At 67.6% G+C, this 54,568-nt stretch carries 55 protein-coding genes, 6 tRNA genes and 1 pseudogene; 34 read left to right on the forward strand and 28 right to left on the reverse strand.

What is annotated here, in order from left to right:
• Positions 1–187, reverse strand: a 187-nt coding sequence (locus ABWV53_RS13800; protein WP_353366731.1) for a cyclic nucleotide-binding domain-containing protein, incomplete at its 3' end; no start/stop codon positions are given.
• 245 nt (positions 188–432) lie between these two features.
• On the opposite strand from ABWV53_RS13800, the gene ABWV53_RS13805 reads away from it, so the two are divergent.
• The 4 genes from ABWV53_RS13805 to ABWV53_RS13820 all read left to right on the forward strand — a co-directional run bounded on the left by ABWV53_RS13805 (position 433) and on the right by ABWV53_RS13820 (position 3,876).
• On the forward strand, positions 433–957 hold the full coding sequence (locus ABWV53_RS13805; protein ID WP_353361859.1) for an Mpo1 family 2-hydroxy fatty acid dioxygenase: 525 nt from the start codon (positions 433–435) through the stop codon (positions 955–957).
• Between the two features lie 146 nt (positions 958–1,103).
• Positions 1,104–2,480, forward strand: coding sequence for a hypothetical protein (locus ABWV53_RS13810; RefSeq protein ID WP_502903817.1), 1,377 nt, complete (start codon positions 1,104–1,106; stop codon positions 2,478–2,480).
• Between the two features lie 120 nt (positions 2,481–2,600).
• Positions 2,601–3,137: an inorganic diphosphatase gene (ppa, locus tag ABWV53_RS13815; RefSeq protein ID WP_353361855.1), complete on the forward strand. Its 537-nt coding sequence runs from the start codon at positions 2,601–2,603 to the stop codon at positions 3,135–3,137.
• Between the two features lie 217 nt (positions 3,138–3,354).
• Entirely contained in the window at positions 3,355–3,876 is a 522-nt protein-coding gene (locus ABWV53_RS13820) for a chemotaxis protein CheW (protein ID WP_353361853.1), read from the forward strand.
• Between the two features lie 36 nt (positions 3,877–3,912).
• Here the strand turns inward: ABWV53_RS13820 and ABWV53_RS13825 are convergent, their stop codons facing one another.
• Positions 3,913–5,235: a GNAT family N-acetyltransferase gene (locus ABWV53_RS13825; RefSeq protein WP_502903900.1), complete on the reverse strand. Its 1,323-nt coding sequence runs from the start codon at positions 5,233–5,235 to the stop codon at positions 3,913–3,915.
• A gap of 237 nt (positions 5,236–5,472) precedes the next feature.
• On the opposite strand from ABWV53_RS13825, the gene ABWV53_RS13830 reads away from it, so the two are divergent.
• Both ABWV53_RS13830 and ABWV53_RS13835 read left to right on the forward strand, forming a co-directional pair.
• Positions 5,473–7,125 (forward strand): NAD+ synthase, encoded by a 1,653-nt coding sequence (locus tag ABWV53_RS13830; RefSeq protein ID WP_353366732.1) that lies wholly within the window; start codon positions 5,473–5,475, stop codon positions 7,123–7,125.
• Positions 7,126–7,192: 67 nt separating this feature from the next.
• On the forward strand, positions 7,193–7,531 hold the full coding sequence (locus ABWV53_RS13835; protein WP_353366733.1) for a P-II family nitrogen regulator: 339 nt from the start codon (positions 7,193–7,195) through the stop codon (positions 7,529–7,531).
• A 96-nt stretch (positions 7,532–7,627) separates the two neighbouring features.
• Here the strand turns inward: ABWV53_RS13835 and ABWV53_RS13840 are convergent, their stop codons facing one another.
• The 6 genes from ABWV53_RS13840 to ABWV53_RS13865 all read right to left on the reverse strand — a co-directional run bounded on the left by ABWV53_RS13840 (position 7,628) and on the right by ABWV53_RS13865 (position 11,244).
• Positions 7,628–8,221, reverse strand: coding sequence for an LOG family protein (locus ABWV53_RS13840; RefSeq protein WP_353366734.1), 594 nt, complete (start codon positions 8,219–8,221; stop codon positions 7,628–7,630).
• On the reverse strand, positions 8,214–8,615 hold the full coding sequence (locus tag ABWV53_RS13845; RefSeq protein WP_353366735.1) for a diacylglycerol kinase: 402 nt from the start codon (positions 8,613–8,615) through the stop codon (positions 8,214–8,216). Before ABWV53_RS13845 ends, ABWV53_RS13840 begins: the two co-directional genes overlap by 8 nt.
• Positions 8,616–8,717: 102 nt before the next feature.
• Positions 8,718–9,293, reverse strand: coding sequence for an RDD family protein (locus ABWV53_RS13850; protein WP_502903901.1), 576 nt, complete (start codon positions 9,291–9,293; stop codon positions 8,718–8,720).
• A gap of 40 nt (positions 9,294–9,333) precedes the next feature.
• Positions 9,334–10,224 carry a DUF3106 domain-containing protein gene (locus tag ABWV53_RS13855; protein ID WP_353366736.1) on the reverse strand — a complete coding sequence of 297 codons (891 nt, stop codon included), beginning with the start codon at positions 10,222–10,224 and terminating at the stop codon, positions 9,334–9,336.
• Between the two features lie 10 nt (positions 10,225–10,234).
• Positions 10,235–10,687 (reverse strand): DUF3619 family protein, encoded by a 453-nt coding sequence (locus ABWV53_RS13860; protein ID WP_353366737.1) that lies wholly within the window; start codon positions 10,685–10,687, stop codon positions 10,235–10,237.
• Entirely contained in the window at positions 10,684–11,244 is a 561-nt protein-coding gene (locus ABWV53_RS13865; protein ID WP_353366738.1) for an RNA polymerase sigma factor, read from the reverse strand. The genes ABWV53_RS13860 and ABWV53_RS13865 overlap by 4 nt, the downstream gene beginning before the upstream one ends.
• A 305-nt stretch (positions 11,245–11,549) precedes the next feature.
• Here ABWV53_RS13865 and ABWV53_RS13870 point away from each other — a divergent pair, with 305 nt between their 5' ends.
• The 6 genes from ABWV53_RS13870 (at position 11,550) to ABWV53_RS13895 (ending at position 18,943) form a co-directional block, all read left to right on the forward strand.
• Positions 11,550–13,331, forward strand: a complete 1,782-nt coding sequence (locus ABWV53_RS13870) for an acetolactate synthase 3 catalytic subunit (protein WP_353366739.1) — start codon at positions 11,550–11,552, stop codon at positions 13,329–13,331.
• A gap of 151 nt (positions 13,332–13,482) precedes the next feature.
• Positions 13,483–13,974, forward strand: a complete 492-nt coding sequence (gene ilvN, locus ABWV53_RS13875) for an acetolactate synthase small subunit (protein WP_056663545.1) — start codon at positions 13,483–13,485, stop codon at positions 13,972–13,974.
• A 115-nt stretch (positions 13,975–14,089) separates the two neighbouring features.
• Positions 14,090–15,106, forward strand: coding sequence for a ketol-acid reductoisomerase (ilvC, locus tag ABWV53_RS13880; RefSeq protein WP_353366740.1), 1,017 nt, complete (start codon positions 14,090–14,092; stop codon positions 15,104–15,106).
• Between the two features lie 194 nt (positions 15,107–15,300).
• Entirely contained in the window at positions 15,301–16,134 is an 834-nt protein-coding gene (pssA, locus tag ABWV53_RS13885; protein WP_353366741.1) for a CDP-diacylglycerol--serine O-phosphatidyltransferase, read from the forward strand.
• Positions 16,135–16,188: 54 nt separating this feature from the next.
• Positions 16,189–17,727 (forward strand): 2-isopropylmalate synthase, encoded by a 1,539-nt coding sequence (locus tag ABWV53_RS13890; protein WP_353366742.1) that lies wholly within the window; start codon positions 16,189–16,191, stop codon positions 17,725–17,727.
• Positions 17,728–17,842: 115 nt separating this feature from the next.
• Complete coding sequence (locus ABWV53_RS13895) at positions 17,843–18,943, forward strand: serine hydrolase (RefSeq protein WP_353366743.1); 1,101 nt, start codon at positions 17,843–17,845, stop codon at positions 18,941–18,943.
• A gap of 71 nt (positions 18,944–19,014) precedes the next feature.
• Here ABWV53_RS13895 and ABWV53_RS13900 read toward each other — a convergent pair whose 3' ends face one another.
• The 6 genes from ABWV53_RS13900 to ABWV53_RS13925 form a co-directional block, all read right to left on the reverse strand.
• Positions 19,015–19,818, reverse strand: coding sequence for an IclR family transcriptional regulator (locus ABWV53_RS13900; protein ID WP_353366744.1), 804 nt, complete (start codon positions 19,816–19,818; stop codon positions 19,015–19,017).
• Positions 19,819–19,927: 109 nt separating this feature from the next.
• Complete coding sequence (locus ABWV53_RS13905; RefSeq protein WP_353366745.1) at positions 19,928–20,689, reverse strand: arginyltransferase; 762 nt, start codon at positions 20,687–20,689, stop codon at positions 19,928–19,930.
• On the reverse strand, positions 20,686–21,441 hold the full coding sequence (aat, locus tag ABWV53_RS13910; RefSeq protein WP_353366966.1) for a leucyl/phenylalanyl-tRNA--protein transferase: 756 nt from the start codon (positions 21,439–21,441) through the stop codon (positions 20,686–20,688). The genes ABWV53_RS13905 and aat overlap by 4 nt, the downstream gene beginning before the upstream one ends.
• 29 nt (positions 21,442–21,470) lie before the next feature.
• Complete coding sequence (locus ABWV53_RS13915) at positions 21,471–22,487, reverse strand: HD-GYP domain-containing protein (RefSeq protein ID WP_353366746.1); 1,017 nt, start codon at positions 22,485–22,487, stop codon at positions 21,471–21,473.
• A gap of 1 nt (position 22,488) precedes the next feature.
• Positions 22,489–23,115 carry a retropepsin-like aspartic protease family protein gene (locus tag ABWV53_RS13920; RefSeq protein WP_353366967.1) on the reverse strand — a complete coding sequence of 209 codons (627 nt, stop codon included), beginning with the start codon at positions 23,113–23,115 and terminating at the stop codon, positions 22,489–22,491.
• Between the two features lie 138 nt (positions 23,116–23,253).
• Positions 23,254–23,739, reverse strand: coding sequence for a YajQ family cyclic di-GMP-binding protein (locus ABWV53_RS13925; protein ID WP_353366747.1), 486 nt, complete (start codon positions 23,737–23,739; stop codon positions 23,254–23,256).
• A gap of 66 nt (positions 23,740–23,805) precedes the next feature.
• On the opposite strand from ABWV53_RS13925, the gene murB reads away from it, so the two are divergent.
• Positions 23,806–24,879, forward strand: coding sequence for a UDP-N-acetylmuramate dehydrogenase (gene murB, locus ABWV53_RS13930; protein WP_353366748.1), 1,074 nt, complete (start codon positions 23,806–23,808; stop codon positions 24,877–24,879).
• A 237-nt stretch (positions 24,880–25,116) separates the two neighbouring features.
• Complete coding sequence (locus ABWV53_RS13935; RefSeq protein ID WP_353366749.1) at positions 25,117–25,785, forward strand: 7-cyano-7-deazaguanine/7-aminomethyl-7-deazaguanine transporter; 669 nt, start codon at positions 25,117–25,119, stop codon at positions 25,783–25,785.
• A 42-nt stretch (positions 25,786–25,827) separates the two neighbouring features.
• Here the strand turns inward: ABWV53_RS13935 and ABWV53_RS13940 are convergent, their stop codons facing one another.
• From ABWV53_RS13940 to ABWV53_RS13965, 6 genes are all read right to left on the reverse strand, one after another.
• Positions 25,828–26,295, reverse strand: coding sequence for a carboxymuconolactone decarboxylase family protein (locus ABWV53_RS13940; RefSeq protein WP_353366750.1), 468 nt, complete (start codon positions 26,293–26,295; stop codon positions 25,828–25,830).
• 119 nt (positions 26,296–26,414) lie between these two features.
• Positions 26,415–27,305 (reverse strand): RNA polymerase sigma factor SigJ, encoded by an 891-nt coding sequence (sigJ, locus tag ABWV53_RS13945; protein WP_353366751.1) that lies wholly within the window; start codon positions 27,303–27,305, stop codon positions 26,415–26,417.
• 148 nt (positions 27,306–27,453) lie between these two features.
• A complete protein-coding gene (gene argG / locus ABWV53_RS13950; RefSeq protein ID WP_353366752.1) occupies positions 27,454–28,797 on the reverse strand; it encodes an argininosuccinate synthase in 1,344 nt (447 codons plus the stop codon).
• 17 nt (positions 28,798–28,814) lie between these two features.
• Positions 28,815–29,132 (reverse strand): pyrimidine/purine nucleoside phosphorylase, encoded by a 318-nt coding sequence (gene ppnP / locus ABWV53_RS13955; RefSeq protein ID WP_353366753.1) that lies wholly within the window; start codon positions 29,130–29,132, stop codon positions 28,815–28,817.
• A gap of 141 nt (positions 29,133–29,273) precedes the next feature.
• A complete protein-coding gene (locus ABWV53_RS13960) occupies positions 29,274–29,915 on the reverse strand; it encodes a glycine zipper 2TM domain-containing protein (protein WP_353366754.1) in 642 nt (213 codons plus the stop codon).
• Positions 29,916–30,071: 156 nt separating this feature from the next.
• Positions 30,072–30,458, reverse strand: a complete 387-nt coding sequence (locus tag ABWV53_RS13965) for an ArsC family reductase (protein WP_353366755.1) — start codon at positions 30,456–30,458, stop codon at positions 30,072–30,074.
• A gap of 47 nt (positions 30,459–30,505) precedes the next feature.
• Between ABWV53_RS13965 and folC the strand changes: the two genes are divergently transcribed.
• The 12 genes from folC to ABWV53_RS14025 all read left to right on the forward strand — a co-directional run bounded on the left by folC (position 30,506) and on the right by ABWV53_RS14025 (position 38,225).
• Positions 30,506–31,831 carry a bifunctional tetrahydrofolate synthase/dihydrofolate synthase gene (gene folC, locus ABWV53_RS13970; RefSeq protein WP_353366756.1) on the forward strand — a complete coding sequence of 442 codons (1,326 nt, stop codon included), beginning with the start codon at positions 30,506–30,508 and terminating at the stop codon, positions 31,829–31,831.
• Between the two features lie 14 nt (positions 31,832–31,845).
• The gene (locus ABWV53_RS13975; protein WP_353366757.1) at positions 31,846–32,748 is read left to right on the forward strand and encodes an SPOR domain-containing protein; all 903 of its coding nucleotides are present in this window, start codon (positions 31,846–31,848) and stop codon (positions 32,746–32,748) included.
• Positions 32,749–32,785: 37 nt separating this feature from the next.
• Positions 32,786–33,274, forward strand: coding sequence for a CvpA family protein (locus tag ABWV53_RS13980; RefSeq protein WP_353366968.1), 489 nt, complete (start codon positions 32,786–32,788; stop codon positions 33,272–33,274).
• Between the two features lie 75 nt (positions 33,275–33,349).
• Positions 33,350–34,858: an amidophosphoribosyltransferase gene (gene purF / locus ABWV53_RS13985; RefSeq protein ID WP_353366758.1), complete on the forward strand. Its 1,509-nt coding sequence runs from the start codon at positions 33,350–33,352 to the stop codon at positions 34,856–34,858.
• A 2-nt stretch (positions 34,859–34,860) separates the two neighbouring features.
• The gene (locus tag ABWV53_RS13990) at positions 34,861–36,075 is read left to right on the forward strand and encodes an O-succinylhomoserine sulfhydrylase (protein WP_353366759.1); all 1,215 of its coding nucleotides are present in this window, start codon (positions 34,861–34,863) and stop codon (positions 36,073–36,075) included.
• A complete protein-coding gene (gltX, locus tag ABWV53_RS13995) occupies positions 36,072–37,469 on the forward strand; it encodes a glutamate--tRNA ligase (protein ID WP_353366760.1) in 1,398 nt (465 codons plus the stop codon). The genes ABWV53_RS13990 and gltX overlap by 4 nt, the downstream gene beginning before the upstream one ends.
• Positions 37,470–37,534: 65 nt before the next feature.
• Positions 37,535–37,610 (forward strand) — tRNA-Ala (locus ABWV53_RS14000).
• 36 nt (positions 37,611–37,646) lie between these two features.
• Positions 37,647–37,722 (forward strand) — tRNA-Glu (locus ABWV53_RS14005).
• A gap of 53 nt (positions 37,723–37,775) precedes the next feature.
• A tRNA-Asp gene (locus ABWV53_RS14010) sits at positions 37,776–37,852 on the forward strand.
• Positions 37,853–37,908: 56 nt separating this feature from the next.
• Positions 37,909–37,984, forward strand: a tRNA-Ala gene (locus ABWV53_RS14015).
• Positions 37,985–38,019: 35 nt separating this feature from the next.
• Positions 38,020–38,095 (forward strand) — tRNA-Glu (locus tag ABWV53_RS14020).
• A gap of 53 nt (positions 38,096–38,148) precedes the next feature.
• Positions 38,149–38,225, forward strand: a tRNA-Asp gene (locus ABWV53_RS14025).
• 150 nt (positions 38,226–38,375) lie between these two features.
• On the opposite strand, the gene ABWV53_RS14030 is transcribed toward ABWV53_RS14025, so the two are convergent.
• The 5 genes from ABWV53_RS14030 to ABWV53_RS14050 all read right to left on the reverse strand — a co-directional run bounded on the left by ABWV53_RS14030 (position 38,376) and on the right by ABWV53_RS14050 (position 42,331).
• Positions 38,376–39,134: a 3-hydroxyacyl-CoA dehydrogenase gene (locus ABWV53_RS14030; RefSeq protein ID WP_353366761.1), complete on the reverse strand. Its 759-nt coding sequence runs from the start codon at positions 39,132–39,134 to the stop codon at positions 38,376–38,378.
• Positions 39,135–39,252: 118 nt separating this feature from the next.
• Entirely contained in the window at positions 39,253–40,299 is a 1,047-nt protein-coding gene (locus ABWV53_RS14035; RefSeq protein WP_353366762.1) for an extracellular solute-binding protein, read from the reverse strand.
• A gap of 212 nt (positions 40,300–40,511) precedes the next feature.
• Positions 40,512–41,072 (reverse strand): phasin family protein, encoded by a 561-nt coding sequence (locus ABWV53_RS14040; protein ID WP_353366763.1) that lies wholly within the window; start codon positions 41,070–41,072, stop codon positions 40,512–40,514.
• 198 nt (positions 41,073–41,270) lie between these two features.
• Positions 41,271–41,765, reverse strand: coding sequence for a DUF192 domain-containing protein (locus ABWV53_RS14045; protein WP_502903902.1), 495 nt, complete (start codon positions 41,763–41,765; stop codon positions 41,271–41,273).
• A gap of 314 nt (positions 41,766–42,079) precedes the next feature.
• Positions 42,080–42,331: a hypothetical protein gene (locus ABWV53_RS14050; protein WP_353366764.1), complete on the reverse strand. Its 252-nt coding sequence runs from the start codon at positions 42,329–42,331 to the stop codon at positions 42,080–42,082.
• Positions 42,332–42,511: 180 nt separating this feature from the next.
• Here ABWV53_RS14050 and icd point away from each other — a divergent pair, with 180 nt between their 5' ends.
• The 3 genes from icd (at position 42,512) to ABWV53_RS14065 (ending at position 47,651) form a co-directional block, all read left to right on the forward strand.
• Positions 42,512–43,771, forward strand: a complete 1,260-nt coding sequence (gene icd, locus ABWV53_RS14055) for an NADP-dependent isocitrate dehydrogenase (RefSeq protein WP_353366765.1) — start codon at positions 42,512–42,514, stop codon at positions 43,769–43,771.
• Between the two features lie 133 nt (positions 43,772–43,904).
• Positions 43,905–46,142 (forward strand): NADP-dependent isocitrate dehydrogenase, encoded by a 2,238-nt coding sequence (locus tag ABWV53_RS14060; RefSeq protein ID WP_353366766.1) that lies wholly within the window; start codon positions 43,905–43,907, stop codon positions 46,140–46,142.
• 225 nt (positions 46,143–46,367) lie between these two features.
• A complete protein-coding gene (locus tag ABWV53_RS14065) occupies positions 46,368–47,651 on the forward strand; it encodes a phospholipase D-like domain-containing protein (RefSeq protein ID WP_353366767.1) in 1,284 nt (427 codons plus the stop codon).
• A gap of 189 nt (positions 47,652–47,840) precedes the next feature.
• On the opposite strand, the gene ABWV53_RS14070 is transcribed toward ABWV53_RS14065, so the two are convergent.
• The 3 genes and pseudogenes from ABWV53_RS14070 to ABWV53_RS14080 form a co-directional block, all read right to left on the reverse strand.
• The gene (locus tag ABWV53_RS14070) at positions 47,841–48,701 is read right to left on the reverse strand and encodes an alpha/beta hydrolase (protein ID WP_502903913.1); all 861 of its coding nucleotides are present in this window, start codon (positions 48,699–48,701) and stop codon (positions 47,841–47,843) included.
• A 233-nt stretch (positions 48,702–48,934) separates the two neighbouring features.
• Positions 48,935–49,260, reverse strand: a pseudogene (locus ABWV53_RS14075) (DUF2322 family protein).
• Between the two features lie 158 nt (positions 49,261–49,418).
• Complete coding sequence (locus tag ABWV53_RS14080; protein WP_353366769.1) at positions 49,419–51,224, reverse strand: glutamine--tRNA ligase/YqeY domain fusion protein; 1,806 nt, start codon at positions 51,222–51,224, stop codon at positions 49,419–49,421.
• A 198-nt stretch (positions 51,225–51,422) separates the two neighbouring features.
• Here ABWV53_RS14080 and ABWV53_RS14085 point away from each other — a divergent pair, with 198 nt between their 5' ends.
• The 5 genes from ABWV53_RS14085 (at position 51,423) to ABWV53_RS14105 (ending at position 54,536) form a co-directional block, all read left to right on the forward strand.
• Positions 51,423–51,818 (forward strand): hypothetical protein, encoded by a 396-nt coding sequence (locus ABWV53_RS14085; protein ID WP_353366770.1) that lies wholly within the window; start codon positions 51,423–51,425, stop codon positions 51,816–51,818.
• A gap of 198 nt (positions 51,819–52,016) precedes the next feature.
• Complete coding sequence (gene aroQ / locus ABWV53_RS14090; protein WP_353366771.1) at positions 52,017–52,460, forward strand: type II 3-dehydroquinate dehydratase; 444 nt, start codon at positions 52,017–52,019, stop codon at positions 52,458–52,460.
• Positions 52,457–53,332, forward strand: coding sequence for an alpha/beta fold hydrolase (locus ABWV53_RS14095; RefSeq protein WP_353366772.1), 876 nt, complete (start codon positions 52,457–52,459; stop codon positions 53,330–53,332). The genes aroQ and ABWV53_RS14095 overlap by 4 nt, the downstream gene beginning before the upstream one ends.
• A gap of 6 nt (positions 53,333–53,338) precedes the next feature.
• A complete protein-coding gene (gene arfB, locus ABWV53_RS14100) occupies positions 53,339–53,755 on the forward strand; it encodes an alternative ribosome rescue aminoacyl-tRNA hydrolase ArfB (protein ID WP_353366773.1) in 417 nt (138 codons plus the stop codon).
• Positions 53,756–53,867: 112 nt separating this feature from the next.
• A complete protein-coding gene (locus tag ABWV53_RS14105; RefSeq protein WP_353366774.1) occupies positions 53,868–54,536 on the forward strand; it encodes an alpha/beta hydrolase in 669 nt (222 codons plus the stop codon).
• Positions 54,537–54,568: the final 32 nt, after the last annotated feature.

Here is a 54,568-nt window from a genome sequence, read left to right on the forward strand (position 1 = left end):
ACACGGCGATCTCGCCGAACCAGGACGGCGGCTCCAGCCGGGTCAGCAGGGAGGATCGGGCACCGTCGCTCGTGCCCCCGACACCGGAGATGTCGACCGCCCCGCGCACCACCGCATACAGGCCGCAGGGCGCCGCGCCGCGCAGAAAGAGCGCCTCGCCCGATGCCAGCGTGCGCAGCTGCGCCATCCGCACCAGCGCCTTGGGCGAACTCCGGCGGCAGGGCGGCGAACCACCGGCCAGAGGCCAGCGTGGGCAGATGGGCGGCGGGGCTGGGCATGCGTTGCGGGCCAGGGCTTGTGTCGGCCAGCCGACAGACGGGCGCGGCGGGCCGACCGATTATGGAAACGAGCGGCACCGCCGCATCACAGGGCAAGCCCCGATGCGCGAGGCCCGTGAACAACCCGTCAGCACCAAAACAGAACGGAGACCGCATGAAGACGCTGAACGACCACCTGGCGCAATACGCCGCCTACCACCGCGACCCGCGCAACATCCAGACCCACTTCGTGGGCGTGCCGATGATCATGCTGGCCGTGGTCGTCCTGCTGTCGCGCCCCGGGTGGTCAGTGGGCGGCGTTCCGGTGTCCCCCGCCGTGCTGGCCGCGCTGGCCAGCTGCGTCTTCTATGCCCGGCTGGACCTGCGCTACGCCGGCGCCATGGCCCTGGTGCTGGCGGCCATGCTGGCGGCGGGCCACTGGCTGGCGGGTCAATCCACCGCGCTCTGGCTGGGCGCGGGCCTGGGGCTCTTTGCCGTGGGCTGGGTGATCCAGTTCGTCGGCCACTTCTATGAAGGCCGCAAGCCCGCCTTCGTGGACGACCTGATGGGCCTGCTGATCGGGCCGCTCTTCGTCATCGCCGAGCTGGGTTTTGCGCTGGGCCTGCGCCGCAGCGTGCAGGATGCGGTGCACGCCCGGTCGGGCCCGGTGCGGCTGCGCGCCGGCCCCCAGCGCGGCTGACGCGCTGGCGGGCGGGTGCGGCCAAGCCCGAGGCCCCGCCGCTCCGGCAGCAGGCGGCGCACCCCGGGTTTGCCGGCTGGCTGGCGCCACCGGGCGGTCGCACAATCGTCCGCACCATGTCCCACATCCCCTTCGCTCACACCCTCCTGCGCGCGAGCGCCGCCGCTGCCGTCTGCGCATCGATCCTGACGCTGGCCGGCTGCACTGGCACCCGCCTCGCCAGTCCCTCGGCCACGGCCGACCCGCTGCCTCCCACGGCCGAGGCCGCGCCGGCCGTCACCGCCTGCCCGGCCGAAGTGCCGGCCACGGCGACCTGCTGGGCTGGCCGCGATTCGGCGGGCGCCTTCTATCTCGTCGCCGTGCCCAAGGACTGGGGCGGCACGCTGGTGCTGCACGCCCATGGCGGGCCCGAGCTGGGCGCGCCCAAGGCCGAGCGCACGGCCGAAGACCTGGGCCGCTGGGCGATCATGGTGCGCGCCGGCTACGCCTGGGCCGGCTCCACCTACCGCCAGGGCGGGGTGGCGGTGCGCGCCGCGGCCGAAGACACCGAGCGCCTGCGCCGCATCTTCGACCAGTACATCGGCAAGCCCCGCCGGACGGTGCTGCACGGCCAGTCATGGGGCGCGGGCGTGGCCGCGCGCGGCGCAGAGATGTTCACCGCGCAGACCGTGGGCCGCCAGCCCTACGACGCGGTGCTTCTGACCAGCGGCGTGCTGGGCGGCGGCACGCGGTCCTACGACGTGCGCACCGACCTGCGCGCCGTCTACCAGTACCTCTGTCGCAACCACCCCCGCCCGGGCGAGCCGGCCTATGCGCTCAACCTGGGCCTGCCGGCCGGCGCGCACATGACGCGGGCCGACCTGAAGGCCCGGGTGGACGAATGCCTGGGGCTGGACCGCCCCGCCGCGCAGCGCAGCGCGGAGCAGCAGGCCCGGGTCACCACCCTGGAGCGCGTGCTGCGCATTCCGGCCAGCTCCATCCTGTCGCACATGAACTGGGCCACCTTCCACTTCCAGGAAATCAGCAGCCAGCGCACCGGCGGCGCCAGCCCGTTCGGCAACATGGGCGCGGCCTATGCCGGCTCGCCCGACGACGCGGCGCTGAACGCCGGCGTGCCGCGCCTGGTGGCCGACCCCGCCGCCTATCGCCTGTTCGCGGCCGACACCGACCCGACGGGGCACATCCCCGTGCCCGTGCTGAGCGTGAAGTGGATCGGCGACCCCACGGCCTTCGTCGAGCTGGACGCGCAATTCCGCACCACGATGGAAGCCGCCGGCAGCGGCGCGCGTCTGGTGCAGACCTTCACCCGCCAGGGCACCCACAGCTACATCAGCGACCCGACCTATCCGGCGCTGATGGGCGCGCTGCTCGCCTGGGTCGAGCAGGGCGACAAGCCCACGGCCGAGCGGGTGGCGGCGCGCTGCCGCCAGGCCGAGGCGCAGTACGGCGCCGGCTGCAGCTTCGAGCCGGGCTACCAGCCCGCGCCGCTCGCCTCGCGCGTGCCCGAGCGCGCCCGGCCCTGACGCGGCAGGCCCGGCGCCCGGCGGTGACGCGGCCCCGCTGCCGCGTCGCCTAGAATCGCCGCGACCCGGCCACGGCCGTTTCCCTCTCCGCTTTTTCTCTCTTTTCTTACGCGAGACCGCATGTCCCTGAACAACGTCATCCCCGGCAAGAAGCTGCCCGAGACCTTCAACGTCGTCATCGAGATCCCGATGGAATCGGACCCGATCAAGTACGAAGTGGACAAGGACAGCGGCGCCATCTTCGTGGACCGCTTCCTGACGACGCCGATGTACTACCCGGCCAACTACGGCTACGTGCCGCAGACCCTGTCGGGCGACGGCGACCCAGTGGACGTGCTGGTGATGACGCCCTACCGCCTGCCCCCCGGCGTGGTCGTGCCCTGCCGCGCCCTGGGCATCCTGAAGATGGAAGACGAAGCCGGCGTGGACGGCAAGGTGCTGGCCGTGCCCACCGTCAAGATCCTCAAGGCCTACCAGCACATCCAGTCGCTGGACGACGTGGAGCCGCTCAAGCTCAAGGCCATCAGCCATTTCTTCGAGCACTACAAGGACCTGGAAGAAGGCAAGTGGGTCAAGGTGCTGGGCTGGGACGGCATCGAAGCCGCCCACAAGGAAATCACCGACGGCGCGGCGGCCTACCAGAAGACCTTGGGCTGACCCATTCTTCGGGCCGCATCCGCCCGGATCGGACCAGACCGGGCGCGGACAGCGCCCACTCGATAAGCCCGCTGGCACAACCAGCGGGTTTTTTCATGCCCGCACGCAAAAGCCCTTTCAGTGCGGGTTTGTCACCAGCTGTAACCAAACCGCTGCTATGCTGGCCGATTGGCTCGCGCCCGGCGCGGCCCGCCACCGTTTCCAAGGACCGTTTGCCATGTCTTCGCCGTCGTTCTCTTCTTCCTCCGCCCACCCCGCCGGCTCGCACGCGGCGGGCGCCAACGGAGCCGCCGAGTTCCTGACCTTCCGGCTCGGCCAGGAGGAATACGGCATCGACATCCTGCGCGTGCAGGAAATCCGGTCCTACGAGCAGCCCACCCGCATGGCGCATGCGCCGGAATTCATCAAGGGCGTGATCGACCTGCGCGGCGTGATCGTGCCCATCGTCGACCTGCGGCTGAAGCTGCAGTGCCCTACGGCCGAATACACCGACTTCACCGTCGTCATCATCCTCAACGTGGGCGGCACGGTGATCGGCGCCGTGGTGGATGCCGTGGCCGACGTGGTCGCGCTGGCCGAGGGCGAGATCAGGCCGGCGCCCCAGTTCGAGAGCCAGATCGACGCCGCCTTCGTGCGCGGCATCGCCACCGTGGGCGAGCGCATGCTGATCGTGGTGGACATCGAGTCGCTGCTGAGCAGCGCCGAAATGGGCCTGGTGCGCTCGGCCGCCGTGGGCTGACGCACGTACGGCTCGGCCAGGGGGCCGATTGCCAGCTCAGCCCGGGGTTTGCCGGAACGGGCTGCGCGCCTGCAGGTGCTCGAGGTACTGCGCCACGCCCGCGCCCTCGCGTTCCAGGAACCGGTCCACCGCCTCGGCGAACGCCGGGTGGGCCAGCCAGTGCGCGCTGGTCGCCTGCACCGGCAGCAGCGCCCGCGCCATCTTGTGCTCCCCCTGCGCTCCGCCCTCGAACCGCTGCACGCCCTGGGCGATGCACCAGGCGATCGGCTGGTAATAGCAGGCCTCGAAATGCAGGCAGTCCACCCGCTCGATGGCGCCCCAATAGCGGCCGAACGCGACTTTGGGATGTTTTGGGCCGCCAGCGCTTGATGCATCGGCGCCGACAGCTATCAAACTGGTAGCAATGGGCTGGCCGTCGCGCTCGGCCACGAACAGCACCCAGGCTTCGGGCAGGTCTCGCTCCATCCGGTGGAAGAACTCGCGCGACAGGTAGGGCGGGTTGCCGTGTTCCAGGTAGGTGCGCTCGTAGCAGCGGTAGAAGAAATCCCAGTCGCTGGAAGTGATCTCGGCGCCCTGCAGGGCGCGGAAGCTGACGCCGGCTTCCGCCACCCGCCGCCGCTCCTGCCGGATTTTCTTGCGCTTGTCCTGCGACAGCGAGGCAAGGAAGTCGTCGAAATCGCGGAAGGGGCGGGCCGGCACGGAGGCGTCTGCAGGCACCGGGTCTGCGGCAGGACGGCCCAAGGCGGTGGGTGGGGCGGCAGGGCCGTCAGCGGCAGCCGATACCCCAGCCGGCGCCGCATTCTTCCAGTGGAACTGCACGGTGTGCCGCAGCATGAGCCCCTGCTCGCGGGCGGCATCCACGTCCGATTCGGCGGCGAACAGCAGGTGCAGCGACGAGAGTTCCGACTCCTCGCACCATGCCAGCAGCGCCTGCAGCAGGGTGGCGCGGGCCACGTCGCTGCGGGCCAGCAGGCGGGCGCCGGGCACGGGAGTGAAGGGCACGGCGACGACGGCCTTGGGGTAGTAGTCGATGCCGTGGCGCTGGTAGGCGTCGGCCCAGGCCCAGTCGAAGACGTATTCGCCATACGAATGGGTTTTCACATAGAGCGCGCAGGCGGCCTGCAGCGCCTCGCCCTGCCACAGCGTGAAGAAGCGCGCCGTCCAGCCGGTCGCGGGGGTGGCGCTGCCGCTTTCCTGCAGGGCGGCCAGGTAGGCGTGGCGCAAAAAGGGCGTGGGGTGCGGCTGCTCGGCCAGCAGGCCGTCCCAGGCGGCGGCGTCGATCTGGCCGGCCCGCTCGGCCACCCGCAGTTCGTAGGGAGAGGGCTGCGCTGTCGGCGGAGGTGTCGAAGGTGAGGGCAAGGGCGGGTCTTTCGGTCTTTCGATCGGCACGAACGTCAACAACGTTCCGAGCGAACGCCCCTTGGGGCGCCCACGCGATGGTGCCACCGGATGGACCACCCCGCACGGGCTGGGGTTGGCGGCGACATGGCGGCGGATGGCGGGCCGCTGCCCTGCGGCCAGCCGGCCGAAGCCCCGCCTGGCCGTGCCACTGCAAGGCGGGTGACATAATCGTTTCAGTCTTTTTCTCCCCTCCGTATGTCATTCGTCATCAGCATCGCCCAGCTCAACTTCATCGTGGGCGATTTGCAGGGCAACGCCCAGAAGATCATCCAGGCCGCCCGCGACGCGCATGCCGCCGGCGCCCGCCTGTTGCTGACGCCCGAGCTGGCCCTGTGCGGCTACGCGGCGGAAGACCTGTTCCTGCGCCCCGCCTTCCTGGCCGCCAGCGATGCGGCGCTGGGCGGGGTGGCGCGCGCCACGGCCGACCTGGAGGGCCTCGCCATTGTCGTCGGCCATCCGCAACGCCTGCCCGCCGATCCCGCCGGCCGCTGCGCCAATGCCGCCAGCGTGGTGCGCGCAGGCCGCATCGAGCAGACCTACGCCAAGCAGGAATTGCCCAACTACCAGGTGTTCGACGAACGCCGCTACTTCACGCCCGGCACGGACACGTGCGTCTTCGAGGTGGAAGGCCTGCGCGTGGGCCTGCTGATCTGCGAGGACGCGTGGTTCCCCGGCCCGGCGCGGCGTGCGGCCGAGGCCGGTGCGCAGCTGCTGGTGAGCATCAATGCATCGCCATTCCACGCCGGCAAGAGCTCCGAGCGCGAGCAGATCATGCGCGACCGGGTGACGGAGACCGGCCTGCCGCTGGTTTATGCGCACCTGGTCGGCGGCCAGGACGAGGTCGTGTTCGAGGGCCGCTCTTTCGGCCTGAACGCGGACGGCTTCATCGCCCTGCGCGCCGCCGGTTTCGAAGAAAAACTGGTGCTGGCGCAGGTGGAACAAGCGCCTGATGCTATCAAAGTTGTAGCTGACGTGGTGCCCGTGCCGCCGCTGGAGGCCGATCTCTGGTCGGCCCTGGTGCTGGGCGTGCGCGACTACGTGGGCAAGAACGGCTTCCCGGGGGCGCTGCTGGGCCTGTCGGGCGGCATCGATTCCGCGCTGGTGCTGGCCATCGCCGTCGATGCGCTGGGCGCGGACAAGGTGCGCGCGGTAATGATGCCCTCGCCCTACACGGCCGACATCAGCTGGATCGATGCGCGCGACATGGCCGAGCGCCTGCGCGTGCGCTACGACGAGATCTCCATCGCACCGCAGTTCGAGGCGTTCAAGGCGGCACTGGCGGGCGAGTTCGCCGGCCTGCCCGAGGACACCACGGAAGAGAACCTGCAGGCGCGCATCCGCGGCACGCTGCTGATGGCGCTTTCCAACAAGTTCGGCTCCATCGTGCTGACCACCGGAAACAAGAGCGAGATGGCGACCGGCTACTGCACGCTCTACGGCGACATGGCCGGCGGCTTCGCCGTCATTAAGGACCTGCCCAAGACCCAGGTGTTCGCCCTGGCGCGCTGGCGCAATGCCAACGACCCGTTCGGCACCGGGGCGAGCCCCATCCCCGAGCGCATCATCACCCGCCCGCCCAGCGCCGAGCTGCGGCCAGACCAGACCGACCAGGACAGCCTGCCGCCGTACGACGTGCTCGACGCCATCGTGGCGCGCTACATGGAGGGCGACGAGCCCATCGAATCCATCATCGAGGACGGCTATGACCGGGCGGACGTCGAGCGCGTGACCCGTCTCATTAAGCTCAACGAATACAAGCGCCGCCAGGCGCCGGTGGGCATCCGCGTCACGCGCCGCAGCTTCGGCAAGGACTGGCGCTACCCCATCACCAACCGCTTTCGCGCCTGACGGGCTCGCCCGCCACCGCACCATCCCTTTCGCATCCGCCATCCGCCCCATTCCAGGAGACACCCCAATGAAAATGATCACCGCCGTCATCAAGCCGTTCAAGCTCGAGGAAGTCCGCGAGGCCTTGGCCGAGTGCGGCGTGACCGGCCTGACGGTGACCGAGGTCAAGGGCTTCGGCCGGCAAAAGGGCCACACCGAGCTCTATCGCGGCGCCGAATACGTGGTGGACTTCCTGCCCAAGGTGAAGGTGGAGGTCGTCGTCAAGACGGACGACGTGGACCGCTGCGTGGACGCCATCGTGAACGCCGCGCGCACCGGCAAGATCGGCGACGGCAAGATCTTCGTGACGGCGGTGGAGCGGGTGGTGCGCATCCGCACCGGCGACCTGGACGAAGCCGCCGTCTGACGACTGGCACCTGGCGCCTTGCGCCCGTCGCCGGCGCGGCGCCAGGGCGGGCGGTGCGTTGGCCAGGCGCCGCCCCGCGGCGCCGGGCACCTGCGTTCAGATCACTTCGCGCAGCGGGATGTCTTCCATGTTGCTGCCCGCGTCCTGCACCAGCGTGCGCAGCAGCGGGTCCACCTCGTCATGGGTGGACAGCAGGCCCATCTGCCAGTCGCTCATCAGCCCGCTCCGCACGCTGGTCTGCAGGAAGGCCATCAGCCCGTCGTAGTAGCCGTCGACGTTGAGCAGGCCCACCGGCTTGTCGTGGTAGCCCAACTGCCGCCAGGTCCAGACTTCGAACAGTTCCTCGAACGTGCCGATGCCGCCGGGCAGGGCGACGAAGGCATCGCAGCGCTCGGCCATCAGGGCCTTGCGCTCGTGCATGCTGGTGACGATGTGCAGCTCGTCGCACTGCTGGTTGGCCAGCTCCTTGTCGACCAGCGCCTGCGGAATCACGCCCACCACCCGGCCGCCCGCCAGGCGCGTGGCCTCGGCCACGGTGCCCATCAGGCCGCTGCGGCCGCCGCCGTAGACCAGCTGGCCGCCACGCTCGCCGATCCAGCGGCCGACGTCGGTGGCCGCCTGGGCGAAACGGGGGTTCTCTCCGGCGCGGGAGCCGAGATAGACGCAAAGCGAGAAAGCGGGATCAGCCATGGACGAAAAACCTTTGGTACAGCGCCGCCGCCCAGATGCCCGAGCACAGCAGCAGACTCAACAAGACGGCCGCGCTGCCCAGGTCCTTGGCGCGCTTGGACAGCGCGTGCAGCTCGGGGCCCACGCGGTCGATGGCCGCCTCGATGCCGGAATTGAGCAACTCGGTGATCAGCACCAACATCACGGCGCCGATCAGCAGGGCCATTTCCACCCAGCTGCGGCCGACCGCGAAGGCGGCCGGCAACAGCACGGCCGCGATGCAGGCTTCGGTGCGGAAAGCCTTTTCGCTCCAGCCCGCGCGCAGCCCCTGCAGCGAATAGCCGGTGGCATGCCAGACACGGCGGATGCCGGTGCGGGCCTTGTGGGGGTGCGGGGCGTGGGGCAGCGAAGACATGGGTGGCAGAAGCGGTATTTTGGCGCAGAGTCACGCCCCGAAATGCAAGGCAGGCCGCCGGGCGGCGCTGGGCCGTCGCCAGGCGGCCGGCCGTGGGGCCGCTCAGCGCTTGCGCGGCGGCAGCTGGAAATGCACCAGCCGGGTGCCCGCCAGCGCGTCGTGCCAGAACTGCCGCTGCGGATGAAAGCGGCTGAGCAGCGCCCAGATCGCGACCCAGCCCAGCACGATCACGGTGGATTCGGCGCCCGACAGCTGGAACGGCGCCATGGCCGCCAGGGGCGGCAGGAACCACAGCCAGCTCAAAGCGTAGCGCAGCAGGGCGCGGCGCTGGCTGATGGCCCGGCCGTCCCGGCCGACGATGCGGATGTGCCAGGTCTTCATCGCGAGCGTCTGCCCCCGCGCCCAGAACCAGGTGAAATAGATGGCGAAGACGATGAAGAGAAAGCCTTGCAACGCGTGCCGGTTGTCGAGCGCGTTGCGCGTCTGGCTCAAGGTGCCGAAGAGGTAGCCGGCGATGAACACCACCCCGAACATCAGCATGCCTTCGTACAGCCAGCACGCCATGCGGCGCCAGAGGGGCGGGGCCATACCTTGGAGCGCGGCAGCGGCCACGTCGGCGGGCTCCGGCGCAGGCTGCGTCGCTGCGCGCTCGGCGGCGGAAGGATGAGGCACGGGCATGCGGCGGGGGAGTGGGGTGCGGGTGAGCGGCGGCGCCGGCTCACTGCGGCGGGTGGATGGGCGTGAAGTCGCGCTCCGCCGGCGCGGCCGGCGCGTCGGACGTGCTGCTGGCCGGCGGCAAGGGCTGGGCCACGGCCGAGGGTACGTTGACCGGCGCCGTCTCCACCGGCAACGGCGACGCCGATGAAGACGACAGGGGCGATGCGGAGGAGGGCGCCAGCACCGGCAGGGCCTGGGGCGAATGGAAGGCGCTCACGGGCGGGATCTTGGGCGGATTGGCCCGGGTCACGGCCATGACCGCCGCCGCCGCCGGCACCTTGGCCAGCTTGCGGGGCGCCACCGGGTGCAGCGACAGCGCGGCGCCTTCGGGCTTGGGCGCCGCCCGGGCGGCCAGGCGATCCTTTTCCTCGGCGCTGAGCGCCTGGTAGGCCTCCCACTGCGCGCGCTTGCTGTCGGGCGCCAGCCTGGCCGTGGCCGCGTAGTTGAGCCGCGCCTGGCTGCGCTGCTGGGTGCTCAGGCTCGCCCAGACCGTCATGCGTTCGACCATCTTGGCCTGCTCGTCCGCGGACAGCGACCGAAAACTGCCGGCCAGGTTGATCCAGTGGCGCTTCTGGGCCTCGCTGAGCACGGGCCAGCGCTCGGCCAGCGGCGCCAGGGCCTGGCGCTGGGCGGCGGTGAGTTCGTTCCAGCCCGGGCCGACGGGCTCGGCCGGCGCGGGAGTGCTCACGCGCCGCACGGCCGGCGGCGCCGACAGCCCGCTGCGGGCCTGGGCGTGCTGGGCCGCCCGGGCCTCCACCGGCACCGCGGTGCCCGGCGCGGTGCGCACCTGCGTGACCACCTGCCAGCCCCCGTAGGCGAGACCGCCCAGCAATGCAAAAGCCAGCACGGCGGCTGGCAGGATGCGGGGAGCGTCAGACAGGCTGAGGGGCATGCAGATCGAATCAGCGGCCGTTGTCGGCCGTCTTGAGGAATTGGAGGAAACCGGGGTCGGTGTAGGCGGAAGGGGGCAGGTCGTCGGTCAGCAGGGCCGTATCGACCTCGGCGATCTCGTGCGCGGTGTTTTCGTCCTGCGCGATGTTGATGAACACCAGGCCGACCACCAGCGCGGTCAGCGGCACGGCGGAAATCAGCGCACGCCACCAGTTGCCGCCCTCGCCACCCCAGCCGAGCGTAGCACTGCCGCCCGAAGACACCACGACCGGCGCGGCAACCACGGGCCGAACCGGCACCACCACCGGCTTGCGGCGCCTGTCCAGCGCCTGCACGCGCGCGGCGCGCAGCCGCTCGGTGATGTCGTAGGGCAACCCGTCCGTGCCTTCGTTCAGGCGCGCGGTGACACGGCGCGCGAAACGGTCGGCGGCGAGTTCTGCGGATGCGGAGGGGGTGCGGTTCATAGTTCGATTCCTTTGGCCTTCAGTGCCTTGCCCAGGGTCTGGACCGCGCGGAAGCAATGCGTCTTCACGCTGCCTTCCGAGCAACCCATGGCCGCTGCGGTTTCTGCAACATCCATTTCCTCCCAGTAACGCATCAGGAATGCCTCTCGTTGACGGGGCGGCAATTCCTGTATCTCGGTTTCGATGTCGCGAAACACCTGCGCCCGCCGGGCGAGGTCCTCGGCGCTGTCGGCCGTCTCGCTGCCGGCATAGGTTTCGAGCAGGTCGAAGTCTCCGCCCTCGTCGTCCGGACCCTCGAAATCGCTCATGCTGGAAAACAGCGCGTTGCGGGTCTTCTGGCGGCGGAACCAGTCGAGAGTGCAATTCGAGAGGATGCGCTGGAACAGCATCGGCAACTCGTTGGCCGGCTTGTCGCCGTAGTGCTCCGCCAGCTTGAGCATGCTGTCCTGCACGATGTCCAGTGCCGATTCCTCGTTGCGCACGTGATAGAGCGAGCGCTTGAAGGCTCGTTTTTCGACGCTCTTGAGGAAGTCGGACAGTTCTCGTTCGGTGGCCAAGTGTGAAAAGGCCCGCGGGCGGGCGAACAGCGGAGAGAAGGCGCCGCGGGGGGCCGAGCGGCCGCTCGAGGCCTGGCGCCAAAGCGCGCGATTATGGCACCGGTGGTGTATTTTTCCGACAGGTGGACTGTTGCAGTTCGGCTAATGCCATAATCGCCGCTGCAAGTCAAAAGGCAAACGGGTCCCGGTCCGGCGTAGCAATCATCTCGCCCATGGCCGAGGCCTCAAGTTCCGAGGCGGCTCCACAAGGGCTGGTTCGAGGAGCACCCAAGGTTTTTCGTCAGAGAAATTCGCAAAGGTTGATCATGGAAATCTCCAAAGCCGAAATCGCATCGGCAGCGGCCGCCGTCCAAGGCGCCGCCGGCCCCCAGGACCTCATGGGCGCCGAAATCCTCGTCAAATCGCTTCAGGCCGAGAACGTCCAGTACATCTGGGGTTACCCCGGCGGCGCCGTCCTCTACATCTACGACGCGCTCTACAAGCAAGACACCATCCACCACGTTCTGGTGCGCCACGAGCAGGCGGCCGTGCACGCCGCCGACGGCTATGCCCGCGCCACGGGTGAAGTGGGCGTGGCGCTGGTCACCTCTGGCCCGGGCCTGACCAACGCGGTGACGGGCATCGCCACCGCGTACATGGATTCGATCCCGATGGTGATCATCTCCGGCCAGGTGCCCACGCCCGCCATCGGGCTCGATGCCTTCCAGGAATGCGACACCGTGGGCATCACGCGTCCCATCGTGAAGCACAACTTCCTGGTGAAGGACCCGCGCGACCTGGCCATGACGCTGAAGAAGGCGTTCCACGTGGCGCGCACCGGCCGCCCCGGCCCGGTGGTGGTCGACATCCCGAAGGACGTGTCCTTCAAGAAGGTGCCCTACACCGGCCACCCGCAGACGGTGGAAATGCGCTCCTACAACCCGGTGCGCAAGGGCCACGGCGGCCAGATCCGCAAGGCGCTGCAGCTGCTGCTGACCGCCAAGCGCCCCTACATCTACACCGGCGGCGGCGTGCTGCTGGGCAATGCCTGCGAAGAGCTGCGCACGCTGGTGGACATGCTGGGCTACCCGGTCACCAACACGCTGATGGGCCTGGGCGCCTATCCGGCCAGCGACCGCAAGTTCCTCGGCATGCTGGGCATGCACGGCACGGTCGAGGCCAACAACGCCATGCAGAACTGCGACGTGCTGCTGGCCGTGGGCGCGCGGTTCGACGACCGGGTGATCGGCAACGTCAAGCACTTCGCCCAGAACGACCGCAAGATCATCCACGTCGACATCGACCCCTCGAGCATCTCCAAGCGCGTGAAGGTCGACATCCCGATCGTCGGCGACGTGAAGGACGTGCTGACCGAGCTGATCGCGATGATCCGCGAAACCCCCACGCGGCCCGACGCCGGTGCGCTCGCCGCCTGGTGGGACACCATCGAGACCTGGCGCAAGCGCGACTGCCTGAAGTACAGCATGGGCAGCGGCGACGTCATCAAGCCGCAGTACGTGGTGGAGACGCTCTGGAACATGACCCGCGACGCCGACGCCTATGTGACGTCCGACGTGGGCCAGCACCAGATGTGGGCCGCGCAGTACTACCGCTTCGAGGAGCCGCGCCGCTGGATCAATTCCGGCGGGCTGGGCACGATGGGCGTGGGCATTCCCTATGCCATGGGCATCAAGCTCGCCAAGCCGCAGTCGGAGGTGTTCTGCATCACCGGCGAAGGCTCGGTGCAGATGAACATCCAGGAGCTGGCGACCTGCCGCCAGTACGAGACGCCGATCATCATCTGCTCGCTCAACAACCGCTTCCTGGGCATGGTGCGCCAGTGGCAGGAGATCGAATACTCCGGCCGCTACAGCCACAGCTACATGGATTCGCTGCCCGACTTCGTGAAGCTGGCCGAGGCCTACGGCCACGTCGGCATGCTGATCGAACGGCCCGAGGACGTCGAGCCCGCCCTGCGCGAGGCGCGCCGCCTGAAGGACCGCACGGTGTTCCTAGACTTCCGCACCGACCCCACCGAGAACGTGTTCCCGATGGTGCAGGCGGGCAAGGGCATCACCGAGATGCTGCTAGGGTCGGAAGACCTCTGAAGCCATTTCACGCGTGATCGGGCGCCAGCGCCCGGTATTCCTGCGCATATCGCTATCGAATCGATAGCAATCCCATCGACGAATCTATTGCCTGCCGAGCCCGCCGCTTACCGGCGCCGGGGGAGGGCAGCAAAAAGAGGAATCCGCATCCATGAAACACATCATCGCCGTCCTGCTGGAAAACGAACCGGGCGCGCTCTCGCGCGTCGTGGGCCTCTTTTCCGCGCGGGGCTACAACATCGAATCGCTGACCGTGGCTCCCACCGAGGACGCCTCCCTGTCGCGCATGACCATCCAGACCCATGGGTCGGACGACGTGATCGAGCAGATCACCAAGCACCTGAACCGGCTCATCGAAGTGGTGAAGGTGGTCGACCTGACCGAAGGCGCCTACACCGAGCGCGAGCTGATGATGGTGAAGGTGCGCGCCGTGGGCAAGGAGCGCGAGGAGATGAAGCGCATGGCGGACATCTTCCGCGGCCGCATCATCGACGTGACCGACAAGAGCTACACCGTCGAACTCACGGGCGACCAGTCCAAGAACGACGCGTTCCTGCAGGCCATCGACCGCAGTTCCATCCTGGAAACCGTCCGCACGGGCGCCAGCGGCATCGGCCGGGGCGAGCGCGTGCTGCGCGTCTGAAGCGCGCCGGCCATGGGCATCGCGGCGCTGCGCCCGCGCAGCGCTTCGGCTCACCCGATGTAAGACAATTCCACCGTTTTTTTATTTCGACTCACCCATTTCAACCGGAGCACCCATGAAAGTTTTCTACGACAAAGACACCGACCTCAGCCTGATCAAGGGCAAGACCGTCGCCATCATCGGCTACGGCTCGCAGGGCCATGCCCACGCACAGAACCTGAACGACAGCGGCGTGAAGGTGGTGGTCGGCCTGCGCAAGGGCGGTGCCTCGTGGGACAAGGTCGGCAAGGCCGGCCTGACGGTGATGGAAGTCAACGACGCCGTGAAGGCCGCCGACGTGGTCATGATCCTGCTGCCCGATGAAGACATCGCGGCCGTCTACAAGAACAACGTCGAGCCGAACATCAAGCAAGGCGCGTCGCTCGCCTTCGCCCACGGCTTCAACGTGCACTACAACCAGGTCGTGCCCCGCGCCGACCTGGACGTTTGGATGGTCGCCCCCAAGGCTCCCGGCCACACCGTGCGCAACACCTACACCCAGGGCGGCGGCGTGCCCCACCTGGTCGCGGTGCACCAGGACAAGTCCGGCAAGGCCCGTGACCTGGCCCTCTCTTACGCGGCGGCCAACGGCGGCGGCAAGGCCGGCATCATCGAGACCAACTTCAAGGAAGAGACCGAGACCGACCTGTTCGGCGAGCAGGCCGTGCTGTGCGGCGGCGCCGTCGAGCTGATCAAGATGGGCTATGAAACCCTGGTCGAAGCCGGCTACGCGCCTGAAATGGCCTACTTCGAGTGCCTGCACGAACTCAAGCTCATCGTCGACCTGATCTATGAAGGCGGCATCGCCAACATGAACTACTCGATCTCGAACAACGCCGAATACGGCGAGTACGTGACGGGCCCCGAGGTCATCAACGAAGAATCGCGCAAGGCCATGCGCAATGCCCTGAAGCGCATCCAGAATGGCGAGTACGCCAAGATGTTCATCCAGGAAGGCCGCCTGAACTACCCATCGATGACGGCCCGCCGCCGCAACACGGCCGACCACAGCATCGAAGTGGTGGGCGGCAAGCTGCGCGCCATGATGCCCTGGATCGCCAAGAACAAGCTGGTCGACCAGACCCGCAACTGATCGACGGGCTCCCCGAAGATCCGCCCGGTGCGCGCCCTGGCGCGCCCAACGAAAGGCCACCCTCGGTGGCCTTTTTTCATGGGCGGTGCAGGCAGCCGCCTACACTGCGCTGTTCGCGGGTGCTCGCACGCCCACTCTGATATGATTTTGATAGCGGCTCGAGCTGATTCGACGGGCGCTGGAGGCCATTTTCAATGCAAAAAAGTGATGACAGAAGCCGCAGCGGCGACGTGCTGGTGCGCCGCCGGCGCAAGGGCATCTACATCCTGCCCAATCTGTTCACGCTGGCGGCGTTGTTCGGTGGCTTCTATTCGGTGGTGATGGCCATGGATGGCCGCTTCGACATGGCGGCAGTGGGGGTGTTCTGCGCCATGGTGCTCGACAGCCTGGACGGCCGCGTCGCCCGCATGACGAACACGCAGAGCGCGTTTGGCGAGCAGATGGATTCCCTCTCCGACATGGTGTCCTTCGGCGCGGCCCCGGCGCTCATCGCCTACGAATGGTCGCTGCGCGGCCTGGGCCGCTGGGGCTGGATCGCCGCCTTCGTCTACTGCGCCTGCGCGGCGCTGCGGCTGGCGCGCTTCAACGTCAACACCGGCGTGGTCGACAAGCGCTACTTCCAGGGCCTGCCATCGCCCGCCGCCGCCGCCCTGGTGGCGGGCTACATCTGGCTCATGACGGAGCTGGGCGTGAAGCCCGGCGACGACCTCTGGCTCAGCTGGAACACGGTCACCTGGATCACCTTCGCCTTCACGCTCTATGCCGGCCTCACCATGGTGACCAACGTGCCGTTCTACAGCTTCAAGGACATCCAGATGAAAAAGAGCGTGCCGTTCGCCGCCATCGTGCTGATCGCGCTGGCCATCGCCATCGTCAACATCCACCCGCCCACGGTGCTGTTCGGCGTCTTCGTGCTCTATGGCCTGTCGGGTTACGGCGTGTATGCGTGGCGCAAGGCCAAGGGCCAGCACAGCAGCGTCATCAGCATCTCCACCGACGAGCCCGACGAGCGCGGCCTGCACAAGTGAAGCGACGCGCTGCCCTTCGACCACGAACCCATTCATTGCAAGCAGGAGACCACGATGGCTGACAAACTGATCATTTTCGACACCACCCTGCGTGACGGCGAGCAGTCGCCCGGCGCTTCGATGACCCGCGACGAAAAGCTGCGTATCGCGCGCCAGCTCGAACGCCTGAAGGTGGACGTGATCGAAGCCGGCTTCGCGGCCAGCTCCAACGGTGACTTCGAGGCGGTGCAGACCATCGCGCAGGCGATCAAGGACTCGACCATCTGCTCGCTCTCGCGCGCCAACGACCGCGACATCTCGCGCGCGGCCGAGGCCTTGAAGGGCGCCAACAGCGGCCGCATCCACACCTTCATCGCCACCAGCCCGCTGCACATGGAAAAGAAGCTCCGCATGACGCCGGAGCAGGTGCTGGAGCAGGCCCGGCAGTCGGTGCGGTTTGCGCGCAACCTGGTGGGCGACATCGAGTTCAGCCCGGAAGACGGCTACCGCAGCGATGTGGACTTTCTCTGCCGCGTGCTGGAGACCGTCATCGCCGAGGGCGCCACCACCATCAACGTGCCCGACACCGTGGGCTACGCGGTGCCCGAGCTGTACGGCCATTTCATCAAGACGCTGCGCGAGCGCATCCCCAACAGCGACAAGGCCATCTGGTCGGTGCACTGCCACAACGACCTCGGCATGGCCGTGGCCAATTCGCTGGCCGGCGTGAAGATCGGCGGCGCCCGGCAGGTGGAGTGCACCATCAATGGCCTGGGCGAGCGCGCCGGCAACTGCTCGCTGGAGGAAGTGGTCATGGCCGTGAAGACGCGGCGCGATTACTTCGGGCTGGAGCTGGGCATCGACGCCCAGCACATCCTCGCCGCGAGCCGCATGGTCAGCCAGACCACCGGCTTCGTGGTGCAGCCCAACAAGGCCGTGGTGGGCGCCAACGCCTTCGCCCACGCCTCGGGCATCCACCAGGACGGGGTGCTGAAGGCACGCGACACGTATGAAATCATGCGCGCCGAAGACGTGGGCTGGACGAACAACAAGATCGTGCTCGGCAAGCTCTCGGGCCGCAACGCCTTCAAGCAGCGCCTGCAGGAGCTGGGCGTGCAGCTGGAGAGCGAAGGCGAGATCAATGCGGCCTTTTCCAAGTTCAAGGAGCTGGCCGACCGCAAGAGCGAGATCTTCGACGAGGACATTCTCGCGCTGGTGAGCGACGAGAGCGTGGCCACCGAACGCGAGACCTACGGCTTCGTCTCGCTGTCCCAGCACAGCGAGACCGGCGAGCGCCCGCAGGCCCGCATCGTCTTCACCGTGGAAGGCCGCGAAGTGCATGGCACGTCGGATGGCAATGGGCCGGTCGATGCATCGCTCAAGGCCATCGAGACCCATGTGCAGAGCGGGGCCGAAATGGTGCTGTATTCGGTGAACGCCATCAGCGGCTCCACCGAAAGCCAGGGCGAAGTCACCGTGCGGCTGCAGAGCAGCGGGCGGGTAGTGAATGGCGTCGGCGCCGACCCGGACATCGTGGTCGCGTCAGCCAAAGCCTACCTGAGCGCGTTGAACAAGTTACAAAGTAAAGCCGAGCGCGTTGCAGCGCAAGGCTGAACGGCGAATTTATAATTCAGGCAGTTTCTAAAAGAGTCGCGCAAGGCCTTGATCTTGCGCGACTTTTTTTGATTCTGTACACTGTTTCACACTTCTTTCCGCTTGGAGCACCCAGATGCATGCACGCCCCGGCATCGCCGCCCGTTTCGTCCACGCCTTGGCTTTCGTCACGCTCAGCGTCGCGCTGGCGTCACCTGCTGCGCATGCGGCAGAGCGCAAGAAGACGGTGGTGAAGAAACAGGCGTCGTCGGCCGTGGCGGCCAAGCGCCCGGTGGCGGCCTCGGCCACCAAGGTGTCGCGCAAGGCAGTGACCCGTGTGAAGGCCACCCGCGTGGCGGCCCGCAGCGCGCGTGTGCCGGTGCGCGCCGCGGCCGTAGTGCCCGAGCGCCTGTCGTTCGGCCAGCTGGCGGGCCTGCATGCCGTCACCGATCCGCTGGACCTCAAATCCAGCGTCGCGCTGGTGGTGGACCAGGAGACGAATGAAGTCCTGCTCAGCAAGAACGACCACGCCGTGCTGCCGATCGCATCGCTGACCAAGCTGATGACGGGGCTGCTGATCTCGCAGGCCCGCCTGCCGATGGACGAGCCCATCACCATCACCCAGGACGACGTGGACACCGAGAAGTTCAGCAGCTCGCGCCTGACCGTCGGCACCACGCTCACGCGCGGCGAGATGATGCACTTGGCGCTGATGTCGAGCGAGAACCGCGCCGCCCATGCGCTGGGCCGCACCTATCCCGGTGGTCTGAACGCGTTCGTCTCGCAGATGAACCTGAAGGCCAAGCTGATCGGCATGACCGACACGCACTATGTCGAGCCGACGGGCCTGTCCAGCCGCAACCAGTCCACGGCACACGACCTGGCCATGCTGGTCAACGTGGCCCACACCGACCCGCTGCTGCGCGAACTGTCCACCTCGCCGGGCTACGAAGTGGCCGTGGGCCGCCGCACCCTGCAGTTCAACAACACCAACCGCCTGGTCAAGAACCCGGGCTGGGACATCGGCCTGCAGAAGACCGGCTACATCTCCGAAGCGGGCCGCTGCCTGGTCATGCAGACGCAGATCGCCGGCCGCAAGCTCATCATGGTGTTCCTCGATTCGGCCGGCAAGTTCAGCCGCCTGGGCGATGCGGAACGCGTGCGCAACTGGGTGGAATCGCTGCCGGCGCTGGGCAGCGACAAGAGCTTCCACGCGGGCGCCAACATCAAGGGCTGATCCCAAGCAGTCGCCCGGCTCGCGGGCGCGCACCAGGGCTGGATGCACTCCAGCCCTTTTTTTATGGAGCGTCAGCCCTGCGTGAGCGCGTTGCGCTTGCCGCTGGTATAGCCCAGCGCCTGCGAGATGGCGTCCGCCGTCGATTGCAGCTTGGGCAGCCAGCCTTCGTCCAGGCGATCGGCCGGCGCGGAGATGGACAGGCCCGCCACCAGCTGGCCCTGGTCGTCGTAGATGCCCGCGGCCATGCAGCGCACGCCCAGCTCCAGCTCCTCGTTGTCGCGGGCGATGCCGTACTGCCGTGCCCGGCCCAGCTCGCGCTCCAGCACCGGCACCTGCGTGATGCTGTTGCGGGTATGGCCGGCGAGGCCCGTGCGAGTGGCGTAGGTGCGCACGCGCTGCGGGTCGTCGGCCGCGAGGAACAGCTTGCCTGTGGAGGTGAGGTGCAGCGGTGCCCGGCCACCGATGGCGCGCACCACCTGCATGCCCGAGCGCTCGCTGTAGGCCCGCTCGATGTAGACGATCTCATCGCCCTGGCGCACGCTCAGGTTGACGGGTTGCTGGATCAGCTTGTGCAGCTGGCGCATGGGCACCAGCGACGCATCGCGCACGCTGAGCCGCGCCTTGACCAGGTTGCCCAGTTCCAGCAGGCGCATGCCCAGCCGGTAGCTGCCCGATTCGGGCCGGTCCACGAACCGCCCGATCGTCAGGTCGTTGAGGATGCGGTGCGCCGTGGACGGGTGCAGGCCGGTCTTCTCGCTGATCTCCTTAAGCGAAATGGCCTCCTCGCGGGAGGCCAGCACGTCCATCAGCGTGAACATGCGTTCCAGCACCTGCACGCTGGGTTTCGAGGGAGTCTCTGAAGGCTGCTTTTTCATGGGCCATCCGGTCGCTGCCAAACAACCGGGCATTTTATGTTATGAAAATTGCTTCCACGCCGCCCCGCGTGGAAAGCGGCGTTCCTTCTGCGGCTCGGGGGCCGCAGGCTCAAGCCGGCCGCCGTTGCGCGCGCTTTCCGGGTTGCCAGGTGCCGTCCACGCGCACCTCGTGCGGCAGGAAGTTGGCCTTGTAGTTCATCTTCGGGCTGGCCTCGATCCAGTAGCCGAGGTAGACATGGGGCAGTCCCAGGGTGCGGGCCTGCTCGATCTGCCAGAGCACGTTGTAGGTGCCGTAGCTCGCTCGCGCCTCGGGTTCGTAGAAGGTGTAGACCGCCGAGAGCCCGTCGCCCAGCACATCGAGGATCGACAGCATCTTCAGCGCGCCCGGCGTGCCGTCGTCCCCGGACGGCTCCCTGAATTCGACCAGGCGCGAATTGACGCGGCTTTGCAGCAGGAACTGGGTGTACTGGTCGATGCTGTCGTGGTCCATGCCACCGCCGGCATGGCGGGTGTTCTGATAGCGCAGGTACAGCTCGTAGTGCTCGGCCACGAAGCCCAGGCGCAGCACGCGGGCCTGCAGATGGCGGTGCCGCTGCCAGGCCCGGCCCTGGCTGCGGTCGGGCACGAAGGATGCGGCCAGCACCCGCAGCGGCGTGCAGGCCTGGCAGCCATCGCAGTAGGGGCGGTAGGTGAACATGCCGCTGCGCCGGAAGCCCCGCGCCACCAGGTCGGTGTAGACGTCGTTCTGGATGAGGTGGCTGGGCGTGGCGACCTGCGAGCGCGCCTGCCGGTCGGGCAGATAGCTGCACGGGTAGGGCGCAGTCGCGTAGAACTGCAGGGTTTGCAGGGGAAGGTCGTTGAGTTGCGTCATGCCGCAGGCGTGTCTGGCAGAAGCTCGCTCCAGTATAGGGGGTCGAACGCCCAGCTCATGCCCTGCGCCTCGCGTGCCGCGGCCACGTGGTCGAGGAAGGCGGCGCGATCGATCTCCCGCGCGCCCAGCGAGGCCAGGTGGCGCGTGTTCTGCTGGCAGTCGATGAGCTCGGCGCCCTGCGCCCGGCACAGCGCCACCAGCCCGGCCAGCGCGATCTTGGAGGCGTCGGTGGCATGCGCGAACATCGATTCGCCGAACACCGCCCGCCCGAAGGCGATGCAGTAGAGGCCGCCCACCAGCCGGCCGTCCACCCAGGTCTCCACGCTGTGGGCGTGGCCCGCCGCATGCAGGGCCTCGTAGGCGCGCACCATGGCGGGCAGGATCCAGGTGCCGGCCTGCCCGTCGCGGGGCGTGTGCGCGCAGGCGCGGATCACGGCGCCGAAGTCCCGGTTCACCGCCACTTCGCAGCCGGGCTGCGACCGGAATCGCTGCAAGGTCTTGCGCAGCGAGCGGTGCAGGCGGAACTGCGCCACCGGCAGCACCATGCGCGGGTCGGGGCTCCACCAGAGGATGGGTTGGCCGCTGCTGAACCACGGGAAGATGCCCTGGCGGTAGGCGGCGGCAAGGTGTGGCACGTCCAGCAGGCCGCCGGCCGCCAGCAGCCCGGGGGCCGGCGATGCGGTGCCCCAGGCTTCGTCGGGCGCCGGGAAGGGGTCCTGCGGCTCCAGCCACGGCAGGGGCGGCGTCGGCATGGCCTGGTCGGTGGACACGGGCGCGCTCCCTACGGCTGGCGCACCCGCGCACCCGGCGCGCGCCGCGCCGCGTACAGGCCCAGCCGCACCATTGTGCGATGGTTCAATTCGAGCGGCACGGCCGAGCGTGCGAGGGCCGACTGGATGCGCGGCTTGCCCTGGATGGTCGGGTACACGCCCGGCTGCGCGCGCTGCTCGCCCGCGGCGTCGATCAGGCTGGCGACCAGCGGAAAGTTGGGTTTCTCGCCCCGGCGCAGCACGACGGCGGTCTCGCCGTTGTCGAGCCGCACGAACGTGCCGGGCGGGCACAGGCCCACGGTGCGCACCAGGGCATAGCCGATCTCGTCGCCCTGGTCGACGTCCTGGCCGACGATGGCGCGCACCGAATCGGTCGCGCTGCGCCCCGTGCGCGATTTGCGCGGGCTGATCATGGCCGCGTACCGGTCGATGGTCGCGAGGATGCGGCTCAGGCGCTCGGGCGCCACCAGCTGTTGCAGCGGCTGCGTCCGGGTGGCGCGCTCGGCCGCGGGAGCATGGTGCTGGGCGATCACGTCCAGCCAGAGGTCGTCGCGCACGTCCAGCTGCTCCAGCAGCTCCACGCCGCGCTGAGGATGCTCGTCGATGGCCTGCTGCTGGCTTGGCGACGGGCGTTCGCGCTGGTCGGCGAGCTCGTCCTGCAGCGCGGTCATGCCGATGTTCATGGTGAAGGCGGCGCGCACCAGGCTGTCGCGTTCGTGGCCGGGCAGCGGCAGGTCCTGCGCCAGGATGTGGCACAGCGTGCCGCACACCAGCGCGTGCGAGGTGCTGTAGCCGACCGACGACGTGGCCGCCAGCTGGAACATCAGGTAGAGCGCCGCGTCGATGTCGTGCGAGACCAGGTCCTGCAGCCACCGGTCGCACTGGCGCACCTTGGCCGTGAAGTCCTGCACCTGCAGGGGGCGGGCGAGCAGCACCGACAGCGCCGACTCCAGGTCGGACCACAGCCCCAGCAGGTCTTCATACTCGTCATCCAGGCGATCGCCCGCCCCGGGCTGCAGCATCGGCATGTCAGCGGCGCCTCTCCAGCACCATCTCGTCGTTCAGCCGCGTCATCTGGAAGGACGACAGGAAGCTGTTGCCCAGCAGCACGACGGGGATGGACTGGGGAGTGACCACCGCGTCCACGGCGCGCAGTTCCAGCTCGCCCACGCGCACCGAGTCCAGCTTGAGCCGCCAGCCCTGGATGGTGCCGTTGGCGGTGGTCATCAGCACCGGCTGCCCGTTGCGGTAGGCGAGGCCCAGCCGGTCGGCCTCGGGCTGGCCGATGGACACCGCCGTGGCGCCGGTGTCGACCAGGTACTGCATGGCCTGCCCGTTGATGCTGCCGGTGCCGGTGAAATGGCCGCGCTGATCAGATCGGAGCGTCACCCGCTGCCCCGTGGATGCCGACCGGACGCTGACGGGCGCCGCGCCCAGCACCACGGTGCGGCGTTGGCCGGCGACGTCGACCACCGCTTCGTCGCGGCCCACCGACACCACGGTGACGCCCCGGTGCGTTTCACCGGGCGCCACGCTGCGCGGGGCCGTGCCGTCCACCACCAGCAGCGCCCGCGGGCCGAGGATGCCGCTCAGGGCGACGGCCTGGGCATGGGCGGCCAGCGGGGCGGTCGCCGCAAGCAGCAGGGCGCCCAGCATGTGCCACAGCACCGCCGCCCGCCGCGAAGCGCGGCCGCCGGGCAGCGGCGCGGTGTGGCGGTGGGGGCGGCGGTGGGCCGGCATGGCGGAGGCCTGGGGCAAGGCGGAGGAGGGCGCGTAAGGGCGCGTGTGGGCGCGTCAGTCGCGGAAGTTGTCGAACGACAGCGGAATGTCGGTGACTTCCTTGCGCAGCAGCGCCATGGCGGCCTGCAGGTCGTCGCGCTTGGCGCCGGTCACGCGCACCTTCTCCTCCTGGATGGCGGCCTGCACCTTGAGCTTGCTTTCCTTGATGAGCTTCTGGATCTTCTTGGCCAGGTCGCTCTCGATGCCGTTGCGCACCTTCACCAGCTGCTTGACCTTGTCGCCGCCGATCTTCTGCGGCTTCTCGATGTCGAGGAAGCGCACGTCGACATTGCGCTTGGTGAGCTTGTTGCGCAGGATGTCCTCCACCTGCTGCAGCTGGAACTCGGCGTCCCCGAACAGGGTGATCTCCTTGTCCTTGATCTCGATGGCGGCGGACGTGCCCTTGAAGTCGAAGCGGGTGCCGATTTCCTTGGCGGTGTTCTCCACCGCGTTCTTCACTTCGACGAGGTTGGCTTCACAGACGGTATCAAAAGAAGGCATGGCATCACTCTCGGAAACTGGGTGGTAACCCGGCCGGTCGGGGGGCCGGGTGCGACAATCCGGTCGATGTTAGTCGAGAAAAACGCCCCCCTGCAGCCCTGCAACACCTTCGGCATCGTCGCCCGCGCTCAGACGCTGGTGCGCGCGCGCTCGGTGCAGGACGTGCAGGCGCTGCTGGCCGATCCCGAACTGGCCGGCAAGCCCGTCTTCGTGCTGGGCGGCGGCAGCAACATCGTGCTGACGGGCGACGTCAAGCCGGTCGTGCTGAAGATGGAAATCAAAGGGCTGCGCCTGGCGGCGGAAACCGACCGCCACTGGATCGTCGAGGCCGGCGCCGGCGAGGTCTGGCACGACGCCGTGGCCTGGACGCTGGAGCATGGCTTTCCGGGGCTGGAGAACTTGGCGCTGATCCCGGGCACCGTGGGCGCATCGCCCGTGCAGAACATCGGCGCCTACGGGGTCGAGCTGCAGGACCGCTTCGATTCGCTCGACGCCATCGACCTGGCCACCGGCCAGGCCTTTTCGCTCACGGCAGCGCAGTGCGCGTTCGGCTACCGCGACTCGGTCTTCAAGCATGCGCCACAGGCCGCTGGCGACGGCGCGGGGCTGCCGCGCGGCATGGGGCTGGCGGGGCGCGCCGTGATCACCCACGTGCGCTTTCTGCTGCCCAAGGCCTGGAAGCCGGAACTTGGCTACCTGGACCTGGAGCGCAAGCGGGCCGAGGCCGGCGTGCAGGCGCCCACGCCGCGTCAGGTGTTCGACTGGGTGTGCGAGGTGCGCCGCGCCAAGCTGCCCGACCCGGCCGTGGTCGGCAATGCCGGCAGCTTCTTCAAGAACCCGACCGTCACGCCCGACCAGTGCGCCGACATCATCGCGCGCGAGCCCAAGATCGTGCACTACCCCATGCCCGACGGCACCATCAAGCTGGCGGCGGGCTGGCTGATCGACGCCTGCGGCTGGAAGGGCAAGAGCGTGGGCAAGGCGGGCGTGTACGAGAAGCAGGCGCTGGTGCTGGTCAACCGGGGGCGGGGCGCCGACAGCGTGACCGGTGGCGAGGTGATGACGCTGGCCCGCGCGATCCAGACCAGCGTGTACGAGCGCTTCGGCATCCGGCTGGAGCCCGAGCCTGTCGTCGTCTGACGGTGCGAATCCGGGTCGTTTGCTATTAAAAATATAGCTGCTCGCGCTTGATTATCAAGCGCTGGAGCCTGAAAAGACGCTGAACTGAGGCCCTGCAAGCCCCTTGGGCAGCGATGCAGCCGCGCCACCGGCAAACCCGCTCGCAGGTAGAATCCGCGCCTTTCGTCAATCCATGGGTTCCCTCGCCCCCATGACCAACGCCTGGCGCCGCCGGGTGTTCTCCCAAAAAGGACTGCCATGACCTCCGTTCAGGCGCCGCCGTCGCGCGTGCCGTTCTACCTCTCCCTGCTGGTGGCGTTCCACATCGCCATCGTCATCGCCAGCAACTACCTGGTGCAGCTGCCGATCACGCTGTTCGGCTTTCACAGCACCTGGGGCGCGTTCAGCTTTCCCTTCATCTTCCTGGCCACCGACCTCACGGTGCGGCTGATCGGCAAGTCGCCTGCCCGCCAGGTGATCGCCCGCGCCATGCTGCCGGCGCTTGTCGTGTCGTATGCGGTGGGGGTGCTGTTCCACGACGGGCGGTTCAACGGCTTCGCCGCTTTGGGCGAATTCAATGGGTTCATGTTCCGCATCGCCTTCGCCAGCTTCGCGGCCTATGTGCTGGGGCAGCTGCTGGACATCCAGGTGTTCGACCGCATCCGCCAGCGCACGCGCGCCTGGTGGCTGGCGCCCGCCGCCGCGGCCGTCTTCGGGCAGGCGCTCGACACGGTGGCCTTCTTCGGCATCGCATTCTGGCGCAGCACCGACCCCTTCATGGCCGCGCACTGGGGCGAGATCGCCGTGGTGGACTACGTCATCAAGCTGGTGGTGAGCCTGCTGTTCTTCGTGCCGGCCTACGGGGTGGCGCTGGCGGCGCTGGCGCGCACCTTGCGCGCGGGGCAGCCCGTGCCGACCACCGCCTGAGGCCATCCCACCTCGGATCGTTGGGCCGGCTGGGTGGTGGGCTCATGGCTGGCCTGCCGCCGACGCTCCAGCTGGTGAGGCACGCAGCGCGATCTGAAAGCGGTTCCAGCCATTGATGGCGACCACCGCCAGCGTCAGCTCGACGATCTCCGCTTCGGAGAATTGCGCTTGAACGGCCGCGTACAGATCGTCCGGCACCCCCTTCGTGGCGGAGAGGCGCGTCAGCGCCTCTGCCCAAGCCAGTGCCGCGCGCTCGCGTGCATCGAACAGTCCTGCCTCGCGCCAGGCGGCCAGCAGGTGCAGGCTGCGGTCCGTCACGCCGTGGTTGCGGGCGACGGCCGCATGCATGTCGATGCAGAACGCGCACGCGTTGATCTGCGAGACGCGCATCTTCACCAGCTCCTTGAGCTGGATGGGGAGCGTGCCGGCCTTCAACTGGTTCTCCAGTGTCATCATGGCCTGCACAGTGGCGGGGTGTTGCTTGAAAAGGTCGATGCGGGAATGGGACATGGCGGTCTTTCGATGAGCGAGGGGGTGATGAAAAGAAAACGCGGAGCGGATTGCCGCAAGCCGTCGCTGGCCTGCACCCGTTTGGCGTGGCTGACGGGAGGAGCCCGCAGGCGCGCGGCCTACAAGCCGCGCAGCTTGTCGGGGTTCAACACGGTGTAGATGCCGTGGATGTGGGTCTCGTCGGTCTGCAGCGCGAGCGCGAGTCGGGGCACGCTGCCTTCACGCAGCAGCAGGCCTGGCGCGCCGTTGATCTGCACTTCGCACGCGGTGAGGTGCTGCAGATGCAGCCGCCACACGGCGAGCGCCAGGCGGCTGAGGGCGCGCGGGCCGCGCAGCACCTTGGTGGCGGCCGGCACCTTGCCCCCGCCGTCGGGCGTCCAGGTGGCGTCCTGGGCGAACAGCGACAGCATCGCCACATGGTCCTGCGCCCGCATGGCGTTCACGAACCGGTGCAGCAGCGCGCTGGCCGCATCCGGCGTGGGCGTGAAGCGCACCTGGTTCTTGCGCACCTGGGTGCGGGCGCGATGCACCAGCTGGCGGCAGGCCGCCTGGCTGCGGTCCAGCACCGCGGCCACTTCGCTGTAGTCGCTGTCGAACACGTCATGCAGCAAGAAGGCCGCTCGCTCATCCGGCGACAGCCGCTCCAACACCACCAGCAGGGCCATGGACAGGTCACTCGCCAGCTCGGCCCGTGCGTCGGCTGGCGGGGCCGTCGCTTCAACGATCCAGGGCTCCGGCAGCCAGGGGCCGCTGTAGTGCTCGCGCTCGTGCCGGACGGCCCGCAGCCGGTCGACACACAGCCGGGTGACGGTGGTGACGAGCCAGGCCTCGGCGGTGTGCACCCTCTCCGCATCTGCCTGCTGCCAACGCAGCCAGGCGTCCTGCAGCACGTCTTCGGCATCGGCGCGGCTGCCGAGCATGCGGTAGGCCACGCCCATCAGGCGCGGCCGGTGCTGCTGGAAGGTGGAGGTGATCGAATCCATGATGGTGGCGGGTGTGCTGGCGTTCATGCCTTGAAGACGGCTGGCAAACCCGGTTTGTGACACCGATCGGCAGAAATAGCCGCACCACAAAAAAACCGCCCGGCCTTGCGGCGGGGCGGTTGCTTCTATTTTGATAGCTGCCAGCGCTTATGCATCAGGCGCCGGCAGCGTATTTTCACTTTTTTTCGCTGTCGTCGCCCAATTGCGCCAGCGCTGCGTCGCCACCCAGCGACAGCAGGCCCGACTGGGCATAGATGCCGAGCTTGGCGCGCGTGTCCACGATGTCCAGGTTGCGCATGGTCAGCTGGCCGATACGGTCGGCCGGGCTGAATGGCGCGTCCTCCACCTTTTCCATCGACAGGCGCTCGGGCGCGTAGGTCAGGTTGGGCGACTCGGTGTTGAGGATGGAGTAATCGTTGCCGCGGCGCAGCTCCAGCGTCACCGTGCCCGTGACGGCATGGGCCACCCAGCGCTGGGCGGTTTCGCGCAGCATGATGGCCTGCGGGTCGAACCAGCGGCCCTGGTAGAGCAGGCGGCCCAGCTTCAGGCCGTTCATGCGGTACTGCTCGATGGTGTCTTCGTTGTGAATGCCGGTCACCAGGCGCTCGTAGGCAATGTGCAGCAGCGCGAGGCCCGGAGCTTCGTAGATGCCGCGGCTCTTGGCCTCGATGATGCGGTTCTCGATCTGGTCGCTCATGCCCAGGCCATGCCGGCCGCCGATGCGGTTGGCTTCCAGGAACAGGGCCACCGGGTCGCTGTACTCGACGCCATTCAGGGCGACGGGCTGGCCTTCCTCGAAACGCACCGAGACTTCCTCGGACTTCACGTGCACGTCGTCCTTCCAGAACGCGACGCCCATGATCGGGTTCACGATGCGGATGCCCTGGTTCAGGAACTCCAGGTCTTTGGCTTCGTGCGTTGCGCCCAGCATGTTGCTGTCGGTGCTGTAGGCCTTCTCGGCGCTCATCTTGTAGCCGAAGCCTTCCTTGGTCATGAAGGCGGACATTTCGGCGCGACCGCCCAGCTCGTCGATGAAGCGCTGGTCCAGCCAGGGCTTGTAGATCTTCAGGGCGGGGTTGGTGAGCAGCCCGTAGCGGTAGAAGCGCTCGATATCGTTGCCCTTGAAGGTCGAGCCGTCGCCCCAGATGTGGACGTCGTCTTCCTTCATGGCCGCCACCAGCATCGTGCCGGTCACGGCACGGCCCAGCGGCGTGGTGTTGAAGTAGGTGATGCCGGCGGTGCTGATGTGGAAGGCACCGGCCTGCAGGGCGGCGATGCCTTCTTGCGCCAACTGCTTGCGGCAGTCGATCAGGCGGGCCTTTTCGGCGCCGTATTCCATCGCCTTGGCGGGAATGGCGTCGTAGTCGGGCTCGTCGGGCTGGCCCAGGTTGGCGGTGTAGGCATAGGGCAGGGCGCCCTTGTTCTTCATCCAGCGCAGGGCCGCGCTGGTGTCGAGGCCGCCGGAGAAGGCGATGCCTACCTTCTGGTTCAGGGGAAGGCTTTGGAGGATGGTGGCCATGTGCGTTGCCTTGCCTTTCAGCCGAAGTGGCAGATGTAGTGGTAGGCGGTGGTCACGCGGATCTCGAACTTCGAGTTGCCGGGCACGCTGAACTGTTCGCCCGCGCCGGAGCGCACCCATGCATCCGTACCGTCGAGCTTGTATTCGCACTCGCCGCCCACGCCTTCCATGATCTCGGGCGCGCCGGTGTTGAAGGTGAGGGTGGCGGGCAGGATCACGCCCACCGATTTCTTCGTGCCGTCCGGAAACGTGATGTTGTGGCTCACGCACTTGCCGTCGAAATACACGTTGGCCTGGGTGGTGACGGACACGCCGTCGATTTTTTCGGTGGTCATGGATGCGGGCAGAGGAGGGTCAAACCGTCGATTTTAGGCATGCGCCGCGATGGCGCCGCCGCCGCACGGCTGCGGGCATGAAAAACGGAGCTTCATGAAGCTCCTTCGAGGGGGGGGCGGGCAAGCCCGGCGGACCGACGCTCAACGCCAGTAAGGGTCGCGGTGGCGCGGGCCGTAGTAAGGCTGGCCCCAGGCGTCGCGGTACTCGATCACCACCGGGGCGGGCGGCGGCGCCTGCACGTAGGCCACCGGGCCTGGCTGGGTCGTCACCACCACGCCGGGCTGCACGTAGCCGGCGGTGGGCGGGTAGCTCGTCATGCCCTGCACGGCAGGCTGCACGTTGAGCGGAATCCAGGCGCCCGGGTCGTTCTGCGTGCGGGTGGTGTACTGGCGGCCCGCGTATTCATAGACCACGTTGTAGCCCACCGCCCGGTTTTCGTAATAGGTCTGGGTCGAGCAGCGCTGCACGTTCTGGTAGCCGCCGCGCGTGCCTTCGACGTTGTTGCCCAGCACCGCGCCGCCGATCAGGCCCAGCGCCGTCGCCGCGGCGCGGCCGCCGCCGTGCCCGATGGCATTGCCCACGGCGCCACCGGCCACGGCGCCCAGCAGCGCGCCGGCGCCGCTCGGGCCCTGTTCCGAATACACCGTTTCGTTGCCGCACACCTGTTGCGGCACGGCCACCTGCTGGGTGATCGGGGTGGCCGACAGCACGCGGCCCTGTTCCTGTGCACTGGCAACGGCCGCCACGGCGGCCAACGCTGCGAAGGCTATGGTCTTTTTCATGATGGAGACGCTCCTTTGGATAGGTGTACAACGCACCGCTCAACAGATAGGTTGAGCCCGCGGGCTGAAGGTGAACCGTGTTCCGGCGTAAAGCTGCGTAAAGACGGTGACCGGATCTACCGGCGCGGCCGTTGGGGCAGGGCCGACCTCGCGGTTTCAGGACTTGGAGCGGCTGGCGAGCCTTTCGTTCCAGGCCACCGGGTCGAAACCGACGGTCACCGGGCCGTCCGCCGTTCCAGCCCATTCGACGACCGGGCGCTTGATGACCGAGGCGTTCGCCTGCATCAGCGCGCTGGCGCTGGCGGCATCCTGCACGGCGGCCTGGGCGGCGGAGTCGAGCTTGCGCCAGGTCGTGCCCTGGCGGTTGACGAGCTTTTCCCAGCCCACGGCCGCGATCCAGCCGCCCAGCCGTTCGGCGGGCACGCCCTGCTTCTTGAAGTCGTGGAACCGGCAATCCACGCCCTGAGCTGCCAGCCAGGCGCGCGCTTTCTTGACCGTGTCGCAGTTGGGAATGCCGTAGAGGGTGATCGCGGGGGTACTCATGGCGTCGATCATCGCCCATGCGCGCGTCGGCGACAATTCGCCGCAGCATGAACACCCCACCCACGACCCTGGCCGACTGGCTGGCTCACTGCGAGCGGCTGCATCCCAAGAACATCGACATGGGGCTGGACCGCGTCCGCGAAGTCGCCCGGCGCCTGGAATTGCGCTTCGACTGCCCGGTCATCACCGTGGCCGGCACCAACGGCAAGGGATCGACCTGCGCCATGCTCGAAGCCGTGGCCTTGCAGGCCGGCTACCGGCCCGGCGTGTACACGTCGCCCCATCTGGTGCACTTCGAGGAGCGCTGCCGCATCCATGGCGAGATCGTCGCGGCCGGCGACCTCGTGCCCCATTTCGAGGCGGTGGAGGCCGCCCGCACCGGTGGCGGCGAGGCCGTGTCGCTCACCTACTTCGAGTTCACGACGCTCGCCATCCTTCGGCTGATGAGCCAGGCGCGGCTGGATGTGGCGATCCTGGAGGTCGGCCTGGGCGGGCGGCTCGACGCCACCAACGTGGTGGACGCCGATTGCGCGGTCATCACCAGCATCGACATCGATCACATCGAATTCCTGGGCCCGGACCGCGAATCCATCGGCCGGGAAAAGGCCGGCATCATGCGCGCTGGCCGGCCGGTGGTGGTCAGCGACCCCATGGCCCCGGACAGCGTCATCCGCCATGCCCAGGAGATCGGCGCCGATCTGTGGCGCTTCGGCGAGGATTTCAACTTCTCCGGCGACAAGCAACAATGGTCGTGGGCGGGCCGAGGCCGGCGCTATGCGGGCGTGGCCTATCCGGCGCTGCGCGGCGCCAACCAGCTGATGAACGCCAGCGGCGCGCTGGCGGCGCTCGAGGCATTGAGGGGCCGGCTGCCGATCACCGCGCAATCGGTGCGCACGGGCCTCGCCATGGTCGAACTGCCCGGGCGGTTCCAGATCGTCCCCGGGCAGCCGACGCTGGTGCTGGACGTGGCGCACAACCCGCATTCGGTGGCGGCCTTGACGGCAAACCTGGACGCCATGGGTTTCTTCCCCACGACCCATGCGGTGTTCGGCGCCATGGCGGACAAGGACCTCGCCCCCATGCTGGCCAAGGTCGGGCCGCTGATCGACCGCTGGTATTTCACCGACCTGCCCACGCCCCGCGCCGAGACGGCGGTGGCCCTGCAGCAGAAATGGAACGCCCTGCAGATCGTCGCGGGCGGGCGCCGGCAGGTCGCGACGAGCGTGCATGCCAACCCCGTGCAGGCGCTCCAGGCCGCCGTGGATGCGGCGGAACCCACTGATAGAATCGTGGTCTTTGGCTCGTTCTACACCGTTGGCGGGGTGCTCCACGACGGAACGCCGCGCCTTCAGGCCAAGCATCTCGGCGCATAACGGGTCCGCATTCCATGGCATTTTTCAAGTTCCGTTGGCCCGGCCAGAAGGCGCAGGGCGAGAGCGCCAAGCCGACCCGGCGCTCCCGTGGTGGCTCGCATGCCGAGAGCATCGACGTCATGCGCCGGCGCGCCCGGCATCGGCTGATCGGCGCGGCCGTGCTGGTGCTGATCGGCATCATCGGTTTCCCCATGCTTTTCGACACCCAGCCCCGCCCGGTGGCTGTCGACATTCCCATCGAAATTCCCGACCGCAACAAGGTCGCGCCACTGGTCGTGCCCGAGAACCCTAAGCCCGCCCTGGCCGACGCCAAGCCCGCGGCCCCCGCCACTGGCGCGGTGGCCGGTGGCAGCACCGCCGGGCTCGACGCGGGCGAGGAAGTGGTCACCTCCCGGCAGGCCAGCAAGGCCGCCGCGCCGGCGGCACCTGCTGCGCCGGCAGCACCTGCTTCGCGGGCCGATACCGCTGCGGCCACGGTGGCCCGTTCAGAACACAAGCCCGACACCAAAGCTGACTCTCGGCACGAGTCGCGCGTGGAACCGAAGCCCGCAGCGCCTGCCGAGCCCGCCAGGACGGCGCGCACCGACGACGCGGCACGCGCCCGGGCGTTGCTGGAAGGGCGCACGGCCACGCCGCAGCCCACCACGGCCGTGCTGCCGGCCGCCGTGGCCGCCAAGGCCGACGAGGAAGGCCGCTTCATCGTGCAGGTGGGCGCCTTCGCCGATGCCGACAAGGCGCGGGAAGTGCGAACCAAGCTGGAGCGCGCCGGTCTGAAAACATATACGCAGGTGGTGGATACCAAGGATGGCAAGCGCACGCGGGTGCGTTCGGGCCCCTTCGCCAGCCGCGCGGAGGCCGACAAGGCGGTGGGCCGCATCAAGGGCCTGGGGCTGTCCGCTTCCGTGCTGACGCTGTAGGCCGATGGAAGCCGGGTCGTTGCCCGCGGGCTGGCACCTGAGCGGATTGGACTGGGTGTTTCTGACCATCCTGGCGGCGTCGTTCGTGATCGGGGCGTGGCGGGGGCTCGTGTTCGAGCTGGTGTCGCTCGCGGGCTGGGTGGCGTCCTTCATCGCGGCGCAGTGGTTCGCTGGCGACGTGGGGGCATGGCTGCCTATGGGCGAGGCGCAGAGCGCGCTGCGCCATGCGGCCGGCTTCGTACTGGTCTTCGTCGGAGCGGTCTTCTTTTTCGGTTTCATCGCCTGGCTCACGAAGAAGCTGGTCGATGCGGTGGGGCTTCGGCCCGCGGACCGGGCCCTGGGCGCGGTCTTCGGGCTGTTGCGGGGCGTGATCGTGATGCTGGTGGTGGCCTTGGTCGCCCTGTGGACGCCGCTGCACGAGGCCGACTGGTGGAAAGAATCCCAGGCCGCCCCCATGTTGCAAGAGGCGATCGCCTGGCTGCGGCCGGTGGTGCCCCAGGAGTTTGCAAGGCATCTGCCTTCTTGATGTTCGCCGGCCGTGGTGTGCGGCAGGCGAGCGGTTTTTCGGCGGGACGGTCCCGCCTTTCAATGGAACGCGAATATGTGTGGAATCGTCGGCGTGGTCAGCGCAGCTCCCGTCAACCAACTGATCTATGACGCCTTGCTGCTGCTGCAGCACCGGGGGCAGGACGCCGCCGGCATCGTCACGCAGGAAGGGCGCAAGTTCTTCATGCACAAGGCCAAGGGCATGGTGCGCGACGTCTTCCGCACGCGCAACATGCGTGCGCTGCCCGGCCCGGTGGGCCTGGGCCAGGTGCGCTACCCGACGGCGGGCAATGCCTACAGCGAAGAGGAGGCCCAGCCCTTCTACGTGAACGCGCCGTTCGGCATCGTGCTGGTGCACAACGGCAACCTCACCAACGCCCAGGAACTGCGCGCCGAACTGTTCTCCACCGACCACCGGCACACCAACACCGAGAGCGATTCCGAGGTGCTGCTCAACGTGTTCGCGCACGAGTTGGAGCGCGCGTCGCGCGGCGTTCCGCTGCAGGTGGACGATGTATTCGCCGCCGTCGAAGCGGTGCACAAGCGCGTCAAGGGCTCCTACGCCGTGATCGCGCTGATCGCAGGCCACGGCCTGGTGGCGTTCCGCGACCCGCACGGCATTCGCCCGCTGTGCATGGGCCGCAGCGCCGACGGCACCGTCATGGTCGGCAGCGAGTCGGTGGCGCTCGAAGGCACCAACCACGTGTTCGAGCGGGACGTTCAGCCCGGCGAAGCCCTGTTCATCACGCAGGACGGCACGGTGCACTCGCGCCAGTGCGCGCAGGCGCCGCAGCTCAACCCCTGCATCTTCGAATTCGTGTACCTGGCGCGGCCAGACTCCGTGCTGGATGGCATCTCGGTCTATCAGGCGCGCCTGAACCTGGGCGAGTCGCTCGCCAAGCGGGTGATCTCCACCGTGCCGCCGAGCGATATCGACGTGATCATTCCGATCCCCGAATCGAGCCGTCCGAGCGCGACGCAGCTGGCGCATCTGCTGGGCATTCCGTACCGCGAGGGTTTCGTCAAGAACCGCTACGTCGGCCGCACCTTCATCATGCCGGGGCAGGGCGTGCGCAAGAAGTCCGTGCGCCAGAAGCTCAACGTGATCGCCAGCGAATTCAGGGGCCGCAACGTGCTGCTGGTGGACGATTCCATCGTGCGCGGCACCACCTCGCGCGAGATCGTGCAGATGGCGCGCGACGCGGGCGCCCGCAAGGTGTACCTGGCCAGCGCCGCGCCGCCGGTGCGTTACCCGAACGTCTATGGCATCGACATGCCCACCAGCAGCGAACTCGTCGCCTACGGCCGCACGGTCGAGGAAGTGCGCGAGTCGATCGGCTGCGATGCGCTGATCTACCAGGACGTCAACGCGATGAAGAAGGCCGTGGGTTCGCTCAATGGCCGCATTGAAGGCTTCGACGCGTCGTGCTTCGACGGTGTCTACGTGACGGGCGACATCAACGCGGACGACATCCAGCGCATCAACGAGGCCCGCGTGGGCCAGGAAGATCCGCTGGGCGAAGACACCTCGCGCCTGGCCCTGCCCAACGCGCAGGAGGCATGACCATGGCTGCAAACGAGCTCCCACCCGGCCTGCACCGCGACACGCTGGCCGTGCGCGCGGCTGCGGACCGCAGCCAGTACGGCGAGAACTCCGAGGCCCTGTACCTGACCAGCGGCTACGTCCAGCCCTCGGCCGAGGCGGCAGCCCGCCGCTTCGCGGGCGAGGAGGACGGCTTTACGTATGGCCGCTATGGCAATCCCACGGTGGCCAGTTTCGAGCAGCGGCTGGCGGCGCTCGAAGGCGCCGAGGCGGCCATTTCCACCGCTTCCGGCATGTCGGCCATCCTGATGATGTGCATGGGCCTTCTCAAGTCGGGCGACCATGTGGTGTGTTCGCAGTCGATGTTCGGCTCCACCATCAGGCTCATCGGGTCCGACCTGGCGAAGTTCGGCATCACGTCCAGCTTCGTTCCCCAGACCGACCTGGCCGCGTGGCGCCAGGCGATCCGGCCCGAGACCCGCCTGCTGTTCGCCGAAACACCGACCAACCCGCTGACCGAGGTCTGCGACATCGCCGCGCTCGCGGATCTGGCGCACAACGCCGGCGCGCTGCTGGCGGTGGACAACTGCTTTGCCACGCCGGTGCTGCAAAGGCCCATCGCCCTGGGTGCCGACATCGTCATGCACTCGGGTACCAAGTTCCTGGATGGCCAGGGGCGCGTGATGGCGGGGGCGCTCTGTACCCGGCAGGCGTTGGTGGACGAGAAGTTCCTGCCGGTGCTCAAGAGCGCCGGCATGACGTTGGCGGCGTTCAACGCCTGGGTCGTGCTGAAGGGGCTGGAGACCCTGGACATCCGCGTCCGGGCGCAGTCCGCCAATGCCCTCGCGCTGGCGCAGTGGCTGCAGGCCCACCCTGCCGTGGCGCAGGTGTACTACCCCGGCCTGGCGAGCCATCCGCAGCATGCGCTGGCGATGGCCCAGCAGTCGGGCGTGGGCGGCGCGGTGCTCTCCTTCGCCGTCAAGGCCTCGGGTGCGGAAGCCGCGCGGGCGGGCGCCTTCCGCGTGCTCGACAGCCTCCAGGTGCTGTCGCTCGCCACCAACCTGGGCGACACCAAGACCATGGCGGCACACCCCGCCAGCACGTCCCATGGCCGGCTGACCGAAGCGCAGCGCCAGGCGGCGGGCATCGGCCAGGGGCTGGTGCGCGTGGCCGTGGGCCTGGAACACATCGATGACATCAAGGCCGACCTCGCACGCGGCCTGGACACCCTGGCATGACCAAAATCCGTACCCGTTTCGCTCCTTCTCCCACCGGCTTCATCCACCTGGGCAATATCCGCTCGGCGCTCTATCCCTGGGCGTTCGCCCGGGCAACCGGCGGTGACTTCATCCTGCGCATCGAAGACACCGATGTGGAACGCTCCAGCCAGGCGGCTGTCGACGTCATCCTGGAGGGCATGGCCTGGCTGGGCATGGAACCCGACGAAGGCCCGTTCTACCAGATGCAGCGCATGGACCGCTACAAGGCCGTGCTCGCTCAGATGCAGGCCGAGGGGCTCGTCTACCCCTGCTACATGAGCGTGGAAGAACTCGACGCCCTGCGCGAAAGCCAGATGCAGGCCAAGCTCAAGCCCCGCTACGACGGCACCTGGCGCCCCGAGCCGGGCAAGACGCTGCCCGCGGTGCCGGACGGGGTCAAGCCGGTGCTGCGTTTCCGCAACCCGTCGGAAGGGGTGGTGGCCTGGGACGACAAGGTCAAGGGCCGCATCGAGATCAGCAACGACGAACTGGACGATCTCGTCATCGCGCGGCCCGACGGCACGCCGACGTACAACTTCTGCGTGGTGGTGGACGACATCGACATGGCCATCACCCATGTGATCCGCGGCGACGACCATGTGAACAACACGCCGCGCCAGATCAACATCTTCAAGGCACTGGGCAAGGAGCCGCCCGTGTATGCCCATCTCCCGACCGTGCTCAACGAGCAGGGCGAGAAGATGAGCAAGCGCAATGGAGCGAAGGCCGTCACGCAGTACCGCGACGAGGGTTACCTGCCCGAGGCCATGATCAACTACCTGGCGCGCCTGGGCTGGAGCCACGGCGACGACGAGATCTTCAGTCGCGAACAGTTCCTGCAGTGGTTCAACCTGGATCATCTGGGGCGCAGTGCCGCGCAGTTCGACGAAGCCAAGCTGCGCTGGGTGAACTCGCAGCATCTGAAAGCCATGCCGGACGAAGCCTTGGCCGAAATCATCCAGCCCTTGCTGATTGCACGCGGTCTGCCGCAGCAGGAACTGGCCGACGGGCGGCTCCCGCGCATCTGCGCGTTGTTCAAAGACCGTTGCGACACCACGCTGGCGTTGGCGGATTGGGCCGCGGTGTTCTACGGCGACGTCACTCCGAACGCGGAGGAAAGAGCCAAGCATGTGACCGAAGCCATCTGGCCGGCGATCGACGCGCTGCGCGCCAGCCTGGCGAGCTGTGCATGGGACAAGGCTTCCATTGCCGCCGCCTTCAAGCAGGTGCTGGCGGAGCAGGGCCTGAAGATGCCCCAGCTGGCGATGCCGGTGCGGGTGCTGACCGTGGGAACGGCGCACACGCCATCGGTCGATGCGGTGCTCGAATTGCTCGGACGCGAAAAAATTGCAGCAAGATTGCTGAGGGCCTGAAAACCTGTCTATAATTCAAGGCTCAGGTGATGACGACAAGCATACTATGCAAGTCGAAGTCAAGTGGGGGTATAGCTCAGCTGGGAGAGCGCTTGCATGGCATGCAAGAGGTCATCGGTTCGATCCCGTTTACCTCCACCACCGAGAGATTTGGAAGTCAGTCAGTTCCCAGGTTTTGACCCTATCGTCTAGAGGCCTAGGACATCACCCTTTCACGGTGAGTACCGGGGTTCGAATCCCCGTAGGGTCGCCAAGTTCGTAGCACTTGGCTTGGTACGCAAGTCACCAAGCAAACGCTGCCTGCCAGGAGTGGTAGTTCAGTTGGTTAGAATACCGGCCTGTCACGCCGGGGGTCGCGGGTTCGAGTCCCGTCCACTCCGCCAGTTCATGCTTCGAGGAGCCTGGCTTTTCGAGCATTCTTGGTGAAAGCCAGGAAAGTGGGGGTATAGCTCAGCTGGGAGAGCGCTTGCATGGCATGCAAGAGGTCATCGGTTCGATCCCGTTTACCTCCACCACTTTGTCAGTCGTCGGTTAGTCAGTTCCAGGTTTTGACCCTATCGTCTAGAGGCCTAGGACATCACCCTTTCACGGTGAGTACCGGGGTTCGAATCCCCGTAGGGTCGCCAAGTTTGTAGCACTTGGCTTGGTGAGCAAGTCGCCAGGCAAACGCTGCCTACCAGGAGTGGTAGTTCAGTTGGTTAGAATACCGGCCTGTCACGCCGGGGGTCGCGGGTTCGAGTCCCGTCCACTCCGCCAGTTGGTTGCAAAGCCGCTGCAGTCGAAAGATTGCGGCGGCTTTTTGCATTGGGGCTTGGCTTTTGGCTTTGGCATCGCGCTTCGGCGGCCAGGGTGCGCACCGCAGCCCTCGAACCAGGGCTGCGGCGTATTTTCGCTGCGCCGGGTAGCTCAGCGTGGTGCGAGACGAATGGCGCCGTCGAGGCGGATCACCTCGCCGTTGAGCATCTCGTTCTCCACGATGTGCTTCACCAGCTTGGCATAGTCCTGCGGCGTGCCCAGCCGGCTGGGGAAGGGCACTCCGGCCGCGAGCGCATCCTGCACCTCCTGCGGCATGCCGAACAGCATGGGCGTGCCGAAGATGCCGGGTGCGATGGTCATGTTGCGGATTCCGCTGCGGGCCAAGTCGCGTGCGATCGGCAGCGTCATGCCGACGATCCCGCCTTTCGACGCCGAATAGGCGGCCTGGCCGATCTGGCCGTCGTAGGCGGCCACGCTGGCCGTGGACACCAGCACGCCGCGCTCGCCCGTGGATTCCGGACCGTTTTTGGACATGGCCTCCGCCGCCAGCCGGATCATGTTGAAGCTGCCGATGAGGTTCACGGTGACGACCTTGCTGAAGGCGGCCAGGCTGTGGGCACCGCTCTTGCCGACGGTCTTTTCCGCCGGGGCGATGCCGGCGCAGTTGACGAGCCCCATGAGCTTGCCCAGCGACACGGCCTTGTCGATGGCGGCCTGCGCGTCGGCTTCCTGGGTCACGTCGCAGCGCACGAACGCGCCGCCGATCGACTGCGCCAGGGCCTCGCCTTTCTCCGCCTGCACGTCGGCGATGACCACCGTGGCGCCTTCGGCCGCCAGCATGCGCGCCGTGCCTTCACCCAGCCCGGACGCACCGCCCGTGACCACGAACACCTTGCCTCGGATTTCCATGAGTTGTCTCCTGATGACGTTGACGTAAACGTAAGGTCGGATTATGCCCAAGCCGGTACCAGGCAGACGTGAAAAAGCCCGGCGTGCCGGGCTCTTGCAGGGTGCGCGCCAGAAGGCGTCAGCGGAAATTCACGCGGTCGAGCATCTGCTGCACCTTGACCGTGTTGGCGCCCACGGCGCTGATGGGAATGGTCTCGCTCTTGAAGGGCTTGCCGCCGGTCATGGTCTTGAGCGCCGGATTGCCCGGGTCCACGCCCTTGGCCGCCGGCCACTCGTTGTTGCCGTTGGCGAAGTAGTTCTGCGCGTCGGGGCTGGCAAGATACTCCAGGAACTTGACGGCGTTGGCCTGGTTTTTCGTGTGCTTGGCCACCGCGCCGCCCGCGATGTTCATGTGCGTGCCCCAGGACTGCTGGTTCGGGAACACCACGCTGACCTTGCTGGCGATGGCAACGTCTTCCGGCTTCTCGGAACGCAGGATGCGGGCGAGGTAGTAGCTGTTGGTCACCGCGATGTCGCATTCGCCAGCCGCCACGCCCTTGATCTGGTCGGTGTCGCCACCCTTGGGCTGGCGCGCCAGGTTGTCCACCACGCCCTTGAGCCAGGCTTCGGTCTTCTGGGGACCCATGTGCTCCATTACGGCGCCGAACAGGCTCAGGTTATAGGGGTGCGATCCCGAGCGGATGCAGACCTTGCCCTTGTTCTTGGGGTCGCCCAGTTCCTCGTAAGTGTCCACGTCTTCGAGCTGCACCTTCGCCTTGTTGTAGACGATGACGCGAGCGCGGGTGGACAGGCCGAACCAGGGAATGCCGCCGTCTGCTGCGGCCGTGGCGCGCAGGTTCGCCGGGATGGCGTCTTCCAGCACCTTGGACTTGATCGGCAGGAACAGACCGTCGGTCTCGCCGCGATAGAGCCGGGCTGCATCGACCAGCAGGATCACGTCGGCCGGGGACGCAGCGCCTTCGGCCTTGAGTCGCGCGATGATGCCGGCATCGTCCGCATCGACGCGGTTCACCTTGATGCCGGTCGCCTTGGTGAAGCCTGCATAGAGCGCCTCGTCGGTCGCGTAATGGCGGGCCGAATACAGGTTCACGACCTGGTCCTGGGCCGACGCAGCCGTGGCCGCCGCGACGCAAACGGCAAGAACCGATCTCACAAAATTCGACATGGCAAAGTTCTTTCGGTGGTGGAAAACGGCGGCCATGATAAGTTAAACGCGAATGGTTCTTAACCATAGTCCTGCGCCAGACGGGGCATTGGGCGCGGCACCGTGGGCCGAAGGTGCTGAAAAGCAGAAAGCCCGGCGGGGCCGGGCTTTCGTGGAGTCTGCAGGCCAAGGCCATGCAGAGCGCAAAGCGTGCCGTGGGCACGCCCTCGCGATCAGCGCTTGCGGGGCACGGCGTTGGCCGTGGCGGTCTTGGCGGCGTTGGTTGCGGTGCTGGCCACGGCGCTGAAGTTGGCTTCAGCCACATCGCTGGCGTGCTTCACGGCCTTTTGCACCGATTCGTACGCGGTGTTGGCTGCGGAGACGGCGCTGCGCAGCACGGCCACGCCGGTTTCCGAGCCTGCGGGGGCATTGCGGGCGGCGGTGTCGACCATGGTGCTGAAGTTGCGCTGCACTTCCGATGCCTGGGCTTCGAAGGTCTTGCCGATTTCGGTGCTGGTGCCCGAGGCGATGTCGTACAGGTGGCGGCTGTAAGCAGCGGTCTTCTCGGCCAGGGGCTGGAACAGGCTGGCCTGCAGGGCGAGCAGCTCTTGCGCATCCTTGGCGCTCAGCATGGCTTGCGTGTGGTTGGCGGCTTCCGACAGGGCGGCGCGCGATGCGGTCACGTTCAGCTCGACCAGCTTTTCGACGCCTTCGAATGCCTTGCTCGTCAGACCGAACAGGGTTTCCAGGTTGGCTTTGTGGGAAGCGAGCAGTTGTTCGGGCGTGAGAGTCATGACATATCTCCTGTGAAAAGAACTTGATGCATTGATGGACACTGGCAGCCGCCACGACCTCACAAACACCTGTCGATATTCATGTTGCAGTGCAGCATGGGCCAAATTCTAGACGGTTGGTCTCGCGGCGCAAGCCTTTTTGTTGCAGTGCAGCAATATTAGAGGTCGCACCTCATTTTGTGCATTGAATGCGATGGGTCAACGCGCCTTGGAGAACGGAGTGCCGGACAGCTTGAATCCGGCCTTGATGCCCTTTTTCTCGAACCAGCCGAGATTCATTTCCAGCACGAACCGCACGGGCTTTTCGGAGCAGTGCGAGTCCAGCGTCTGGGGCTTCATGTCCGCCAGGTTGACGATCGTTCCGTCGTCGGCCACGAATGCCGCGGTGAGCGGCAGCAGCGTGTTCTTCATCCAGAAGCACTGGGTGGCGGGGCGCTCGAACACGAACAGCATGCCTTCCTGTGCGGGCATGGACTTGCGGAACATCAGGCCGATCTGGCGTTCCTCGGGGGTCACCGCGACCTGCGCGTCGATGCGGTGCATGCCCGCGGTGATGTCCACGCGCTGCAACTGCGTCTGCGGTTCCTGCGACAACTGGGCGTGCGCGGCCGCGCCGCAGCACAGCACGAACGCGGAGAGGACCGCGCCCATGGTGCGGCGGCGATAAAGGGAGAAGGTGTGGCTTGAAGTCATGGAGAGAGCCTGCATCAGGGAAGACCAATTGTCGAGCCGCATCATCGCCCGCACGGCCACGGCCTCGGCAAAAACCCGGCGGGCAAAGAAAAGCCCGCACGAGGCGGGCTGGATCGAAGGCACCGGCGAGGGCAAGTGCCTCTAGGGAACCTCTGCACGAATCACCGCGCCGTGTGCATCTGCGAATTCGGGCAGTCTGCGGCGTTGCAAATCCTCGCCATAGCCTCGCTATGGCTGCGGTTTGCGCCTTGCAGCCCCTCCCGATCCGCAGCGCCCACTTTCCGCTCGATTCGTGCAGAGCTTCCCTAGGAAGATCAGGCAGCTACCTTGTGCTTCTTGCTCTTCTTGTGAGCGACTTTCTTGCCGGAAGTCTTGGTGGCCTTGGCGTGGTGGTTGTGGGCCTTGGACGCTTTGTGGGCGTGGGCGGACTTGGCCTTGGGGGCGGGTGCATCCACCATGGCGGCGGCCTGTGCCTGGGGTGCGGCCTGCAGGGGGGCGGAGGTCTGAGCGAATGCGGTGGCAGTCAACAGACCAGCGGAGACCAGGACAGCGAGGAGTTTTTTCATATATGCCAGTTCCATGAGGACAGTGCTCGCGGAACAGCCCGCGAGACGCTGTTTTTAACGGATTTTCGCCTGCCTGCGTTGACAGGGAGCGCAATCCCTTTGTCGCTAGAATCCAAGGCTCGCGGACAGCTCGTCAGTGCGCACAGGCACGCGCGGAGCGCTTTCACCAGAGACCCCTACATGACCAGCTATCAGCACATCCAGGTGCCTGCCGAGGGCCAGAAGATCACCGTCAACCCCGACCTGACGCTGAACGTGCCGGACCAGCCGATCATTCCCTTCATCGAAGGAGACGGCACGGGGATCGACATCACCCCGGTGATGCTCGAGGTGGTGGATGCGGCGGTAGCCAAGGCCTACGGCGGCCAGCGCAAGATCCGCTGGATGGAGATCTTCGCGGGGGAAAAGTCCACCCGCGTCTATGGCCCCGACGTCTGGCTGCCCGACGAGACGCTGCATGCGGTGCGCGACTACGTGGTGTCCATCAAGGGCCCGCTCACCACGCCAGTCGGCGCCGGCATCCGCTCGTTGAACGTGGCGCTGCGCCAGCAGCTCGACCTGTACGTGTGCCTGCGGCCCATCCAGTATTTCGAGGGCGTGCCTTCTCCCCTGAAGGAGCCCCAGAAGACCGACATGGTGATCTTCCGCGAGAACTCGGAAGACATCTACGCCGGCATCGAGTTCGAGGCGGGCTCCGACAAGGCACTGCGGCTCATCGACTTCCTGCGCACCGAATTCGGCATCCAAAAGATCCGCTTCCCGGAGACCTCGGGCATCGGCCTGAAGCCGGTGTCCCGCGAAGGGACCGAGCGGCTGGTCCGCAAGGCCATCCAGTACGCCATCGACTATGACAAGCCCAGCGTGACGCTCGTGCACAAGGGCAACATCATGAAGTTCACCGAAGGCAGCTTCCGCGACTGGGGCTACGCCCTCGCGCAGAAGGAATTCGCGGCCGAGCTCATCGACGGCGGCCCGTGGATGAAGCTGAAGAATCCCCAAACCGGCAAGGACATCGTCGTCAAGGACAGCATCGCCGATGCGTTCCTGCAGCAGATCCTGCTTCGGCCTGCCGAATACAGCGTCATCGCCACGCTGAACCTCAACGGCGACTACATCAGCGACGCGCTGGCCGCGCAGGTCGGCGGCATCGGCATCGCGCCGGGCGCCAACATGTCCGACTCGGTCGCCATGTTCGAGGCCACGCATGGCACCGCGCCCAAGTATGCCGGCAAGGACTACGTGAACCCCGGCTCCGAGATCCTCTCCGCCGAAATGATGCTGCGGCACCTGGGCTGGTCCGAGGCGGCCGACCTCATCATCGGCGCGATGAAGAAGTCCATCCAGAGCAAGCGCGTGACCTACGACTTCGCGCGGCTGATGGAAGGCGCCACGCAGGTCAGCTGCTCGGGTTTCGGCCGGGTCATGATCGAGAACATGTGAGCCGTTCGCGGACGGCCCGTGCTGCGCGTTCGCGCCGCCCGCAGGCCCCGCCCATCCACGCCGGGCGACCATCCCGCGCATCCCTTTTTGTGTAGTGCACCCCGGGGCCCCAGGCCCCCTTCGAGGAGATTCCATGAGTAGCGAAAAGCCCACCATCATCTATACGCTGACCGACGAAGCGCCGCGCCTGGCGACGGCCTCGTTCCTGCCGATCGTGCGGACCTTCACGGCACCCGCCGGCATCGACGTGGTCGAGAGCGACATTTCCGTCGCCGCGCGGGTCCTGGGCGAATTTCCGGAGTACCTCAAGGACGACCAGAAGGTGCCCAACACCCTGACCGAACTCGGCAAGAAGACGCTCGAGCCCGACGCCAACATCATCAAGCTGCCCAACATCAGTGCTTCGGTCTCGCAGCTGATGGCCTGCATCAAGGAACTGCAGGGCAAGGGCTACGCCATTCCCGATTTTCCCGAAGATCCGAAGACGGACGAGGAAAAGGCCGTGCGCGCCCGCTATGCGCGCTGCATCGGCAGCGCCGTGAACCCCGTGCTGCGCGAAGGCAACTCCGACCGCCGCGCGCCCAAGGCCGTCAAGGAATACGCCCGCAAGAATCCGCATTCGATGGCCGAGTGGAGCCAGGCCTCGCGCTCGCACGTCTCGCACATGCACCATGGCGACTTCTATCATGGCGAAAAGTCCATGACGCTGGACAAGGCCCGCGACGTGAAGATGGAGCTGGTGACCGACAGCGGCAAGACCATCGTGCTCAAGCCGAAGGTGTCGCTCAAGGACGGCGAGATCATCGACAGCATGTTCATGAGCAAGAAGGCCTTGCTGGAGTTCTACGAAAAGGAAATCGAGGACGCGCACAAGACCGGCGTGATGTTCTCGCTGCACGTCAAGGCCACCATGATGAAGGTGTCGCACCCCATCGTCTTCGGCCACTGCGTGCGCATCTTCTACAAGGACGCGTTCGAAAAACACGCCAAACTGTTCGAAGAGCTGGGCGTGAACGTCAACAACGGCATGGTGAACCTGTACGACAAGATCGCCACGTTGCCAAGCGCCAAGCAGGACGAGATCAAGCGCGACCTGCACGCCTGCCACGAGCACCGCCCCGAGCTGGCGATGGTCGATTCCGCCAAGGGCATCACCAATTTCCATTCGCCCAACGACGTGATCGTGGATGCCTCCATGCCCGCCATGATCCGCAACGGCGGCAAGATGTGGGGCGCCGATGGCCGCCTGAAGGACGTGAAGGCCGTGATGCCCGAATCGACTTTCGCCCGCATCTACCAGGAGATCATCAACTTCTGCAAGTGGCACGGCGCCTTCGATCCCAAGACCATGGGCACGGTGCCCAACGTGGGCCTGATGGCCCAGCAGGCCGAGGAGTACGGCTCGCACGACAAGACCTTCGAAGTGCCCGAAGGCGGCCAGGCGAATATCGTCGACCTGGCCACCGGCGAAGTGCTGCTGAGCCAGACCGTGGAGCAGGGCGACATCTGGCGCATGTGCCAGGTCAAGGACGCGCCGATCCAGGACTGGGTGAAGCTGGCCGTCACGCGCGCCCGCAACTCCGGCATGCCGGCCGTGTTCTGGCTCGACCCGTACCGTCCGCATGAAAACGAAGTGATCAAGAAGGTCAAGAAGTACCTGAAGGACCACGACACCACCGGCCTGGACATCCAGATCATGAGCCAGGTGCGCGCCATGCGCTACACGCTGGAGCGCGTGATCCGCGGCCTGGACACCATCTCGGTCACCGGCAACATCCTGCGCGACTACCTCACCGACCTGTTCCCGATCATGGAACTGGGCACCAGCGCCAAGATGCTCTCCATCGTGCCGCTGATGGCCGGTGGCGGCATGTACGAAACGGGCGCCGGCGGCTCGGCCCCCAAGCACGTGCAGCAGCTGGTGGAAGAGAACCACCTGCGCTGGGATTCGCTGGGCGAGTTCCTGGCGCTGGCGGTGAGCCTGGAAGACCTGGGCCTGAAGGAGAACAACGCGCAGGCCAAGGTGCTGGCCAAGACGCTGGACCTGGCCACCGGCAAGCTGCTGGACAACAACAAGAACCCCAGCCCCAAGACCGGCCAGCTCGACAACCGCGGCAGCCAGTTCTACCTGGCGCTGTATTGGGCCGAGGAGCTGGCCGCGCAGACGGAAGACACCGCGCTGCAAGCAAGGTTCGCGCCGCTGGCCAAGGCCCTGGCGGACAACGAGAAGACGATCGTCGAAGAACTGAACCAGGTGCAGGGCAAGCCGGTGGACATCGGCGGCTACTACCAGCCCGACGCCGCCAAGCTGGAAACCGTGATGCGCCCCAGCAAGACGCTGAACGAGCTGCTCGCCAAGGTGGCGGCCTGACGTTCGCACGCGGCGGCCCGCCTGGCCGCCGGACGTGGGCCACACCCGCGCCGCACCCTTCAAAGAAACCCGCTTCGGCGGGTTTTTTCATGGGCCGCGCTTGTCATCACCCGCCTGCGCGGGCTGGTGCTGGCTGGCGGGTGCGAGCGCTCGAAGCCGCGAAGGCAGCGCTGTAACGCTGTCCACCTACAGGCCGCGCGTGGGGGGCCGCTGACAATCCCCGCCATGCAAAAGACCCGCAGCACGACAGGCATCGTACTTCTCACCTTCGTCGTGACCGTGGCTCTGGTGCTGCTGGCGCTCAACTTCACCGCTGGCGAGAAGCAGGTGCAGCAGCAGCTGCCGCGCCTCTATGGCACCGCCAGCCCGCAGTTCGACCGAGCGATGGGCAACCTGCTCGGCCCCGGCGTTCTGGGCGGCAACGAGGTGATCGATCTGCAGAACGGCGACCAGATCTTTCCCGCCATGCTGGCCGCCATCCGCTCGGCCCAGCGCACCGTCACCTTCGAGACCTACATCTACTGGTCGGGCGACATCGGCAAGCAGTTTGCCGACGCCCTGAGCGAGCGGGCCCGCGCCGGCGTGAAGGTGCACGTGCTGCTGGACTGGGTGGGCAGCGCCAAGATGGAGGAAAGCTACCTCGACGAGATGAAGCAGGCCGGCGTGCGCATAGAGAAGTTCCACGAGCCGCACTGGTACAACCTGGCCCGCCTGAACAACCGCACCCACCGCAAGCTGCTCATCGCCGATGGCGCCATCGGCTTCACCGGGGGCGTCGGCATCGCGCCAGAATGGACCGGCAATGCGCAGGGCCCCGAGCACTGGCGCGACACGCACTACCAAGTGCGCGGCCCGGCCGTTGCCCACATGCAGGCGACCTTTCTCGACAACTGGCTCAAGGTGACGGGCGAGGTGCTGCACGGCGACGCGTACTTTCCCGCGCTGGCGCCGGTGGGCCCGCACCGCGCGCAGATGTTCTCCAGCTCGCCTTCCAGTGGCAGCGAGAGCATGCAGCTCATGTACCACATGGCCGTCACGGCAGCCGACCAGAGCATCGACCTGTCGGCCGCCTACTTCGTGCCCGACGAGCTGACGATGAAGCTGCTGATGGACGCACTGCAGCGCGGTGTGCGGCTGCGCATCGTCACGCCGGGCGAGCACACCGATACCGAGACGGTGAAGGCCGCCTCCCGCGCCACCTGGGGCGAGCTGCTGCAGGCGGGCGCCGAGATCTACGAGTTCCGCCCGACCATGTACCACTGCAAGGTCATGATCGTGGACCAGCGCATGGTGTCGGTGGGTTCCACCAATTTCGACAACCGCTCGTTTCGGCTGAACGACGAAGCCAACCTCAACGTCTACGACGAAGCCTTCGCCCGCCGCCAGGCCGTGGTGTTCGAGCAGGACGTGGCCCGCTCCCACCGCGTCACCTACGACGAATGGCTGAATCGGCCGTGGAAGGAAAAGCTGGCCGAGAAGCTGGCGAGCCTGCTCGAATCGCAGCTCTGACGCAGCGGTGCGGCGCTGCTGGCGCCTGGGGAACCCCTGCACGAATCACCGCGCCGTGTGCATCTGCGGATTCGGGCAGTCTGGAGCGTTGCCAATCATGCCATAGCTTCGCTAAAAGCTGCGGTTTGCGCCTTGCAGCCCCTCCCGATCCGCAGCGCCCACTTTCCGCTCGATTCGTGCAGAGCTTCCCTAGCGCGCTACCACCGGCGGCGTGCTCTGGATGAAGGCCACCACGTCGTCCAGCACGGGTGCGACCCAGCGCAGCGGCCAGGCGAAGGCGCCGATCAGCGTGGTGTGGCTCGCGCCCGGGTACGTCCGCAGGGTGACGGGCGTGCCCGCTGCCGCCAGCCTGGCGGCCAGCTGGCGGGTGCTGCGTTCCGGGCTGACCAGGCTGTCCTTTGTAGGTGCGCCCACGAAAGTCGGTCGCGCGCGGGTCTGCGTGAATTCGATGGGTTGGGCGCGGGGCGGATAGTGCGGATGGAAGAACACCGGCTGCGCATCCGGGTTGTCGGTCGGAAAGAAGTCGTACGGGCCGGCCAGACCGATCCAGCCCGCCAGGTCTTGCGGAGCATGGCGGTTCGCGGCCAGCCAGCGGGCGTCGAGCGCGACCATCGCCGCGTTATAGCCGCCTGCGCTGTGGCCCATCACGAACACCCGCTTCGGGTCGCCGCCCCATTGCGCGGCGTGGTCGAGGCCGAAGGCCACCGCCTGCGCGCTGTCCTCGACGAAATCGGGGTAGCGCACTTCGGGGTAGAGGCGGTAGTCGGCCACCAGCGTCAGCACGCCCCGGGCGGACAGGGCTTCGCCCAGGAAGCGGTAGTCGCCGCGTTCGCCGCTGTTCCACGAGCCGCCATAGAAGAACACCACCACCGGCCAGCCACCGGCGGGCGCGGCGGCGAGCGGGCGGTACACGTCCAGCCGCTGCCGGGGGAGCCCGCCATAGGCCACGTCGGCCTGCAAGGTGTGGCTGCCGCGGGCCGTCACCGCGTTCAGCGTGCCGACGTCGGAGCAGCCGCCCAACCAAAGGGCCAGCGCGGCGGCGCCGGCCATGGAGAGGGCGGCGCGGCGCCAGGTGATGCAAGGGGGAGGGGTCAAGGGCGGCTCCGGTGGTGCGTCCGGGGCCGGCCCGCACGGCCGGCGCGCTGGGTGCGTGTGCCGGCGCGGGCCATTGTCCGCCTGGGCCGCGCGCGGTGCCGTCGGATGCCGGCCCGCCCCGGGGTGGGTGGCGGTCTCCCGCTGCCACCGGGTCAGTGCGCGCAGCCTGGCGACTCAGGCGCCGGGACTCAGGCGTCGGTCTTGCGGGTTGCCTTCACGCCGTACACCGCCGTGCCGTCCGCCCAGGCCAGCAGGCGGTCGATGTTCGGGTGCTTGCCCGGTGGGCCTTCGCGTCGGCCGTGTGCTCGGCATACCACTCCAGGCCCAGGCGGGCGGCGGCCGGTGTGACGACGCCGCCGTACAAGGCGGCCAGCGCGTGGTACACGGCCACCGAGCCGGCCTGGCCCGGCTTGTTTTCCAGCGTGGCCACCGGCTGGCCCGTGGGGTCGGTCAGTTCGATGGAGGCGATGTGGGTGGCGGCGGGCAGTTGCTGCAGGCGATCGGAGAATTGCATGGTCGAATCGGGCTCGGTTTCAAGTCAAAAATGGCTCCAGCGCTTGATTTATAAGCGCATATGGCTATAAAAAATATAGCATCCGGATGCCGGGAAGGCGGCGCCGCCGGCCCAGGCCGGGGTGCCATCACACTCAGTGGTGCAGCGAGCGGCAGGCGTTACTTGCCCCAGCTGTCCTTCAGCCCGGTCACGCGGTTGAACACCGGCCGGGCCGGCGTGTGGTCCTGCCGGTCCGCCACGAAGTAGCCGAAGCGCTCGAACTGGAACTTCTGGTCGGGCCGGGCCTGCGCCAGCGAGGGCTCGACGTAGGCCGTCACCACCTTCAGGCTGTTCGGGTTCAGCAGCGCGAGGAAGTCCTTGCCGCCCGCGTCCGGCTGCGCATCGGTGAACAGCCGGTCATAGAGGCGCACCTCGGCGGGCACGCCGTCGGCCACGCCCACCCAGGTGATGGCGGCCTTCACCTTGACCGTGTCGGCGCCGGGCGTGCCGCTCTTGGTGTCCGGCACCACGGTCGCCAGCACCTGGGTCACGCGGCCTTCGGCGTCCTTCTCGCAGCCCGTGCATTCGATCACGTAGCCGCCCTTCAGGCGCACCTTGTTGCCCGGGAAGAGCCGCTTGTAGCCCTTGGGCGGCGCTTCCTCGAAGTCTTCCCGCTCGATCCACACCTCGCGGCCCAGGGTGAAGTGGCGCACGGGCGCTTCCACGCCCTCGGGCGGGTGGGGCAGGGCGGGCATGCTGCAGGCTTCCAGGTGGCCGGCGCCCATCACCTCGTCCCAGTTGGTCAGCACCAGCTTGACGGGGTCGAGCACGGCCATGCCGCGGTGGGCCTTGTTCTCCAGGTCTTCCCGCAGGCAGCCTTCCAGCGTGCCGTAGTCGATCCAGGAATAGTCCTTGGTCACGCCGATGCGCTCGCAAAACAGCCGGATCGCCTCGGGCGTGTAGCCGCGCCGGCGCAGGCCCACGATGGTGGGCATGCGCGGGTCGTCCCAGCCGCTGACGATGCCGCTGTCCACCAGGTGCTTGAGCTTGCGCTTGCTGGTGACCACGTAGGTCAGGTTCAGCCGGGCGAATTCGTACTGGCGCGGCTGCGGTGCGGCGATGAGGCCGCCCTGCACCAGCCGGTCCATCAGCCAGTCGTAGAACGGGCGCTGGTCTTCGAATTCCAGCGTGCAGATGCTGTGGGTGATGTGCTCCAGCGCGTCCTCGATCGGATGCGCAAAGGTGTACATCGGGTAAATGCACCACTGGTTGCCGGTGTTGTGGTGTTCGGCGTGCTTGATGCGGTAGATGGCCGGGTCGCGCAGGTTGATGTTGGGCGACGCCATGTCGATCTTGGCGCGCAGCACGGCCGCGCCGTCGGGCAGCTGCCCGGCCTTCATCTCGCGAAAGCGCGCCAGGTTCTCGGCCGGCGTGCGGGTGCGGAAGGGGCTGTCCACGCCCGGCTTGCCGAAGTCGCCCCGGTTGGCGCGCATCTCGTCGGGCGTCTGCTCATCGACGTAGGCGTGCCCCGTCTCGATCAAATGCTCCGCCGCGCGGTACATGAAGTCGAAATAATTGCTGGCGTAGTACAGGTGCTCGGTGCCGTGGGCCTGCCAGTCGAACCCCAGCCAGTGGACGGCGTCGATGATGGCATCGACGTATTCCTGGTCTTCCTTCTCCGGATTGGTGTCGTCGAAGCGCAGGTGGCAGACACCGCCGTAGTCGGCCGCGAGGCCGAAGTTCAGGCAGATGCTCTTGGCATGGCCCACGTGCAGGTAGCCGTTGGGCTCGGGCGGAAAGCGGGTGCGGATACGCGCCGGATCGGGCTGGCCGGCCGCGTGGTGCGCCGCGTCGCCCGGGGTGCCGCCCCAGCGCGCCTGGGCATGCGTGCCCTGAGACAGGTCGGTTTCGATGATCTGCCGCAGGAAATTGCTGGGCCGGGCGGTGTCAGGAGAAGAAGTGTCTGGGGAGGAGGGGGAGCTCATCGCCTCATTTTAGGCGGCGCCCACCCCGGTGCCGGGCCCGCCGGCTTACCGGACGACACACTCGGGCTACGTCCGGAAACAAGATTGCAAAGCGTTTGTGCCATCCTTTTGGCTACCTGGCGCGTTGTGGGTGTGTTCCAGGTCTTTGAGGGCGCGTGCCGGCAGGCGGCGCTACCACCTACGAAAAAGGAGATTTCCATGACTCGACGCCTTACTTTCCGCGCTCTGGCCGCATCCGCCGGCGTGGGGCTGGCCCTGCTGGCTGGCGCCGGGGCCGCGCATGCGCGCAGCGACGTGCACTGGTCCATCGGCGTGGGCGTGCCGGGCGTGGTGATCGGTGGCTCCAACAGCTACTACAGCCCGCCACCCGTCTACTACGCGCCACCGCGCCCGATCTACTACGCCCCCCCGCCGGTCGTCTACACGCCGCCTCCGCCGGTCTACTACCGCCCGCCGCGCCCCGTGTACTACGCGCCGCCCGTGGTCGTCAGCCCGCCTGCCTACGGCGGCTACTACTACCGCGAAGGCTATCGGGGCGACCGCGGCCCCGGCCACCGGCATGGGCACGGCCACGGTCCACGCGACTGGCGCTGAAAACCCCTCCTGGCAGATTCGCGCACTTGGCAAGCGGCCCTCGGGGCCGCTTTTTCGTGGGCGGTCGCAAGCCCGCCCGCCAGCCGGCTGCGGCGTCGGGCCCGCCGGCCACCGGTGGGGGCGCCTTCATAATCGCCGCTTCGGCCACCCGTGCCCGCTCAGGGTGGCGCTGTCCAGCCTGCCACCCCCCGTCATCGCATGAAAACCGTCTTCGTCCTCAATGGCCCCAACCTGAACCTGCTGGGAACGCGCGAGCCAGCCGTGTACGGCGCGCAGACCCTGGCCGACGTGGAGCAGCTCTGCGCTGCCGCCTGCGCCCGCCACGGCTTTCGGCTCGAATTCCGCCAGAGCAACCATGAAGGCGTGCTGGTGGACTGGATCCACGAAGCCGGCCGCCTGCATGCCGCGGGCGAACTGGCCGGCCTGGTGTTCAATGCCGGCGCCTACACCCACACCAGCGTGGCGCTGGCCGATGCGGTGAAGGGCACCGGCGTCACCCTGATCGAGCTGCACATCAGCAACGTGCATGCGCGGGAGGCCTTCCGCCACCATTCGTACCTCGCGCCCGTCGCCCGGGCGGTCATGTGCGGGCTGGGCGTGCAGGGCTACCCGCTGGCCATCGACGCCCTGGCGGGCCTGTGACGGCGCCGGCCGCCCCGCACTCCGAGGTCGCCCGGCTGCAGGCGCTGGCCCGGGGCCATGCCACGCCCTGCGGCGGCGGCCAGACGGTCTGGCATGCCTGGGGCGGCGACGCCCGTACGCCCGGGCTGCCGCCCCTCGTGCTGCTGCACGGCGGCAGCGGCAGCTGGACGCATTGGGTGCGCAACATCGAAGGCCTGGTCGCTGCCGGCCGCAGCGTGTGGATTCCCGACCTGCCGGGTTTCGGCGATTCGGCCCTGCCGGATGGCGGCTTCGATGCCGACGCCATCGTGGCGCCGCTGGCGAGCGGCCTGCGCGAGCTGTTCGGCGGCGAGCCGGTCGATCTGGTGGGTTTCTCGTTCGGCGGCCTCACGGCGGGCCTGCTGCTGGCGGAACACCCGGCGCTCGCCCGCCAGCTGGTGCTGGTGGGCGCCCCGGCCATGGGCGTGGTGCCCCGGCGGCAGTTCCAACTCAAGGCCTGGCGCCATCTGCCGCCGTACGAGCAGGTCGATGTGCACCGCCACAACCTGGCCGCGCTGATGCTGCACGACACGGGGCTGATCGACGGCCTGGCGCTCGAGCTGCACATCGCCAACGTGCTGCGCGACCGCATGCCGCGCCGGCGGCTGGCCCACACCGACCTGCTGGCCCGCTCGCTGCCGCGCGTGGCCTGCCCGGTGCACGCCATCTACGGTGCGCGGGACGCGCTCTACAAGGAATGGATCTCGGCGCTGGAAGGCGCCTACGCCGCCGCCGCGCCCGACTTCCGCGGCCTGGCGCTGATCGACGATGCCGGCCACTGGGTGCAGTTCGAGCGGCCCGATGCCTTTCTGACCGCACTGCGGGCCGCGCTGCAGGCCGGCGCGCCCACCTGAACCGCCATGGAACGCCAGCCGCTGGTGCTGATCGACGAGCGCGAGGTGCAGTGGACGGCGGTGCGCGCCCAGGGGGCGGGCGGGCAGAACGTGAACAAGGTCTCCAGCGCCGTGCACCTGCGCTTCGACATCGCGGCGTCTTCCCTGCCCGATGAAGTGAAGGAGCGGTTGCTGGCCCTGCGCGACAGCCGGCTGACGCAGGAGGGCGTCTTCGTGCTGAAGGCCCAGCAGTTCCGCACGCAGGAGGCCAACCGCCTCGACGCCCTGCGGCGGCTGCAGGAGGTGGTGGACGCCGCGGCCGTGGCACCGAAGGCCCGCCGCGCCACCAAGCCCACCTATTCGTCCCGCCTGCGCCGGCTGGAGTCGAAGACCCAGCGCTCCAGCGTGAAGGCGCTGCGCGGCCGGGTGCGCGATGGCGGCTGAAGCGGTCGGCGCCGCGTTGCAATCCCGCGTTGCAAAACCGCACCGCAATGGTGCTTGAATGGGGCGGGTCACGACCCACCTCTGGGGTTTGACCGAATTCTCGACCGCCACCATGCCGAATCTGGATCTGCCGCTCTCCCACCTGTACCGCCCGCCCGCCGCCGCCACGCCCGAGCCCTGGCTTTTGGTGCTGATGCATGGCGTGGGCAGCAACGAAGAAGACCTGTTCGGACTGGCCGGCTTCGTGCCCGCGCCTTTCCATGTGCTGAGCCTGCGCGCCCCCTACCGCATGGGACCGAATGCGAATGCCTGGTTCGAATTCACCGTGGAGCCCGACGGCCGCCGCGCCATCAACGAGCCGCAGGAGCTCGCCAGCCGCGCCCTGGTGGCCCAGACGGTGGAGACCGCCGCCCGCCAGCTGAGCGTGCCCGCCGGGCGCGTGGTGGTGGGCGGCTTCAGCCAGGGCGGCATCATGGCGCTCACGCTGCTGCTGACCCGGCCCGCCGCGCTGCAGGGCGCCCTGGTGCTGCACAGCCGCCTGCTGCCCCAGGCCCTGCCGCACGCCGCGCCGGCGGCCCAGTTGGCCGGCAAAGAGCTCTGGGTGAGCCACGGCGTGCAGGACAACGTCATCGCGCTGGCCAGCGCGCACGCCATCCGCGACCACGCGGGCAGCCTGCCGCTGGCGCTCACCTACCGCGAGTACCAGAGCCTGCACGAGCTGCGGCCCGACGAGGTGCGGGACGCCATGGCCTGGCTGCAGCAACTGGCCACCCGTTCATAGTGTTTCAGGGCTCCCGCGCTTGATATTCCTGG

Origin of the sequence: Acidovorax sp. FG27 (genome assembly GCF_040365715.1) — a bacterium.
Lineage (GTDB): Bacteria > Pseudomonadota > Gammaproteobacteria > Burkholderiales > Burkholderiaceae_C > Paracidovorax.

Bases quoted from the DNA above. Each gene is read 5' to 3' on its own strand.
- ABWV53_RS13805 (WP_353361859.1), top strand. From the start codon at position 433: ATGAAGACGCTGAACGACCACCTGGCGCAATACGCCGCCTACCACCGC.
- ppa (WP_353361855.1), top strand. From the start codon at position 2,601: ATGTCCCTGAACAACGTCATCCCCGGCAAGAAGCTGCCCGAGACCTTC.
- ABWV53_RS13820 (WP_353361853.1), top strand. From the start codon at position 3,355: ATGTCTTCGCCGTCGTTCTCTTCTTCCTCCGCCCACCCCGCCGGCTCG.
- ABWV53_RS13830 (WP_353366732.1), top strand. From the start codon at position 5,473: ATGTCATTCGTCATCAGCATCGCCCAGCTCAACTTCATCGTGGGCGAT.
- ABWV53_RS13835 (WP_353366733.1), top strand. From the start codon at position 7,193: ATGAAAATGATCACCGCCGTCATCAAGCCGTTCAAGCTCGAGGAAGTC.
- ABWV53_RS13840 (WP_353366734.1), bottom strand. From the start codon at position 8,221: ATGGCTGATCCCGCTTTCTCGCTTTGCGTCTATCTCGGCTCCCGCGCC.
- ABWV53_RS13845 (WP_353366735.1), bottom strand. From the start codon at position 8,615: ATGTCTTCGCTGCCCCACGCCCCGCACCCCCACAAGGCCCGCACCGGC.
- ABWV53_RS13850 (WP_502903901.1), bottom strand. From the start codon at position 9,293: ATGCCCGTGCCTCATCCTTCCGCCGCCGAGCGCGCAGCGACGCAGCCT.
- ABWV53_RS13855 (WP_353366736.1), bottom strand. From the start codon at position 10,224: ATGCCCCTCAGCCTGTCTGACGCTCCCCGCATCCTGCCAGCCGCCGTG.
- ABWV53_RS13860 (WP_353366737.1), bottom strand. From the start codon at position 10,687: ATGAACCGCACCCCCTCCGCATCCGCAGAACTCGCCGCCGACCGTTTC.
- ABWV53_RS13870 (WP_353366739.1), top strand. From the start codon at position 11,550: ATGGAAATCTCCAAAGCCGAAATCGCATCGGCAGCGGCCGCCGTCCAA.
- ilvN (WP_056663545.1), top strand. From the start codon at position 13,483: ATGAAACACATCATCGCCGTCCTGCTGGAAAACGAACCGGGCGCGCTC.
- ilvC (WP_353366740.1), top strand. From the start codon at position 14,090: ATGAAAGTTTTCTACGACAAAGACACCGACCTCAGCCTGATCAAGGGC.
- pssA (WP_353366741.1), top strand. From the start codon at position 15,301: ATGCAAAAAAGTGATGACAGAAGCCGCAGCGGCGACGTGCTGGTGCGC.
- ABWV53_RS13890 (WP_353366742.1), top strand. From the start codon at position 16,189: ATGGCTGACAAACTGATCATTTTCGACACCACCCTGCGTGACGGCGAG.
- ABWV53_RS13895 (WP_353366743.1), top strand. From the start codon at position 17,843: ATGCATGCACGCCCCGGCATCGCCGCCCGTTTCGTCCACGCCTTGGCT.
- ABWV53_RS13900 (WP_353366744.1), bottom strand. From the start codon at position 19,818: ATGAAAAAGCAGCCTTCAGAGACTCCCTCGAAACCCAGCGTGCAGGTG.
- ABWV53_RS13905 (WP_353366745.1), bottom strand. From the start codon at position 20,689: ATGACGCAACTCAACGACCTTCCCCTGCAAACCCTGCAGTTCTACGCG.
- aat (WP_353366966.1), bottom strand. From the start codon at position 21,441: ATGCCGACGCCGCCCCTGCCGTGGCTGGAGCCGCAGGACCCCTTCCCG.
- ABWV53_RS13915 (WP_353366746.1), bottom strand. From the start codon at position 22,487: ATGCCGATGCTGCAGCCCGGGGCGGGCGATCGCCTGGATGACGAGTAT.
- ABWV53_RS13920 (WP_353366967.1), bottom strand. From the start codon at position 23,115: ATGCTGGGCGCCCTGCTGCTTGCGGCGACCGCCCCGCTGGCCGCCCAT.
- ABWV53_RS13925 (WP_353366747.1), bottom strand. From the start codon at position 23,739: ATGCCTTCTTTTGATACCGTCTGTGAAGCCAACCTCGTCGAAGTGAAG.
- murB (WP_353366748.1), top strand. From the start codon at position 23,806: ATGTTAGTCGAGAAAAACGCCCCCCTGCAGCCCTGCAACACCTTCGGC.
- ABWV53_RS13935 (WP_353366749.1), top strand. From the start codon at position 25,117: ATGACCTCCGTTCAGGCGCCGCCGTCGCGCGTGCCGTTCTACCTCTCC.
- ABWV53_RS13940 (WP_353366750.1), bottom strand. From the start codon at position 26,295: ATGTCCCATTCCCGCATCGACCTTTTCAAGCAACACCCCGCCACTGTG.
- sigJ (WP_353366751.1), bottom strand. From the start codon at position 27,305: ATGAACGCCAGCACACCCGCCACCATCATGGATTCGATCACCTCCACC.
- argG (WP_353366752.1), bottom strand. From the start codon at position 28,797: ATGGCCACCATCCTCCAAAGCCTTCCCCTGAACCAGAAGGTAGGCATC.
- ppnP (WP_353366753.1), bottom strand. From the start codon at position 29,132: ATGACCACCGAAAAAATCGACGGCGTGTCCGTCACCACCCAGGCCAAC.
- ABWV53_RS13960 (WP_353366754.1), bottom strand. From the start codon at position 29,915: ATGAAAAAGACCATAGCCTTCGCAGCGTTGGCCGCCGTGGCGGCCGTT.
- ABWV53_RS13965 (WP_353366755.1), bottom strand. From the start codon at position 30,458: ATGAGTACCCCCGCGATCACCCTCTACGGCATTCCCAACTGCGACACG.
- folC (WP_353366756.1), top strand. From the start codon at position 30,506: ATGAACACCCCACCCACGACCCTGGCCGACTGGCTGGCTCACTGCGAG.
- ABWV53_RS13975 (WP_353366757.1), top strand. From the start codon at position 31,846: ATGGCATTTTTCAAGTTCCGTTGGCCCGGCCAGAAGGCGCAGGGCGAG.
- purF (WP_353366758.1), top strand. From the start codon at position 33,350: ATGTGTGGAATCGTCGGCGTGGTCAGCGCAGCTCCCGTCAACCAACTG.
- ABWV53_RS13990 (WP_353366759.1), top strand. From the start codon at position 34,861: ATGGCTGCAAACGAGCTCCCACCCGGCCTGCACCGCGACACGCTGGCC.
- gltX (WP_353366760.1), top strand. From the start codon at position 36,072: ATGACCAAAATCCGTACCCGTTTCGCTCCTTCTCCCACCGGCTTCATC.
- ABWV53_RS14030 (WP_353366761.1), bottom strand. From the start codon at position 39,134: ATGGAAATCCGAGGCAAGGTGTTCGTGGTCACGGGCGGTGCGTCCGGG.
- ABWV53_RS14035 (WP_353366762.1), bottom strand. From the start codon at position 40,299: ATGTCGAATTTTGTGAGATCGGTTCTTGCCGTTTGCGTCGCGGCGGCC.
- ABWV53_RS14040 (WP_353366763.1), bottom strand. From the start codon at position 41,072: ATGACTCTCACGCCCGAACAACTGCTCGCTTCCCACAAAGCCAACCTG.
- ABWV53_RS14045 (WP_502903902.1), bottom strand. From the start codon at position 41,765: ATGACTTCAAGCCACACCTTCTCCCTTTATCGCCGCCGCACCATGGGC.
- ABWV53_RS14050 (WP_353366764.1), bottom strand. From the start codon at position 42,331: ATGAAAAAACTCCTCGCTGTCCTGGTCTCCGCTGGTCTGTTGACTGCC.
- icd (WP_353366765.1), top strand. From the start codon at position 42,512: ATGACCAGCTATCAGCACATCCAGGTGCCTGCCGAGGGCCAGAAGATC.
- ABWV53_RS14060 (WP_353366766.1), top strand. From the start codon at position 43,905: ATGAGTAGCGAAAAGCCCACCATCATCTATACGCTGACCGACGAAGCG.
- ABWV53_RS14065 (WP_353366767.1), top strand. From the start codon at position 46,368: ATGCAAAAGACCCGCAGCACGACAGGCATCGTACTTCTCACCTTCGTC.
- ABWV53_RS14070 (WP_502903913.1), bottom strand. From the start codon at position 48,701: ATGGCCGGCGCCGCCGCGCTGGCCCTTTGGTTGGGCGGCTGCTCCGAC.
- ABWV53_RS14080 (WP_353366769.1), bottom strand. From the start codon at position 51,224: ATGAGCTCCCCCTCCTCCCCAGACACTTCTTCTCCTGACACCGCCCGG.
- ABWV53_RS14085 (WP_353366770.1), top strand. From the start codon at position 51,423: ATGACTCGACGCCTTACTTTCCGCGCTCTGGCCGCATCCGCCGGCGTG.
- aroQ (WP_353366771.1), top strand. From the start codon at position 52,017: ATGAAAACCGTCTTCGTCCTCAATGGCCCCAACCTGAACCTGCTGGGA.
- arfB (WP_353366773.1), top strand. From the start codon at position 53,339: ATGGAACGCCAGCCGCTGGTGCTGATCGACGAGCGCGAGGTGCAGTGG.
- ABWV53_RS14105 (WP_353366774.1), top strand. From the start codon at position 53,868: ATGCCGAATCTGGATCTGCCGCTCTCCCACCTGTACCGCCCGCCCGCC.